A 57,076-nucleotide genomic window follows, 5' to 3' on the forward strand; every position below is an offset into this window, starting at 1 on the left:
CGTATGGCATCATAGAATACAGCCATGCACTTGACTGTATGTCATTCAACTACTATGGCCGGGCGGCACAGGTGTGGAGTTCGACAGAACCGCAGGATGCAGTTCGCGAAGTTGCCTTGCGCGTGGATGCCGCAATTTGCAGTGTTGCCAATATCGATACTGGTCTCACTGCACCCGATATTGAGATGCAGGTCGGCTTTGAGGACGGTCCGGAAGAGTTCATCAGCTTTCCCGACGAACCAGCTGATCTGGCTGAACAATTGATGCGGCTCACGGAAAGTGCTGAGGCTGTTGAGGAGCGACAAAAACGCAAATACGATGCCTACTTAGCCTTCAGAGATGAGCTTACATCTCAGAAGTGCGATATGATTCTTGGCAAATTTGATCTTGACGAGTTTCGCACAATTGTTGAAGCCAATGAGGATTTAGCGGACCGATGGTACGAGATGTTAATCAGCGTGCCTAAATCCCGGCTTCCTGCAGTACACAATTTGGTCCTTCATCTTGCCTATGCTTTGGGCAATTCAAATCCAGGTAAAGCAGCTAAACTATTCCACAAGGTCAGAGATAGTAATCCGTTAGTTCGCATTACTTACTACCCTACGGCGGTATCTCTTGACGCGATGTCAATCTGGAGTGGCCCGAATGCAGAGATTCTCAACAAATTGCGTTTTCAACGCCTGGACAGAACGACAAATGATCACGAACTTTCGCAAGAAGTCCTCGCCGCGCATCTAAATGACAAGCAAGACTTGTTGCGTCAGTATATCGAGGCGAAATTAAAAAAAGAAGAACCTGCGGAAATAGCCCGTGCGATCATGGTTGCGGGGTTCTCGGATCACTGTGAGTTCAATGTCGATGTACTCAACCGCTATCAGGATACAGACGGTTTTATTGGAGATGCACATAACGCAGCACAGTACGCTTATGAACGCAACTCTTGGGCGCGATATTGGTTTGCGAAGATGTGCGAAGTGGATGAGGCCGATGAATTCTGGTGCTTTTCCATTTTGTTCACAAAGATTGTTGACAGAAGATACTATATCTGGCAATCAGAATACACAGAAGAAAATGAACCAATGCAGCTATTCTGGCCCAGTGTCAGAAGCAAGTTGAAGAACCGGTTCGATAGATGGGAGAATCTTCGTAAGGAGAAATTATTCGGAGGTGATGTTCCAAACGAGATTTTTCTTTTTCCTGAAGAGTAGATTCAGAGAATCCTGATCAGGTAAATTTCTGATTGTACTTTGAATATAGGCGTTGGAAAATTTATCTCCGTAGTCCATTTTTCTGCACGATTCGATGTTTGCACGATGCACAAGGCTCTATTGGGGCTCCACTTGCCACTACATACCCATCACTATTCCCACCACTTGGGAGAGCCTTGAATGATTGCTCGTCTCTGGCGTGTCTCTACAACCATCTCGGTACCCGTACAATAGACGCGACGGATGGGATTTTTGGAGACCACGCTACCGAGATATTGACCATCCTCTTGGAACCAACGCAGACGCTTATCCTCAAGCAACCCAAAACCAGTTTGTGCAATGACTATATCAACGACGTTGACACCACCGCCGAAAGTGTCAATAAAGGCGTGAAGCACATTGTCTCGGAGCACATAGAGTTTTGTGTCTGTTAGTAAATAAAGATAATCGCCAGTGTCAACGATCCTGCGAGGTACACTCCCAATATCGTAAACCAGTACGCCCTTTCCCTTCTCATCAACCAGAACAACCCGACCAGAATAGCTGGCGAGATAGACTGAGTTCGAACTCGTAGCGAAACCGGCAGCGTAGATCCAGTCAGCGGAGTCGACAGGTTCGGCGAACTGCAAGATTGTGTCCTCTCCGACAATGAACTCCGTGCTCGGCATAGCAACTTGTGTCCAGTCATCTGTAACCGGCAATTTACAGCCCCAAAGGCCATTGCCATCTATATCCACGCACCAAGCTTTGTCTTCCACTGTGAAGATGTAGCAGTCCGCGTTTTGTGACAGCGAGACGCAACGGATATGGTTCTTGAGTTGATCATCTGGGATATCGCAGTGATTCTTGATGGCAAGGATCTCGGAGTATTCGACAAGGGCGGTCTCCAGATTAGGCTCGAGGTGGTCGTCGTAAGAGTGAATGAGGCAGTCCTGTGACATAGCGATAAGCCCATGACCAAACGGATGAACACTCACACGATAGACGCCATGTAGCAACCCTTTCTTTGCCGCCAATTCACCGACTCGGTCGTAGCGCAGGGCAGCAGCTTCAATTTGATCAAGATCTTTTGCGTGACCACGATCATCAATCATGAAGTGGCCAGAGTTGGTGTAGTGCATCTGGCGAAAAGCGTTGTCTGGGCGCTCTGATAGCGGTATGTTTTCTATCCTCGCAACTTGCCAAGCGGCATCATGAACTTCAAAGTAGTCCCGTAATTCGGGGATAGTTGTTTGCCTATAACCGTCTTCCCAACGGTGCAATTTGCGAGGCGCGCGAGGCAATGGCACATAGCTGAGTGATGAAACATCAATATTACTCAGCTTTGGAGACTTCTGGTGAGTCCGATGCGACCTGACGATTCGCTTCAGAGGTGGCTCAGGAACATCTGGTGAGTCCGATGCCAGGAGCTTATATGTGCGGCCTGCCCTGATGCGAACGATCTTTCCGGCTTTCTCGAGATGTGAGATGAAGTTGGCAACTTTGTAACCATCCTCTTCACCGATTAGTGTTTTGACTTCGGTCTGAAGACAGTGTGGATGTGCCGCAACAGCGTCTATGATAGCTTGAAAAAGATGCCGGTCCTTTTGATGTTGATTGACTTCTTTGATCAACGGTTTAAGTATAGGGAAAGAAGTGACAATTTCTCGCATCCGCGCGAGCCCTTGATCGTCACCGAGAAGGGCAAGAATCATTCCACCTTTATACATCTCAGTAAAGTTAAAATCAATGCCAGAGGAATTGAACTCACTAACGTATTCTTTTAAAAAGTCTGAAATATATTCGAGATTCTGACGCACGAGCCGGCCCGCTTCCTTGTAGTCTCGCTTCGAGACTGCTGTATGCATCTGTGAGAGAGTATCATAGTAAGCATCGCTGACCTTATCCCAAGCCTCCTTATCTGCATCATATTCTAAAATATCGTAAAACTCTAATTCTAGGATTTCCAGCAATTCTTCTTTCGTTCTTTCTTTGCAATTTATCCCGGAGATTTCTTGTATCTCTCCAATCCACCACTCGCCATCTTTTTGGATTTTAGCAGTATAGATTTCTCCGCTGTCCTGATGTTGGATTTTGACAGTATGAATACTTTCCATCTATGACTCCTTTTGTCAAATTTGTTTGAGTTAGGATTAAAACTATTATATTCTGTAACAATTTAATCGTCAAATCAATCATTGATATTAAGCAGGACTTCAGATAAGCTATCACAAATGCTCCATCATAAAACACGGTTAGACAAAAAGCCATTAGGCACAGCGTGCGAGTCCGTCTCGCACTGTACATCCATCTTGCATCCAACACAGCAGGTCACCTTCTTTTATATTTGCACACAAGCGATTTGCGCTGTGCCAGCCCCTCGGCGTTTGAGAGCGGCATTTTTTGCTTACTTTTTGTTGCTGGTGACAAAAAGTAAGTCGTCGAAGACAGAACAAAGAGAAAAAGGTGAAATTATCACCAACACTTTCGACAAGCAACGCAAATTTTCTTAAAGCTGTGTAACATCACTAAATCCGATTTGGGACACCGCCGCACACTGGCTGTGATTGTAACGTTACTGTCTAATTGTCGAATTGAGTTGATTGAGGTCTTTACAGATGAGCGAAGAGACGGAGATATTGATTGTTGGCGGTGGAGCAATCGGTGTTTGCTCGGCTTATTATTTAAATGCTGTGGGTAGAGATGTGGCGCTGGTTGATAAAGGCGATATTTGTTCGGGGTGTTCGTATGGGAATGGGGGGCTTGTTGTGCCGAGTCACAGCATACCACTGTCCGCTCCGGGGGTGGTGTCTCAAAGTCTGAAGTGGATGTTGAATCCAGAGAGTCCGTTTTATATTAAGCCGCGTTTGGACCGGGATTTGATGTCCTGGTTGTGGCATTTTCGCCGTGCGTGTAATGAGAATCATGTTGCGAGGGCTACGCCTGTTATTCGGGCGATGAATATGGCGAGTGTGGCGTTGTTTGAAGAGATGGCAGCGATCAAGGGCATGGATTTTGGGTTTGAGAAGCGGGGGACGATTACGGCATATAGAACTGAGAGGGGGTTGGCAAAGGCGGTTAAGGACGCGCGTTTTTTGTCGTCAGTGGGGGTTGAGACGCGGGTTCTCGATGCGGATGAGATTGCGGCATTAAATCCCGGGGTTCGGATACGGGCGATTGGGGGGATATTTTTTCCCGAGGATGCCCATCTCGTGCCGCACCGCTTTGTGCGCGGGTTGGCGGAGTATGTCGGTGGAAAGGGTGTTCGAATCCATAGGGAGACAGAGGTTCTGGGGTTTGAGATTTCGCGTGGTCGCGTGGTTGCTGTGAAGACGAATCGGGGGGATTTCCAGGCGGAGCACGTTATTTTGGCAGGCGGGTCGTGGTCGCCTGTGATTGCCAGTGATCTTCATATCAATCTGCCTATTCAACCTGCCAAGGGGTATAGTATTACTTTTAAGCGGCCTGATGTTTGTCCGGCTATGCCGTTTTCTCTGGGAGAGGCAAAGGTCGGTATTACGCCTATGGGGGATATGTTGCGGTTTGCGGGTACGCTTGAATTGGCGGGGCTTGATTTTTCGATCAATCAGCGGCGCGTGCAGGCTATTCTCAAGGCTGTGCCCGAGTATTTTCCCGATTTGAGTCCCGATTATCTCGATATGATAGAAATCTGGTGTGGTTTGCGGCCCTGTACGCCTGATGGGGTGCCATTTCTCGGTCGCGCTCCCGGGGTTGAGAATGTGATCGTCGCTGCTGGTCATGCGATGATTGGCATTTCTCTGGGTCCTGTTACCGGAAAGCTGGTGGCAGAATTGATTTCAGATGAAGTGCCTTCTATTGATTTGTCTGTACTGAAAGTGGATCGGTTTGGATAGGCTGTTTTATTTTTTGAGAGGTGAATATGGTGAAGATGTTGCTGCGAGATGTTGCGATGTCCGATCTGGCGGAGATTTACGAGCGAAATGCAGATCGGTCACCTGCGCCGTATCTCAAGGATGCAGAGGCGGTGGAGCGGGCGAGGGGGTTGGCGAAGAAGAATGGGGTGTGGGATGATTTGAGCGAGAATCTGGACGGGAGCCGGGATATTCCCGTGTTGAAGCGGTCGGCTTTTCGCAATTATCAGCGGGTTGGAGATCGCAATTTGCCACAGGCTGTGGCGGGCAATCGCAGGCGCGAGTTGGAGCGGGCAGCGATGGCTTTGTGGCTGGGACATCCCAATGCCGATGTGGATTATTTGCAGGATTTGCTCTGGGCGTATTGCGACGATTATACCTGGGTGATGGCTGCACACGAAGGTCGAGCTATTGATCTGGGATCGGCTGCGTTAGGTGCTGCGTTTGCAGAAATTTTACATGTTCTGGGTGATCAACTGGAAGAAGAAGTGGTAGCGCGCGTTTCGCGGAAGATTGAGGAGCATATTTTTGAGCCGTTCTGGAATTATAGGCATCTGGATTTCTGGAAGACCGTGCGGATGAATTGGAATCACGTTTGCAATGGCGAGATTATCCGCGCCGCGCTGTATCAGATTGAGGATCCCGTGGTGCTGGCGCATATGACCCACGCGGCGATTGTGAATTTGACGTATGCGATAGATGGGTTTACGGATGATGGCGGGTGCGAAGAGGGGCCGGGGTATTGGGAATACGGTTTTGGGCATTTTTTGTACGTTGCCTATGCACTGTATTTGAAGACCAATGGGGAATTGAATTTGATGGTGGATGAGACCGGTAAAATTCATCGGATATGCCAGTACCCGCTCGCGGCGCATATTCAGGGCGCGTTGCGCTCGACGTTTGCGGATTCGAGCCACGGATATACGGGTGCGCGGTCTGCTATGATTGTCAATGCGTTTTTTGATATGCCCGAATTGTACGCTCTGTGCGATAAGCATTCGGATCATACGTTGAAGGTGCGGGATATGCACAGTTTGGCGATGTATTCCGGGTTTGAGGTGGAGATAGAGGCGGATGATAAAGATTATGTTTTGTCCGATTTGGGACAGGCGAAGTTGCGAGGGGTGCCCGGGAAAGATCAGTTGACGCTGATGTGTCTGGCGGGGAATAATGGGGTGCCTCACAACCACAACGATATCGGCAGTTTTATTGTGCATCGCGGGGGCGCACTCTGGTTGACGGATCCTGCGGGTCCTGCTTATAGTCGAAAAACTTTTGGTCCAGATCGCTACGATATTCTGTTTTGCAATGCGCTGGGCCATTCTGTGCCCGTGATCAATGGGCAGTTGCAGCAGCCCGGCGGGGAGTATTTCGGTACGCTGGAGGTAGAGAATTTGAATGGTGAGGGCGAAAAACGCGCGGTGATAGATATGACACACGCGTATCCCGAAGGTACGGTGAAGAGTCTGACGCGCACCTTTGTGCTGGATGGGAATATGCTGATGATGGAAGATCTCTATGTGTTTGACGGTGTGCCGCAGACGCTTGAGGAGGGGTTTATTACGTTTGAGGATGTACAAGTTGACGGGAATTTGGTTCAGATTGGTCCCGAAGGCGAGGGTATTACACTTTCGGCAGTGGATACACCGGGTGCGTTTTCGGTCAAGCGGTTTGAAGAGGAATCAAAAGAGGGGCGCACTGATGAGGTAGTCACGCGCGTGATTTTTACACCGAAAGAACTATCGCAAAACTTCTGTTTGCGGTTCGCAATAGGGTGAGTTTCTGGGAGGATTCAGTTATGTATAGAGCTTCTTATGATGGTAGTAATAAGAAGGTGATGTGGCAGGAGATGTGGCGGCACGAGTTTGAGGACGCTTTGGAGCGCGATCCCGTGGTGATTGTTCCGGTGGGGTCTGTGGAGCAGCACGGGCCACATTGTCCGATGGATGTGGATATTTCGGCGCCGTTCTATATGGCGGTGGCTGTTGCCCAGAGTGTGGATGATTTCCCTGTGATTGTTGCGCCGCCGGTGTGGTCGGGGTTTACGCATTATAACATGGGATTTCCCGGTACGATTAATTTGCGTTTGGAGACGTTTCAGAATTTGCTGGCAGATATTTTTCGCAGTATTTATGCGAACGGATTCAAGCGGATCATTTCCGTGAATGGACACGGGGGCAATGCGGCGCCCTGTCGCGCTGTTTCGTGGCAGGTGGCAGAGGAGAATATTTTTACGCTGTCATTTAGCTGGTGGGATATGGTGGATAAGGAGTTGCGGGAGTGGAGTGCGACAAATGAAGGCGTGGGACACGCCGGGGAGTGGGAGACGGCTGTGCAGCTTCATTTGCGCGAACATCTCGTTGATAAGAGCCGTATTGATAGCGATTTGACGGGGACGAGGCCGTTTAGTGATGATCTGTCGTTTGCGGAGTTTGCCGAGCGGAGGCGCGATACGAAAAAGGATACGGGTATTATGGGCGATGCGTTTGTTGCGAGCGCGGAAAAGGGTGCGCGTATTTTTGAACTGGCATGTGAACGTCTGGAAAAGCTGGTGCGCGAGTATCACGAGTTGCCCGTGCGCGAATACCGCGAGTTTGGGTCTCACTGTATTTGAAAGAGGGGGTACGACGATGTCAGAGCTAAGAGTGGGGATTATCGGTGCGGGGGGTCACGCACAGAGCCACTTCAGGATGATCCAGGACGAGCCGGAAATGGCGTTGGTTGCGGTTGCAGACCTGGATCCAGAAAGATTGGCGCACACGCGAGAAACGCACGGGGTGACGTCCCTTTTTACGGATTACCGGGAGATGATCGAGAAGGTGCAATTGGACGTGGTCTATGTTGTGACCTTTCCGGGGCCACTGCCCGACATTGTGATCGACTGTCTGGAGGCCGGGCTGCACACTTCGGTAGAGAAGCCGCCGGGGATCAGTTCGGATCAGACCCGACGGATGATGGAGGCCGAACAGCGATCCAGTGCCAGAGCGATTGTCTCGGTGAACAGGCGGTACATTCCAGAAGTGCTGGCGATTCGGGCCATGCTGCAAGATCGAGGCGGACCCGTTCACGTGGCGGCGACGTACAACAAGCCGCATATTGGGGACAAGGTCCGGGATGTCGGGCATCTTATCCGATTGGACGCGATCCATCATGTGGATCTGTTGCGGTGGCTGGCAGGTGACGCCATTGAGGTTTACTCAGAGGCGTGGTCTGCGCCTTCCCACCCTGCCGAGATGCGCCACAATGCCGTGATTAAGTTCGAAAGTGGCTGCCGGGGCGTGATGATGAGCCACTACGCTGTTGGATACCGCATTCAGCGGTTTGAAGCGCATGCGGAGGACTTCAGCGCGTATGTGGATCTCACGAGTGGCCCCAGATGTGAGATCTATGCAGACGGAGAGCCGTTTGAGGGCGAATTGGATCTGGAATTGGTCGGTGGTCCCGACTTTAACGAGACCCGGCATTTCGTGGCGTGCATACAAAACGATACGCAGCCGTGGAGCACGCTTGAGGATGCGATCAAGACGATGAGGTTGTGCGAAGCGATTGAGGCGGGCCATAAAGGTCAATTGGAATGATTTTTTGGGTTTGGATCGCGGTAAAGATTCCCATTATATAAGGAGATTTATCATGCGTCGCTTTACGCGTACACCTTACTATAGCGGGCCGGATGATCCGGCTATTGGCGAGGTGCGGGGTACGCTTGCCCTGGGTGAGACAGTGGTTATTGAGACGGTCGGCGGGGCTGATAATGATTTTGAGGCTGCTGGTGAGACCCGTGCGGGGATGATTACTTCTGGGGAAAGCCACCGCCGTTATGCCCGTCGTGGTGGTCCTTTTCGCATTGAGGGGATTGCGCCCGATGACTGGGTCGCTATTGAGATTATCGCTATTGAGGTGGGTCCCTACGGTTTTTATCGCAATGGGGGTCCCAACTGGGGCAACTGGCGTTGTGTGGCGCCTGTGCGGGATGGGTTGATCCACTTTCCGCCGGATTTTGTGGTGCCGGTGCGCCCTATGGTTGGTGTGGTTCAGCTCGAACCGTGGGCGGCTCATTCGATTGACCACGGCGGCAATATGGATTTTAATGCGATTCAGCCGGGCAGTACTGTGCATATTCGCGCCCAAAAGCCCGGGGGGTTGCTCTCTTTGGGCGATGTCCATGCACGGATGGGCGATGGCGAGTTGACAGGTGCGGGTGTGGAGATCGATGCGGCGATTACCATAAAGGTGGATCGCTCTCCCGGGTTTCCCAATAGCAGTCCGGTGGTGGAGACGACTACGGTGGTAGAGGCCGCTGAGGAGTATCTGACGAGTGCTCGGGCGGCTGAATGGGGTGAGGCTCTCAGGCTGGCATGGCTGGAGATGGTGGCGCTGATTATTGATCGCTACGATACGACGTACGAATACGCCAATATGATTGTGGGCACGATTGGCGATGCGCGGCCCGGCTATGCTACGGGCTATATGGGCGGTTATGTTACGTGTCAGATTGCAGTGACTAAGGAATTGCGGCGCACCGGAGTGCCGTATGAGGCGTAGGGGTTTTGAGGTTTACAACATTTATGAAAGGATTTGCTATGTTTTTGTACGGGATTCGCAATGCGAGTCTGAATATGGATTGGGGAAGAGATGCTTTTGCCACAGCAGGGGATATTGGGTTTGATGGGGTGGAGATTGTGCTGCGAGAGGAAGAGCGGTTGGATTGGCTTTTGAGTGCGGCGGGTCGGGAGGAGGTTGGACGATGGGTTGAGGAGACGGGCGCGCAAGCGTGTTCGATCAGTTTTGCCCTGTTTCGAGAATACAAGGGGAATGAGGAAGATGAGGCTGTGCGCGATCGCGTGGTGGGTCTTGTGCAAAAGGGGATTCGCGCGTGTAAGGGGATGGGGGGTGTCGGTATTTTGCTTCCGTATTTCGATGGGGAGAATCTCGATATGTCGAGCGCGCATGCAGAATTGTTGATTGAGGACATGAAGCGATGCGCCCCTGTCGCAGAAGATGAAGGTATTAAGGTTGCTCTGGAGACGAGTTTTTCACCGGGGTTATTGAGAACGATTTGCGATGGCGTGGGGTCTGAGATGGTGGGGGTGTATCAAGATACGGCTAATGCGCTGCAATACGGGTACGATTCGGTCGATATGCTCGTTGATTTATCTGAACACACACAATTGATTCATATTAAAGATACGCGGCGTTCTGATCTGGGCGAGGGCGATGTGGATTTTCCCGCGTGTCGAGATGCGATTGCACAGATCGGTTATGAGGGGTGGCTGATTTTTGAAACGCCAGGGGGGGATGACCCTGTGGCATCGGGTAAGAAGAATTTGGCGTTTGCAAAAGAGATGTTTGGGTAGGCTGGCAGAGGGTGAGGGAATCGAACCCTATGCGGTTGCCCGCACCACCGACCAATGTCAGGCGGCCCACCTTGAACCGTTCACCCCCTACCTATTTTGACAAAGCTGCGTGTTTAAGGGTTTCTCCCAGATGTGAGGTTGGGGCGCATTTCACCCAGGGATTGTTCACCGGGTTGGATATATTCTACGGCTGGGCTTTCGACACGCCCATAGGCATTCCACACTTTGAATCCGAGTAAAGAGAGAAGGTCGGGCGATGCCTCGGCGAGGACTTCGGGCGCTGTGCCTATGGTAAAATTTTCCTGTGGACGGAATTGGGGTCCGCAGAATGTGGTGAGTATGGCCCAGCGCAGTTGATCGCTTATATTGGCTCCCGTGCCGTGCCAGATGCGTCCGTCGAGGAATCCAACTGTGCCGGCTGGACCTTCGAGGGCAACTGTTTCGATGGTGTTGTCGTCGGGATTGTCCGGGCGTCGTCCCCACAGGTGGCTGCCGGGGACGATGCGGGTGCCGCCGTTTTCTGCGGTGAAGTCGCCGATCATCCATACTACGTTGATGACGACGCGGGGCCAGATGGATGCGGTATGGGATTCATCGGTTTGCTCGCGGCTGATAGAGCCTGCGGGTAAATGCGTTCGGTCTGCGCGCGTTGGCATGGGCATCCACCACTGGTCTGTGTGCAGGCGCATGGGAACGCCGCCGGGTTTGGCGATGTTGGCCGAATGGCTCGATAGCAGATAATCATTGCCCAGTGCGTGATCCACGATGTCGCGGACCTCTGAGTGTAATAGCATGTCTTGAAATACTCGACCTTTGTTGATCAGCATCCACACGCGCTGGTTGACGCCTCCTGCCGATTGTGTAAACGCCCCCGCGCGTACCTGTCCTGTTTTATTTCGAAAATCCCCCCAGTTCTGTTTTGCTCCCCCGTCTTCAAATGCAAGCCCGCGTTGTTTTTCGGCTATGGCCTGTTCTTTTAGACGGGTTTTTATTTTTGAGAGATCTTCCGTATTGAGCGCGTTGGCGAGTAGGCCATAACCGTAGGTGTCGAGTTGTGTTTTGACCTGTGTGAGGTCTTCGGTCGGTTGTGGAAGTTCAGACATGCGTATTCCTCAGATTTGGATAGTCGATATTATCGGGGCAAAATGCCATACTGGCGCAGGGTGCTTTCCAGTGTTGGCCTACTAAGGCGAATGCGGTCGTCGTTTAATAAATAGGAGAAGACGTAGCCGAGGCCGAGCATAAAAATTCCGATCAAGAAGCAATATATGACTGCGCGGTCGGGGTATTGGTCTTTCAGGTACCCCACGTAGAGCGGTCCAAAGATTCCCGCTGCTGCCCAGGCGGTTAGTATTGCTCCGTAGATTGTGGACATTTTTTTGCTGCCAAAAACGTCGAGAACAAAAGATGGCATTGTGGCAAAGCCGCCGCCAAAGCACAACAATACATAACAGACGAGTGCGGAAAAGATCCAGGGGTTGCGCTCTGTCATCAAGATGCCGAAGACGATCATCTGGCTGGCGAGTAAGATTCTGAAGACGCCAACGCGACCTATGCGATCCGATAGCAATCCCCAGAAGAGCCGCCCCACGCCGTTGCACAGGGAACTGACGGCGATGAGCGTGGCGCCATATTCGGCGAGCGTCATCGGTTCCAGAGATGGATCCGCGAATCCCCAAACTTCTTGCAGGAGTTCCGACTGGAAACTGATGACCGAGATGCCCGCGGCGATGTTGAAAAAAAATACGATCCACATGAGGAGAAATTCAGAAGACCGCAGATAGGGCGCAACGGTGTCTTCAAATTCCATGGGGTCATCGTCAGCAGCGGCGGGTACAACTGCGGCTTTGGGATCGCTCAACACAAAGCTGGAGGGCAAGAGGATACAGGCAAATACAATGCCGAGCCACAAGAAGACAAGGGTTAGATCCGATTCTGTTCGCAGTACGAGAAAGGGTGCCAAAATTTTGCTCAAGAGAAATGCACCCACGCCAAATCCCATCACGACGATGCCTGTCACCAGACCCTTGCGATCTGGAAACCACTTTGCCGCGGTTGCAACTGGCGTTACATAGCCAAGCCCAATTCCCGCACCGCCGATAACGCCGTATCCCAGGTAAAAGAGCGGGATAAAGTCCAGATGAAGGGCGAGGCTTGCAATCATATAGCCGCCGGAAAACATGATGCTGCCCGCGACTGCGAGTTTGCGAGGTCCGAATCGCGGCAGCGTCGCGCCTGCCCAGGCTGCGGATGTGCCGAGTGAAAAGATGGCGATGCTAAAGGCCCATGCGGTTTCTGTGAATGTCCAGCCGAGTTGCCTGACCAGGAGCGTTTGAAAGAAGCTCCACGCGTACACGGTGCCGAAACAGAGTTGCAGGAGCGTGCATAAGAGCGCGATGACTGATCGCGGGATCTGTATTTCTCGGTTTGGCATTTTTATGTGTCCGATTGATCGCTTTTTTCACCTTTGGAAAGATAGAAGAAGAGGTTGGCGAGGTGTCCGACCTCGTCGTCACGCGATAGCAGTTTGTCGTCCGAGGCTCCATCTTCACCGCGCGCGCGACCCACTGCATAAGCGAGGAGATCGCCGAGGGGATTAGCCGCGAGGTTGACGAGCCATATCGCAGCAAAGAAGCCTACCACGAGTATGATGCAGATGAGATAGACCTGCCTTCCGATTGCCCGTTGTATTTTGAGCGCAATCAGTCCCGTGTCCATGCCCACGTGAACGGTGCCGGCAATGCCCGCCAGAATTGGACTGCCAACTTCTACGAAGTCACCCATTCCGGGCAGGTTGCGTTCTATGGCTTCTGTCTTAAATGGGTCGTCCGCTCGAATGACTTCGGGAATGCCAGGCACGAATGTGTGGGCGAGAAATTCACCTGATTCATCTGTAATATAGATGTATTTGATGCTCTGGATTTCGACGAATTGATCAATGAGCGACTGCAGAGCTGCGAGATCCCGATTTAAGAGAATATCGACACTGGAGTCGGCGATGGTCTTCGCGATGTTCTTGCTGTTGTTTTCGTATTCCTCCGACAAGTGTGTATCGACCGTATAAATACACAGGGCGGATGTTGACAGGCTGATCATACCAAATAGCGCGAAGATGCCGAACCGCGTTTTTTGAAAGAGTTTTTTGATTTTCATTTTGTGCCAAACCTGTCTTCCCAGTTATCCAGCGTGACAAAACGGTCGTTTTCGACAATGGTGTAATAGACTCGTTGTAGTCCCTGTCGTCGATCTGGACCAAAAGAGACCTGTTCGCCGATGCCCAGATCAAAATCTCGAATGCTGAAGACCGCGTCTTCGAGCTGGCTTCGCTGCGGGTCGTCGCCGAGACGGCGCAGAATTTCAACCATTAATTTGGCGTTGAGAAATCCCTCGAGGCTGACAAAGCTCTGCGCGAAAGGGGTGTAGTCTTCTTTCACCAATTCTTCGGGTGGCTGAGGGGCGTATTGTTGCATCAATTCGCGGTACTCCTGGACCGCTGGCGTGGATGTTTCTTCATAACTGGGCACGACCTGGGAGTTTACGAGCAGTTGCGTATATGACTCGCTGTTGTCCTGTCCTTCGGTGAGGAGTTTCAAGAGGTTTTCGCTTCCAACAAAGGATAGGTTGGCAATTGGAACGCGCAGGCCGAGGTTGACGGCGTCGCGCGCAAAGGCCGCACAAGCTGCGTAGGCTCCGATGCAGATCACAGCTTTCGGGTCTGATGCTTTTAGTATTTCGACCTGTTTTCGCATGCTGCCGGTGAATTTTTCTCCGCGGCGGTACGTCGCTTCGCCCACTATTTGCTCTCCGTGCCGTTTCAGGGCACTTCTCACACCGGCCCATCCACTGCGACCATAAGCATCGGCTTGATAGAATACGGCAATGCGTTTTCGGTTGATGCGGACAAAATTATCCACGAGACCAGCGGTTTCCTGGCGGTAGGAGGCGCGTAGATTAAAGGCGAAGTCGCCATAAGGCGGTTCTCGCTGGGGTTGCGCACCGGTGAATGGAAAGAACAAGAAGATGTTTTTGTCCTGGAATTTTTTGAGCATGGGGAGCACGCGGGTTACGGTGGGCGTTCCGACATAACCGAAGAGCAAAAATACTTCGTCTTCCAACATCAATTTCAGGGTGTTTTTGACGGAGGGGTCGGGTTGATAGCCGTCGTCATAGGTTTTGAGAACTACTTTGCGTCCCGCGATACCCCCTTGCTGATTGATGTGTGTGAAATACGCACTGGCACCGCGATACAGTTCGATGCCCAAACCCCGGGATGGACCAGAGAACGCGGCGGATACACCGAGTACAATCTCGGTGTCGGTGACGCCAGATGATGTCCGTGTCATGGTGTGCCTCCTTGTTTGTGGTTCAAGCTGGCCAGTGTTGGCGCTTGCTATCAGAGTTTTTAACCATGGGGCGATCGCACAACAGGCAAGGCCGGAACGGATGAGTGCTCTTCTCGTGATTGGTTTCATACGGGATGTGCTCTTTCGCAGGATGCCCAGACTTGATCATTCTTCGAGTGTTGGGCGATTTAGCCGCGTGTGATAGGGCGGTTCCATGACTGCGCGTTGCCGTTCGTTTGCCCATTCGGGTATGTCGTAGGCGCGTACATACGCCATGTTGCCGGCGGTGTAGCGGGTGAGCGTTGACCGCCGTGGATGATTCGCTTTCCAGGGCAGGGTGCCGTGTGTGACGGCTTCGGTGAAGATGATTGCGTCGCCTGCCTTACAGGTGATCTGGCGGATGTGTTCCTGGTGTTTCTGGTAGAGGCGCATTTCCAGCGGACAGGGGTAATTGCTTTTGTGTGATCCGGGTATGAGGGAGAGGCCGCCGTCGCCTGCGTTGACATCGGTGAGTTGGATGGAGACGACGGTGAGGCCGTTGTGCATTTTGCCATCTCTGAATATATAATACTGGTTGGGGTCAAATCCAGGTCCAGAGGAGCCGTGGAAGCGATGGCCTTCGGCTCCTTTGTCCATCCACAGCAGAAACATCTGGTGATCGATGCGAAAGCCTTTGCCGAGTATTTCGTTGAGGTAAGGCACTATGCGAGGGTGTGCCAGCATGTCGCGGAAGGGATTGCACCAGGGTTCGTCCCAGTGGATGAGGCTGCCGAGTTCGCCGCGACCATGCGTGCCTTCAAGGGCTGGTGAGTCGCCATCAAGACGCTGTTCTCTCGGGCGAATACGCCCCTTGTCGAGGTGGCGGTCAACCGCTTCGTTCGCCAGGGCGAGTTCGTCTTCGGTCAAAACGTTTTTAACGACGAGATACCCGTTGAGGTCAAAGAGATATTTTTCTTCTTCGGTCATGGTATTAGGCTTCTTGTTTTGGGTTTTAATTTGTCAGACTCGCGTACGCCTCTCGCCCTTGTCGGAAGAGGTCTTTGACTTCTTCGCGTTGCTGGTCTGTGTTGTAGCGGCCATAGGTGTCGATCCATTTGAGCGCGTCTTCAATGCCGTTGAGAAAATACTGCGCGGATTCATTGCGCTCGGCAGGGGGGCGGCCGCAGGAAACATAGACCGGGCTGCTGTGCGCGTAGATCGATTGGTCAAAGCTGTCGCGCTGGTTGCCCCAGAGCCGGGCAGCGACCCAGCTGTCGCGGTCGATGTTGACCCGGTGGCGAATAGCGCCCTCGCGTTTGCCTTCGGGATAGTTTTCCCTGTGAATGATGTGTCCATTCATCGCGATTTCGGCGCAGTGAATGGGGTAATAGGATGTGAATGTGGATTCTATGTCGAGCGAGCCGCCAGAGGGCAATTCAACTGTGGTGCCCATGGGTTGGTCGTTTACGTTTAGATCAATGGCGGGACCGTTGGTGATGAAGGTATTGCCCGATTTCATACCGGTAATCCAGTTTTCGTAGGAAAACGCGCCTTTGGTATTGACATAGACGCGGTTGTTGGAGCAGACGAACCAGTCGGTGCCGGTAGAGGCGGGCAAGGCGATGCCGCAGTTGAGCAGTTTGTACCACAGGTCGTATTCGGGGTCCATCCAGAAGGGGTCGAAGAGGTTGAAGGCGTCCAGTTTGCCCAGTGCCGCGGCAATGGGGGCTTCCATGCCGCGACCATTGTGACACCATATCACAATGCCGCCCTGATCGCGGGCTTCGTCGCAGCAAAAGCACAGGGGGGGATAGTCGGGGTCGAATTGCGCTGTGAGGATGTGCCCGCGGCTGACTGGTTGGATGAGGTTGCGGATGTTGAGGAACATGACGTGTCCATATCCGAACCCCCAGGGCGAGTTTTCGCCGTAGTGGCGGTTTTCTTCGCCGATGTCGAGTACGTGATGTGCGGTGGTAAATTCGTTCATCACGCCGATGGGATATTTGTTGCTGGCGTAGGGCAGTTGCCTTCTGTCGAGGACGCTTACGACGGTGACGTTGTAGCCTTCCACGCTACAGTCAATGGCGAGTCGGTCATCGGGACGGGTTTCTTTTTCGTCGTAGTGGATGTGTGTGTTGCCCGGATACCAGTTGTTTTCCTGTGGGATGTACCAGCGGTTGAGGGTGATTTCGACGTCTTTGACGCCGTTTTCCGGCATTTCGACCACGGTGCGGACGGGCTCGTATTCCGTGCCGCGTTCGACCAATATGTCGGTACGCCCGCGCGAGGCTTGAACTTCGAATTCGCCATCGCAGAAGAAGAAGGGCGTGCCGGGTCCGCGTTTGAGCATGGCGTCGCGCGGGTGGCAAAAACGACCGTTGGCGGTCAGGACGTGTACTTTGGCGTTGATCGGTTCGCCTGTCGCGCTGTCGATAATATGTCCGTGCAGGGTGCCCATAGTACGCTCCGGTTATTCGAGATGTTTTTGCAATAGCATTTCGAGAATTCGATCAAATATTCCTTGCAGCCCCTCTCAGAGCCACAAGGAACGCCTGATTATAGATCGAGCTTGTCTGCAAATGCCAGCATTTTTGCTTCGACCTCCTGGGCAATCGGTTGTAGTGTTTCCTGATCGATTTCGATTTGCTGAATCCTTTCATCCACATTTGTCGTGAGACAAAAACGCAGGTTGTGTTTCAAATCGTGCATTGCGTGCTCAATGTGGTCTCGAACCGTTCCGGGAGGGTACATCCATTGCCTTGCCCTGGTCTGTTTCAGGTTGATGTGGCAATGGCCTTTTCCGCCGTGTTTTTTTGCCTCTCCAAAGCAGTCCAGACGCAAAACTTCCTGATTATATGCATACACAGATGCTGCGGGTCCGTAACCGGCACGGTCATTTCGCCAATAGACTTCCAGTCGCACATCGTCTTGTATCGGATATGTCGTCCGATCTTGTCTGCCTGGTTGTGTATCCATGTCATTTCCTTTCTGTTGTGGCGCAGATGACTACAGGATCTATGGGTCTTTCTTCAGGATATTATTAAAATTTCTTGAAGTCAAGATACATCTCTTGTGGAGAAAAAGAAACACTTCTACCAGGGCGTTTTGTGTTTTGTATTTGTCCGCAGGCTATTGGCCGTCTGTCTGGGATCGGATCCCGCATTCTATGTGATCAATGACGATGTCCCCATCAATATTCTCCGCAGATTCAAGGGTCAGGCCCAGGTGGTTGTCGCCAAAAATAAATGGCGGGTTTGATAGGGCGATTGTACACGATGGGGGTTGGTCGTCATTGGCCCAGGTCCATTTCAGGTTTTGAGATGGGATTTTTGTGCCGTTGATGTCGATTGTGAGTGCGTCGTCTTTTGACAAGCCCTGTGCAAAGAAGGTCAGAGTATTTTCTGAGGGAATGGGTTCGGAGGGAAGATGTTCACACAGGCGAAATCTGAAGGTTTCTCGTTGTCCCGTTTTTTGCCGGGAGAGGACGAGTTCTTCTTTGATATAGACCTCGCCCAGGCTTTTGCTATTTGCCCAGAGTGAACGGAATGTGTAGTGTCGATCTGGGCCGATGTTTTGCGGGTCTTTTAATTCTACGAGGTCGTTCATTGCCGCTGGATACATTGTGGGGTTTTTTGCGCCATTAGTTCCCGGGGGTTCAAACTGAGGTCCCCAGTGAAAGAAGTAATTCTGGGTCGAGAAGCCGTCGGCTCCTGCGGCATAGAAGTTTTGCAATGCGGCGCGGTATTGGGGCATGTCCATGAGAAATTCTGTGTCGATACTGAGTCTGGGTTGTACCTGGGGATAGACATAACAGTCGTGCTGCCGGGCTATTGATACAAAGTCTTCGTATTTTTCATTGAAGTCAGTGAATCCAAAATCTCCGGGTGCGACATAGTCGATCAGGCTCTCTTTGATCCAGGTGGGTACGTCTAAGCTCAGATTTTTGCAGCCCGCCATTTGCTGGGGTACGCGGACGCCGAGGATGAGGTTTCGGTCTCTGCCTGTTGGGGAATGGGCGTTGTCCAGCATGTTGCGGACTTGTCGGATAAAGCCGGTCATGGTGCTGTGGCTGTGTGATAGTTCAGCTCTGGGAAAACATTCTGCCAGGCGGGTGAAGTTAAATTCTATGCCGTCGATGTCGAAGCGGTTGGCGACTTCTTCCATGATGGCGAGGAGAAAGGCGCGTACTTCGGGTATGGCGTAGTTTAAGGAGCACCCGTATTTGCGGTTTTCGGGCGGTGCGCGTCTGGTGGAGGGTTTGTATTCTCTGAGTACCCATTCGGGTTTTTCGTCGCAGAGTTTTTTGAAGAATTCCGTGTGGTGGCCGTGGCGGTCGTTCATTCGAAAGCCAGCGATAAATTCCATGCCCTGCTTATGACATTCGTCGATATAGATTTCGACGGGCATGACGCCCGTGTCCATAATGGGTACCAGGCGCTGGTGCTGGTGACGGATGTCGTAGGGGCATTTGTCGGTTCGCCAGAACATGGTCATTGCTTCGGCGAAGATTTCCTGTACGAGGGTGTCGATACTTCCCGCGGAGGCGTAATTGCGAACGATCTGTCGCAGTTCTTCGGGTTTGGCCGCCGGGACGCTGAGGTGGCTGGTGGTGTTTGAAGGGTCGCTGACGTAGATGAGACGGCGCGTGCCACGGGGTTGCAAGTGGCCCAGGTCTGGGGATGATGTTTGTGAAGTTGGCATTTGGTCCGTCCTTGTTCGCGTTTATGGTGGGGCAGTCTGCTGCGGTTGCGCGCCATCGGGCAGGGGCGGTACGTCGATGCCTGCCTTCGGCAGGGTGCCGGTCATTTCCTGCTGCGGATGTGCAACAAAGCCAGCGGCACAGCAGTAGATCATTTTCAGGGGTACGTCGCCCGTGTTGGTGAGTTGATGGTATTCTCCCGGGGGAATGTACACGGCCTGACCAGCTTTCAGGAGTTGTTTTTCGGTGCCGAGACACATTTCGCCTTCGCCTTCTATGACGAAGTAGATTTCTTCCTGTTCCTGATTGTGCCAGGGTACCTGCCCCCCGTTGGGTTCAAAGGTGACAAATCCTACGGAGAATTCCTCTGTGGGGATGGGGGTGCCAGTACCTGCAACAGGCTGTGTTCTTCTGCGTGCGGGAAATTGTCGGCCTTCAATCTCGCACAGGTCTGAGATGATCATGTTGGGGTCCTTTAATCGGCTGCGACTGTTTCGCGGGTTTTCATTTTTTCGCGTTCTTCGATGAGCAGGTTCATCCAGTGTTTCATGTATTGCCCATGGTCGTTCCACACGCGGCCGCTGACCAGATTGCCGTCGATGACGCACGGTTCATCGACGAAGATGCCGCCGCAGACTTCGAGGTCAAATTGACATTTCCAAACGCAGGCCATGCGCCGTCCTTTGACTACGCCTGCGCGACATGGGATTTCGACGCCGTGACAGACGCTGGCAACGGGTTTGTTGTGTTCAAAGAAATAGCGCGTGATGCGAATGAGGTCGGGGTCGTCGCGTATGTATTCAGGGGCGCGGCCGCCAGAGAAGAAGATGCCGACGTATTCGGAGGGGTCAACGTCTCGAAAGGCGATGTCGGCGTTGATCGAATACCCTTTCCATTCTTCGGTGATGTCCCAGCCGGGGGAGATTTCGTGGAGTACCATTTGATAGCGCCGCTTGTCTGGACCGGCGACAACGGGGGTGAATCCGTCTTCCTGTATTCTTAGAAATGGGTATAGCGTATCGACGGTTTCTGTGGCGTCTCCAACGATGATGAGAACTTTGTCCATGACGGTCTCCTTTGGAAGGTGATTGGGTTTAGATATTGTTCTGAATGATTCAAGGGTTGATGTAAAAACAGCAGACTTATAAACGTAGCTGTGGAGGGATGCGATCTTCAGAGCAGAAGAGATTGGGTATCATGAAATGCTATGAGAGGAATAAAATAAAATGGTAAAACAAAGATTCAGCGAGTATATCAGGCTTTATGGCTTCAACAAGCATATATAACCCGCTTGCTCGAAGTGGTGATCTGTCGTAAATGCCTCTGTCAGGTGACGCTCTTGCATCAGGACGAAACTCGAGCAATCTACAAGAGTCCACTCCTTATCATCTCGCTGTTTGAAAAATTCCCACGATTGCCTATCGAGAGCAGCATCTATATGGATAATTTCTACATTTGGAGAGGATTTCAAACTCTCCATGAATGCAGCAATTCTTGGTCGGGGGACTCGTAGTGGACTGATCAGCAAAGCGACCAATTCGTTCAGAATATAGTTGGTGGTAATGAATCTGCGCTTTTCCTGCCTCGCTCTGCGATAAATAGATGCAGCTTGAGAATGATACGGCTGACTAGCGTCAACCAGGTGGCCCCAACCTGCTGTATCAGCAAAAATATCAGATGTCTGAAGATTTATTGTCTGTTGTGTCATTCATTGAATCTCTTACTGATTTTCCAATGTATTGGTCGTGATGATCTGCCCAATTGGGAATAGAGCCTTTTAATGTTCCTATAAACTCCTCCAATGGGTCATTCTCAAGACGCTCAGTTGCCTCAGCCAAGAGATTAGCAGCTAAAACTTCTGGGAGTTGCCCAATATGTGCCGCAGATTTTCTCAACGAATTATACACTTTCTCTGGTACTTCGAATGTAAGGGTGTGTCCCATAGTTTACCTCCGACAATTGTTTTAGAACGGGAGAAATAATACGGGAATTCCCATTGTGTAAATCTACTATGATGCAATCAGGAGTCAAGAAATTATCATATTGATACAGTTTACCCCTCCATCGCCCTTCGTATTTGGTTAGCGAGTGCTTCCATTTCACTTTCAGAAATATCCAAAATTCCTTCGCGCGGACTGATGGCCTTAGTCTGTTGTTTTTCATAAGGAACGCCAGGGGGCAATGGAGCTATATGCCAATGGACATGCGCGTTTCCCTGTTTACTCCCAAGAGATAGGATATACATCCGTTCCGTGCTGACGACTTTTTTGATAGCTTCTGAAATGTCGTATATGAGGGACTGGATTCTCAAATATTCGTCTTTTGTAAAGTCGCTCGTTACATGCTCTCTATGTCTGATGGGAGACACCAGGACGTATCCGTAGAGCCGCGTGTATTTGTTCATGAATGCAACTGCAAAGTCGTCCTGATAGACTATGTGATGGGGGTTTTTACCCGCCAGCATTTCGCATATAAAGCAGGGTCCGTTTCTGGTGCGTTCTGTGTATGCGTCAATGTCGTGATGTTTTAATTTTTGCACATTTTTCATTGGTTACCTTTCCGATAGATTGCATTGCCCATATTAAAAAAATAAGCGACCAGGGACATAAAGCCCAGGGTCGCTTAATATATAAGATAAACGCTGTGTTGAAGGAAGAGAAGTTTAGTCTTTTAAGCCGTACTGGCGAATAAAATCACTCGTCATTTCGCGCGCTTGATCGTCGCTGAATTGTCTGGGTGGCGATTTCATCAGGTAAGACGATGGTCCCATCAAGGGGCCTTTGAGGCCGTGGTTGAGGGCGAGTTTGCAGAGCCTGACTGCGTCGATGACCACGCCCGCTGAATTCGGTGAGTCCCAGACTTCGAGTTTGAGTTCCAGGTTGAGGGGCACGCCGCCAAAGGTTTCGCCTTCCATGCGGATATGACACCATTTGCGGTCTTCCAACCAGGGGATGTGATCGCTGGGACCAACGTGGATATTGTCTTCGCCCAGGTCGTAGTCGAGTTGAGAGGTGACGGCTTGCGTTTTGGAGATTTTTTTTGATTCCAGGCGTTCGCGTTCGAGCATGTTGTAAAAGTCGGTGTTGCCGCCAAAATTGAGTTGGTACGTTTTGGTGAGTTTGACGCCGCGTTCGCGGAACAGGCGAGTGAGTACGCGGTGGGTGATGGTGGCGCCGACCTGCGATTTGATGTCGTCTCCGATGAGGGGTAGGCCGCGTTTTTCAAAGCGCTCGGGCCAGTGTCCGGCGCTTGCGATAAAGACGGGCATGCAGTTGATAAAGGCACATCCGGCCTGGAGGACCTGTTCTACATACCACTTGGTGGCCTGTTCGCTGCCTACGGGCAAATAATTGACGACGACATCTGTGCGCGTGGCTTTGAGGATTTCGGCGATGTCAACGGTGTCGCCTTCGGCTTTTGTGATGACCTGATCGAGGTATTTGCCCAGGCCATCGTGGGTCATGCCGCGGTAAACGGGAACGTCGAGGTGGGGGACTTCGGCAAATTTGATGGTGTTGTTGGGATGTGCAAAGATGGCTTCGCTCAAGTCTTTTCCCACTTTTTCCGCATTGACGTCAAAGGCGGCAGAAAATTCAATGTCGCGGATGTGATAACCACCCAGGTTGGGGTGCATCAATCCGGGGATGAAATCATCTTCAGAAGCGTTTTTGTAGTATTCGACGCCCTGTACGAGGGAGGATGCACAGTTGCCTGCACCGATGATGGCGACTCGGACTTTGGAGGACATGAGTCTTCTCCTTGCATGAAAAGAGTTAATAAAATATTATCGAACAAATGTCTGTGATTTTTTCTTATTAGACAAATCAATAATTGCTATATTAATTATAGATAAAATCTATAGATTGCCTTCTACAATTGGAGTGAGATATGAATCTTTATCATTTGCGCTATTTTTTGTCTGTTGCACAGACCGGGAGTTTTAGCCAGGCAGCGCGGGAGATGCATGTGACTCAGCCAACGGTGAGCAGTGGTATTGCTGAATTGGAAAAAACAATGGGGGTACGGCTTTTTAACCGGGGTGGCAAGCGCGTGGTGCTGACAATGGAAGGGCGCACGCTGGTGAATTATGCGATGCAGATTCAGGATCTGGTCGAAGAGGTAGAAGACCACTTGCAGCGGCGCGATGTGTTGCCGGGGGAGGGGTTTCAGTTTGGCGCAATTGATGCGGCTGTGACGTATTTATTGCCGGATATTTTGAAGGATTACAGGCGTGTTTATCCCGATGTTTCTCTGTCTGCACAGGTGGCGCCATCGCGCTATCTGGTGGATGATCTGTTGATGAATCGCTCTGAGTTTGCGGTTATTTCACTGCCTTATGATCATCCGCGCGTGGAGACGGTGTCGATTTATCGGGATTCTATGCCGCTTGTGGTGGGGGCATCTCATCCTTTTGCCGCGCGGAAAAACGCGATCTTGCAAGAGGTGGTGCAAGAGCCTTTGATTTTGTTTCACACGGATTCCATATCGCGCAAAATTGTGGATGAGCGATTTGCAGAAGCAGGCGTGTCTCCCGGCGTGGTGATGGAGATGCGAAGTCCGGAGGCGATGCGAAAGCTGGTGGAGGTCGGCGTTGGGATTTCGTTTTTGCCTTTGCTAACTGTGCAGGAGTCCCTAAGTGCCGGGGCGTTAAAGGTGGTGGATGTGGAGGGGGTGGCATTTAGCCGCGAGGTCGGTGTGGCGTGGCGGCGAGGACGCTATTTTAGTGCGGCGATTCGATATCTGATTGAGGCGATTTTTGAAGCGTACCAGGGGCTGGAGGTCTGGCACAAGAAGGTGGGAGTTGGAAAATGAGTATGCTAAAACTTAAACGTTTTGCGTTCGGTTTGTTCAAGGGTTTGTTCGATGAGGGGGGCGAGGTCAAGTGTGGATTCGATTTCGCGGACTTTTTCCAAATTGGCGCGCGTTTCGGGGTGTTTGGGCACAAAGACAGAGCAGCAATCTTCGTAGGGTTCAATGGAGATTTGATATGTGCCAATGCGCCGTGCCTCGTTGATGATTTCTTCTTTGTTGTCACCGGATAGGGGACGCAAGATGGGTAGCGGGGTCACTTCTTCGATGACGCGCATGTTCGACAGGGTTTGCGAGGCGACCTGTCCGACGTTTTCGCCTGTGACGAGTGCCAGGGCATCGACTTTTTGGGCAATGGCTTCTGCAATGCGCAGCATGGCGCGGCGGTAGAGAATGACGCGATAGCTCGCAGGTGCTCGCGTCATGATGTGGCGTTGAATTTCGACAAATGGCACCAGGTAAAGGTCCGACACGTATTGATGCCGGGTGAGGAGTTGCACGAGGTCTTCGGTGTTGCGCTGGGAGTTGCGATTGGTATAGGGCTGGCTGTGAAAATGCACATAAGTCAGTTTGACGCCGCGTTTCATAATTTTGTAAGAAGCCACGGGTGAGTCAATGCCCGAGGAGATGAGGCTTACAGCGCGTTCATTGGAACCGACGGGCAAACCCCCTGGTGCCGAAATTTTTTCGGCATAGATGAATATGCGTTGTGGGGCAATTTCAATAAAGCAGGTGAGGTCTGGGTTGTCCATCAGGACGCGGGCTCCGGACAGGGTTTGAATATGCTTGCCCACGTCCCGGTTGATCTGGTCCGAATTGAAGGGAAAGGTTTTGTCGCCGCGTCTGGTGACAATTTTGAAGGATTGGAAGTCGGTTTTTTGTGCAAGTGCCCAGGCTGTTTCTCGAATGGCTTCGATATTGCGTTTGGCGACTACTGCTTCGGAAAAGTTGGCGATGCCAAAGACTGTTGCGAGTCGTTCGCGGATAATATCTATTGGCGATTCTGAGGTGAGTGCGAGCATCATGCGGCCCGATAGACGTTCGAGTTTTCCACAGGGTACGTCTTTGAGTGCACGGGTGATGTTGGTCATCAGGTGCCGTTCAAATTTGCCCCGATTTTTGCCTTTGAGGCCAATTTCGTGATAGTGTATGAGTATGAAGCGGTCGTTGGTCGTCATGAGATGGGTCAGGAGTTAAGGGATAAATCGCGCTGGAGAATAACGAGGGTTATATCGTCGGTGCGCCGCGCTTTGCCAATAAAGGATTTGATATTGGCGACGAGGTCGGCAATCAGGTCTGTGGGCGTCCGATCTATGGATGCGCGTTCGAGGCAACGGACAAATCGGTCGTCGTCAAAGAAGTTGCGTTTGGCATTTTGGGCTTCGACAACACCGTCGGAGTAGAGCACGAGGCGATCACCGGGCGCGAGTGTTAAATGCTCAACGCGATAAGGCGTTTGGGGCCGCACGAGTGCCGGGATTCCAAGAGGATAGCCCGTGATGTCGATAAATTGAGATCGATTGGATAGGTGGATCGGAGGACAGTGTCCTGCACTTGCAAGGGTGACTTCGCCTGTGGGTACGTCGAGCACAGCGATGCAGCATGTGATAAATGTCGTGTGGTCAATTTGACCTTCCAGTGAGTCATTAAGACCGTCGAGAATATCGGCTGGCGCAACGCGATTCTGGCATTCATAGCGGAGCATTTCATTGAAACGCACGGCGGTCACAGCTGCTTCCATGGCTTTGCCAGAGACATCGGCAACGACGATGCCGAGTTTTGTTTTTTCTTTATCCAACCAGCGGTACGTATAGTAATCCCCGCCGACGCTGTTGGCGGGAATACAGGTTCCGTCGAGTGCAAAACCAAGCAGGTTGGGACTGGATTGCGGCAATAGACCCATTTGCATGTCGTGCGCTGTTTGCAATTCATCGCGCATTTCGGAAAATTGTTGTTTGTAGCTCTCCCACTGTCGCGCTTCTTCACAGAGGGTCTGGTTGTAGGCCGATGCAAAAATTCCGAGGGCGAGGGGTTGAAAGAGGGCGAAGACACAGAGTTGGGCGAAGGCATTGTCGATGACCTCCCGGGTGAGTGCGACTGAGCCTGCGAGAATTCCGAGCGCGGTGAGTATAAGCGCGCAGTGGCGAAAAAAACCATAGCGTTCAACGGCTTTGCGACTTTCGACATAGGCTTCATCGATGTGTACACCCCGGTCTGCTGCCAAAAGATAGATATAGAAGCATTTGACAACAAAAATGAGGCCGGGTAAAAATAAGAGGCAAGCTGCCGGAATGACGGCATAATAAATAATATTTTTATCTTCTAAAAATCTTCCAATGTTTTCTGGTGCAGCGGGGATATCCCAGGTCGTTTCCCGGGCGACGACCTGTTTGAATGCATTGAGCAGGAATGCAAAGAAATCACTGTTCACAAAAACCAGCACTAAAATGAGGGCGAAGCCGAGAATAAAAAACAAAAAAATAAAAATATTCATCGAAAAAAAACGGACGAAACGAATGATCTGCCCAAATAGATCTCGCATATGGGGTTTTGCTCCTTGCTGCGCGCGCAAGATCATGATGGCAAAGCCAGCATATAAGCTGCCCAGGAGCAAAGTGCCCGATATCGCACTCAGGAGTATTGCCAAGAATGAAGCGAGGAACAAAAGGGGCAGGTGGCTCGCCCAGGTGGATATGCTGTCGTTGAGACAGCGAAAGAATTGGAGATTTGCCCGAACGGGGATGTCGAGAGCCATAGCAATCAGGGTTTTTCTTTGTTGAGTTTATATTTGCGGTACAGGTGGCGAAATTGGTCGTAGCTGAGTTTGAGTTGTTTGGCGGCTTCACGCTGGTTCCAGGAGACTTTATCGAGAATGCGCCGCAATAGACTCAGTTCATAGGATTGCACTTGTGATTCAAAACCGTCGTTCAATTCGGGTGATTGGGGCGCTTGTTGAGAAACTTCGGGGGGCAGATCGTCGGGTTCAATCTCAGTTCCGCGGACGACACAGGCCGCGCGTTCGGCCGCAAATTTGAGTTCGCGCACATTGCCCGGCCAGCTATATGTCATCAGGCGTTCTGTTGCCGCATCGGAAAAATCGCGTTTTTGCAGGCCCGGTACTTCTTCGACGATTTGTGCGACAAAATAATCGGCTAATGCGGGAATGTCTTCTCGGCGTTCGCGCAACGGGGGCATGTGCAAGACTTCAAAGCGCAATCTGTCGTAGAGGTCCTGGCGGAATCGGCCTTCGGCAATTTCCGTTTCGAGGTCGGTATTCGTGGCGGCAATAACGCGAACATCGACAAAGATGGGTGTCGCGCTGCCCACGCGCTGGATTTCGCTATATTCTATGGCGCGCAATACGTTTTGCTGAAATTCGGGGGTGGTGTTGCCGATTTCATCGAGGAATAGGGTGCCGCCACTGGCGGCTTCAAATTTGCCCGGGCGGGCTTCTGTCGCGCCAGTATAAGCCCCTTTTTCGTGTCCAAAGAGTTCGCTTTCGAGCAACTGGTCGGCAATGGCGGCGCAGTTGACTTTGACAAAGGGGCGGTCTTTGCGGTCACTGCTATAGTGTATGGCAGCGGCGACGAGTTCTTTGCCCGTTCCGGGTTCGCCTGTGATGAGTGCGGGGCGGGGGATGGGGGCTACGGTTTGCGCTCGCTGGAGGATTTGCTGGAGTTTGGGGCTGGAGCCGATGATTTGATAGCGCTTGCCAAATTCGTCCCGGTAGAATTGGTTTTCGCGCCCCAGGTCCTGAACTTCTGCCCGCAGTTGGGCATTTTCCCTGAGTGCTTGATACACGCGGTCGAGTTTTTCAAGGCTGAGTTCGATTTTGTCTTCGATATAAAAGTCTTTTTCAATAAAGTCTGTTGCGCCCAATCGCAATGCAGCTACGGCAGTATCTATTGTGCCCTGTCCGGTGAGCATGATGATGGGCAGGTCGGGAACGGATTCGAGCATTTGTGGTAAAATTTCGAGGCCATTGGGTTCATCGGGTCCGTAATCGAGGTCGAGAATGGCCAGGCCAATCTGATTGGGATGCTGTTGGAGATATGTTAGCGCTTCGCGCCCGGTGGAGAAGGCGTGGATCTTGCGCGTGTCGTCTCGCAGGCTTCGAATCAGCATGTCGAGGACTTCTATCTGGTCGTCAGCAACGATAATTTCAGTCATGGGATAAGGGTCTTATTGAATAAATTCTTCAGCTATTGGATCGCGCGAGGTATCGGGTACGCTGTGTTGCAGGCCAATGCTATCTTGTTGTGTTGAGACTTCAAAATCGACGGGCAGGTCAATGCGAAAAACCGCGCCTGCACCGGGGCGGCTGATCACGCGCAACGTGCCTCGGTGTGCCGCTGCAATGCGAGAGCATATACTCAGCCCATAGCCATTGCCCCGTTCTCGCGTTGAAAATCCGGGATCAAATATGCGGGTTTGCAAATTTTCCGGAATGCCGGGGCCATTGTCTTCCACTTCAATATATACCGAACTGCGTTCTGTATCGGCGCCGACCTGTACTCTCACCACGCCATTATCTTCAACGGCTTCGATGGCGTTGAGGGTCAGGTTTGTCACGGCTTCAGATAACATGCCAGCGTCCGCTTTTACCTGAGGCACATGAGGTTCTGCAGCAAAGATGAGTTCTTTGTCCCCTGCTCGTGCAGAGAGTCTGTGGGTCATTTTTTCAATGAGTTGAGGCACATCGACCAGCGCGGGGTTCATCGTGTCTTGTTTCATAGACCGCAAGTAGGCAACCCATTGGTTGTAGATGTGTTCTTGTTCGTGTGCGATGTCTTTCAGGTCATCCAGGCCATCGGAATTTGGCGGTAAATTGCGTATGGCGCGGCGCATTCGGCTGCCGGAGAGACCCATCAAATTTTTGATGCGATGGCCGTGCGTGTAGAGGCTTTCATAGACTTGTGCGCGTCCAAGGTCTATGAGTTCGAGAGATAGGCGGGCGAGAATGCTCGATGCCCTGACGCCAAATTCTTCGGTGATGCTTGCGTATTCTCGTTCCATTTGTGCCGGGCTCATGTGTTGAAAGAGCAAGCGGGCGAGGTTGCGATAGGGTAGCATGTAATCGGGTTCGAGGTGTACGGCGATTTTAAATTCGCCAAGGGCCGATAGGATTTGCCCATTTTGCATGAGCAAAACGCCCAGATTATTATGCCCGGGCGCAAAGAGGGGATCGGCTTCCAAACCCCGGCGGTAAACGGCAATGGCTCGCGATGCGTTTTCAGGAAAGTCATCGAGCAGGCTGCCCAACAAAAAACAGACGCGGTCCATTTCTTCGCCCTGGGCATCGACAGACAAAATGTATTCGAGGTGTTCAACCGCTTTTTTGTAGTCGCCCGAGCCTGGCGCTGCCCCGCGTGCGTGTTGCAGGGCCGTTTGGAAATGGGCTTCCAGATTGAGGTGTGTGTTCAGGGTGTTGGACATGCCATTACTCTGATGTATCGGATTTGCCGTTTTCTCCGGGTGTTTGCTCGCCGTTCATTTTGCCCAAAAATTCGGGCAATTCAAGCCCTGCCAGACGCGCCAGATCGTGCATGGGAGGTAGCGCACCCATGAGGCGTTGTCCCAGGTTGGACATGCCACTCTCGCCATTGCCGCTGTCCCAGACCATTACTTTGTCGATGGGTAAGTTGCTAATGGCTTCTGCCTGAATATTGGCGACTTCGGTGAGGCGTTCGATGATCAGGAAGGCCGCTGCTGCTTGGTCGTTGCTGCCACAGGCTTCGACGAGTTGTCTGTATCCTTCGGCTTTGGCATTGAGAATGGCCTGAGTCCCTTCGGCTTCAGCCTGTTTTTGCGCGAGAATGGCAGCGGCTTCACCTTCGGCAATAAGCCGTCGCTGTTCTTTTTCGGCTTCTGCCTGAACGACCTGGCGTTGTTTTTCGGCTTCTGCCTGAACGACGATTTCTGCACGCAGGCGCGCTTCTTCGCGCAGTGCTCGGGCTTCTTCGGCTGCTTTTTCAGCGGTTTCCTGCGCGACGCGAATGGCGCCGTCAGTGGCTTTGGTCGCTTCTTCTGATTTTCTACGCGCTTCTTCTTCTGCAACGCGTTGTCCCGCGCGATAGCCCGCTGTTTTTGCTTCTGCTTCTGTTTCTGATTGTACGGCTTCTGCTTCGAGAGCCGCGACATTCTGACGTTTGTCCCGCCCGGCCTGTGCTTCGCCAATTTCTGCTTCTGATTCGAGTGCTGCGACCTGTCGTCGTCTGTCTCTCGCGGCTTCTGATTCACCGATTTCTGCTTCTGATTCGAGTGCTGCGACCTGTCGTCGTCTGTTTCGCGCAGCTTCGGCTTCGCCAACTTCGGCCTCTGAATCAGCTGCGGCGACATCCCGACGCCGATCGCGTGCGCGTTCGGCCACGCCGACCTGTCCGTGTCGTTCTTGTTCGGCCACGTCGATAGATGCCTGATTCACGGCTTCAGCGGCTGCTTTTTGGCCGATGGCTTTGATGTAGCCGCTTTCGTCGTCGAGGTCTTTGATGTTGACGTTGATAACTGCCAGACCAATTTTTTCCATTTCAGTGGAGACGGCGTCATTTACTTTGGTCATGAATGCCTGTCGGTCCTGATTGATTTCTTCGATTTGCATGGTTGCAATGACCGCGCGCATCTGGCCGAGGATGATGTCCTGTGCCTGGCTCTGAATTTGATCGCGGGACAGGCCCAGGAGGCGGATGGCCGCGTTTTGCATAACGCCGGGCTGATTGGAGATAGCTGCTGTGACTGTGGTGGGCACAGATACGCGGATGTTTTCTTGTGATAGCGCGTTGTCCAGGTCGATGGGGACGACAAAGGGTTCGAGGTCGAGGTACTCGTAGTCCTGCAATAGGGGCAGGACAAAAGCTGCACCACCGTGTACACATTTTGCAGCTGTGCCACCCCCTGTTTTGCCGTAGATGACGAGAATTTTGTTGGATGGACAGCGTTTGTAACGCGAGATGAATGTGAGGAACAGCAATAATACAACGGCTGATAGGAGTACGGTGAGAATGAATTCGGTGGGCATGGAGTCTCCTTTAAGTTCGGGATTAAATGGGTTCGACTTCAACGGTGGTTATGTCGAGTGTTCGCAGTACGCGGACCGGCGTTTTGTTCTGGATGGGTTGCCCGTCTTTGCTGCGCGCAGAGATGTAGTTGACAGCCCCGCTTTCCATCACGCGGATTTGACCCGCTCCATTTTCGGGGATGTCGATATAGACTTCGCCTTCATTGCCGATGCAGGACGATAGGTTTCGGTTATGCGATTCGGAGAGTTGTTGCACTTTGTAAAAGAAATACGCAACCAGGACCATCCCTGCGCCGCCCCATATGAGGCCGCGAAGAACCGACTCTTCGACTGAGAGGCCCAGGTCGAGGTAGAGTGCACCAGCCCAGCCAAAGAGCATGCCAAAGGCAATCACGGAACGCAGCGAGAGCAGTTGAAAGGTGGCGGTACCGTGATCATAAGGACTATTATCGACATCTGGCCCCGCATCGTTGGCATTGAAGCTGTCATGGTCCATGACGTCTGCGGAATCGCCCAGGCCCATGAGTGTTGTGATAAATTGCCAGAGAAACAATAGGGTGAAGAAGACGGCACAGCCATAGAATGCCTGAGTGAGAGGCGCGAGTTCTGACCACCATGCCTGCATATTAACCTCCAGAAATCTTGCGCGTTCTATAACTACTTTGGGTGTAGGAACCTGTTATTCCTAAATTTGTCTATGCAAAGGGCGAAAAGCAAGGGTTATTTCGCATCCGGTCATCCGGGCTGTAAACCGAGTTTGCGAAATTCGCTTTTGAGCTGGCGACGAGCGCGGCACAGCCAGGTTTTTACGGTTCCGAGTGGAACGCGAAGCGCCTGTGTGATTTCTTCGTAGGACCAGTCCATGACGTAGCGCAGCCACATGGCTTTGCGATAGCGTTCGGGCAAGTTTTGTATGCTTTTGTGGACCAATTGTATGCGTTCGCGTTTTTCGACTATTTGGTCTGGTAGCGCGCCGGGTATGAGGTCGCGGATGACGTTGTGTACGACTTCGGGGTCTTCGGTTTGATAGACCCAGTTTTGCCGGACTTGCTGCGAGCGCAGGTGCGAGCGATAGACGTTGAGGGCAATTTGCGTGAGCCAGGTCGAAAATGCTGCCTGGCCTTTGAATGTGTGGAGCGAGCGATAGGCGCGGAAAAATGTGTCTTGCATCAGGTCGTCAATGGTGTCGCGGTCCGAGATGCGCTGTGCGAGGGTGCCGTAGATCTGACTTTGATATTTGTGGTAGAGCGTTTCAAATGCCCGGCGGTCGCCCGAGAGGGATGCGCGAATCAGGTTTTGATCCTGTGTTTTCACTTTTTTCTCCATTCGTTAAGGTAATTCGTTTATTACTATTCTTTTGTTTGTGACAAGACGGATTTTTCCGTCAGTCTCTTTTGAGCAAGCGATAACCGATCCCAATACATATAGCGGCGATGAGAAGTCCGATCAGGTGCAAGATTGATTCCAGTAGAGAGCCGATGAGTGGGAAGAGAACTGTAAAGCCAATATAGCCGCCAATGACGATGAATACGATGCCGATAAGTTTTGCCAACATGAGATGTCCTTTTTTCAGGAGGTGTGAGGTTGTCCGTCATTCCGAGATGGTCTGCGGAGGTGGAGATGGTGTAGCGACCGATTTGTTTTCGAGACGCTCGAGTTTGTCGTCGTTGGTGATGACGATGTCTTGAAGGTCGATGAGGCGTTTTTCGAGTTCTTTCACGCGTTTTGTCAGCTTTTCAGACAGGTTGTTGTTTTTGGTCGATCTGTTTCTTTTTTGGTCTTCTCTGTCGAATGTGTCTGCGAGGATGAAAAAAGTAATGAAAGCTATAGCCCCCCAGGCTGCCAACAAGATGAGACCTCCTCCAAATGTTGGGTCATGGAGAATAAAGGCAACTGTACCGCCTGCAAGAATAATCAAGCTGATACCAACCGTGAGTGTAAGAAAGATACGCATGGTGCCCTCCCTGTTCGTTTAAGTTAGCGAGAAATGGGCGATCGGTCGAATTTTTCGTCAATGGTGATGAGGATGTCCTGAATGTCCGTAAGCCTGCGTTCGAGTTCGTTCATTCGCTCATTCAAGCGTTTTTCCGCCTCGCTGGGGATGGAGCTTTTTGTGCGGCGGTCGATGAATTTGTGTGTCGCTGATACAATGGCTCCTACAATGATGATCATTGATATGCCAACAAAGAAATCAATCATGGTGCCCTCCCTTATTTTCTGCTGAGTTTTTCGTCGATGGTGATCATGACGTCCTGAATGTCTGTGAGCCTGCGGTCGAGTTCGTCCATTCTTGCGTTTATGCGTTCTTCTGCATCGCTGGGGATGGATCCTCTGGTGCGGTGCTCGATGGATTTGTATGCCGCTGATGCGAGAATGATTATCGCTACCATGATTCCAATTTCAAACATTATTTTTCCCTCCCACATTCATTAGAGTTCATCTACGGGTCTCGCGCGGTATTTTTCATCCCAGCGTTCGATTTCCGGAAAATGGTAAACGACCAGTCCCGAATCTGAGATTCGCATTTCCGCATGACCACTTATGGTTAATTCTCGCAGGATTTCTTCGGTTTTTTCAACTGTTATTCTGGTGTCCATGGCGGCTTCTGTCACGGTGAGGTTGCCCCCTTTTTCCCGGGCGAGACGGAGTATGCGATGCTGATTTTTGGCATGTGCTTTTTCGTCTCCCGATCTTTTGACTCTGCGACCTGCCCACCATATGAGTTGAGAGAATACGATTAAGGCGAGGCCACTACTGAGTTTTTCGTGCATGAATGAGGTTGTGCTATTGGTCCAGAGGAGATGTTCTATCAATGTAATGAGTACGAGCAGGAGGCCGCAAAATCCCATAAGTGCAGCCATTCCTATTAAGCCATAAGCGAAGAGGTAACGCATGGCACAACTCCCATCGGTGGCGAGGTCAGAGAGGCGGTCGGGCACGCGCTTGAATGAATGGGTTGCGGTTTGGAAATCACTGCCCGCGCTGTGAACGCGCGCCTCCCAGTTTCCCTTCCATTTCTTTTTTATTTTTCGCTCCGCATCGTTGACCGCGCGGTCAATTTTGCTGGCGATTTCATCGGCGAGTTTTTCCAGGTCACGCATCTTTTTGTCCCATTTTCTTTTTCAGTGCACTGAGTTCGTCTTCTACTGTGCTTTTGCGCTCGAGTTTGGAAAATTCTTCTTCCAGAGAGGGATCGGCACTCGCCATTTCTTGATGGGCTTCTGCTTCTGCTTCTTCGGACTCAATGCGCTGGCGGAATCGTTCAAAGCTCGAAAAAGCGTCTTCACCCACTCCCGAGAGGCCTCTGGCGATTTGCCTGCGGGCTTCGGCCGCACGACGTCGGGCAATCAGGGTGCCCTGGCGGGTACGGGCTTCGTCGAGTTTGGCTTTGAGTTGGGTGAGTTGCTGTTTGAGTTGGGACGAGGTTTTACGGCTTTCTTCGAGGGCTACTTCGAGGTCGTGCGTGGCTTCCTGATTTGCAGCTTTGCGCTCGAGGGCGCGGCGGGCAAGGTCGTCTTCGCCGGCTTCAACGGCCATTTCAGCTTTTTTTTGCCATGCTTCGATTTGATCTTGTTTTTCGAGATATTGTCTTTCCAGACGTTTTTCATTGGCGACAGCCGTGCCGACCGAGGCTGTGGCTTTGTTGACGGCTTCTTCCATTTCCAGAATCATCTGGCGGATCATTTTTTCCGGGTCTTCTGCGCGGGTAATCAGGTCGTTGACGTTGGCTTTGACGATGTCGGCCATTCTGTAAAAAATTCCGCGTGCCATGATCTTCTCCTTTCACAAGGTGCTGCATTTATGAGATTATGATGTTTTTTGTCGTCGCACTCTTTTTATGCAAAATCCATGCCAGGAGTGCGATGTGATATTAAATGTTGTTTTTTATATACATAGATATTTTTGAAAAATGGGATAGGTCGATAGAGTTGGTGAAAATTGCCATGTGTGCTGGCGAAAGAGACCAAATTTACCATTTTTAGAGAGTCATATCTTGTCTTTTTTTTCTAAAAGGTCTATTATCTATCGGTTTTTCGCAAGTCGGTTTCAAATGTCATCACTTTTTCACTCTATATACTGAGTTTTTTATGCTTCGATATATCCGAGTGTCTTTATTGGCCTGCTTCCTTTTGTCGTGTGCGGCACATGCGCCTGCTTTAACAGAGACTTATGTGGTGCAAAGAGGGGATTCTCTGTGGGAAATTGCCGATCAGTTTTCCATGAGTGTGACCGAACTCAAGCGGAGCAATGGGTTAAAGTCGCATCACATTTACCCGGGACAAAGACTGTTCATTCGCTCACAAAGGCTTCCCACGCGCTCCACCAGTAGGGTAGAATACGTGGTGAGAAGGGGAGATTCGCTTTCTAAAATCGCCGCGCGGTTTTCTATGAGTGTGACGGAATTGAAGCGTATCAATGGTTTGAGGTCGAATAATATTTATCCCGGACAAAGGCTTCGCACACGCGTTTCTGCAGTGCTACCGTCTCGCACAGTGCAACCGTCTCGCTTCCGTCCATCTCCCGACTATGTGGAAATGGACTATGTGGTGAGAAGGGGAGATTCGCTTTCTAAAATCGCCGCGCAATATTCTATGAGCCTGACCGAACTGAAGCGGAGCAATGGCATCCGGTCGGATCGCATTTATGTGGGGCAGAGGTTAAAGATACGGACCCGGTTAAAGAAGATCACTGTGGATAATGGTCCGTATTATTTTTATCGTCCCAAAGCCGCTGTGCAACGCAGCCGGGGATATCGGGAAGTGCCCCCCAGAAAGCCGATTGAAGATTACAGGAGTGCCCGAAATTTGATGGGTGTGTTCAATGCAAGTATTAGTTCTGATATGCGTCGAGATAGCAGGTCACAGCCTTTAAAAGGCTGGCGCATTGTGCTCGATCCGGGGCACGGTGGACGCGATCCGGGTGCTATTGTTTCCAATTTAGATGGCAATAATCGTTCGGTTTATGTGGTTGAAGACGAATTTGTCTATGATATTGCGTTGCGTTTGTACCAAAAACTGAGGCTTGCAGGTGCCGAGGTGGAGATGACGGTGATTAGTCCAAATCATCTCATTCGGGAAAATAATCCGCCTGCGAGGACGTTTGTACACGAGCAAAACGAAGTCTATAACGACGCAAGTGCCAATAGAAGAAATAGTTTTTCAGTGCGTCCGGGGCTTGACAATATTGTGCAAAGAGTAAAAATAGCCAACCGTTTCTTTGCAAGGCGGGGGAAGACTCTGTTTATATCGTTGCATGCAGATAACACGCCCAATCGTCCAAAGGGTCCGCTGGTGATTTATTGGAGCAGGCGCGGGAAGATCGATTCTCGGTCCCGGTCATTTGCGCGGATTATGGAAAGGGCACTCGATCTGCCAGATGTGCCCGCACAAATTGGTGGGCGCAATCTGGCGGTGTTGCGGGGCAATCTGGCGCAGGCAGAAATTCTGGTGGAGATACGCAATGTACACGATAAGGGCGAAGCCTGGGCGTTGCGGTCTCACAAGATGCGAGACTTCGATGCGGGTCGCATTTTTCGCGGTATATTAAATTACGCGAAGGGGTATTAGGATATTACGGGCAAAATCGCTTTAAGCGCAGGGCATTGGTGACAACGGAGACAGAAGAGAGGGCCATAGCAGCTGCGGCGAGCATGGGACCGCCCAGAGGATTGAGCAAGCCCAGCGCCGCAACGGGAATGAGCAGGGTGTTGTAGGCAAATGCCCAGAAGAGATTTTGGCGAATGACGCGCATGGTCTGCCGCGATAGCCGAATAGATGTGGCTATGGCCGACAGGTTGCCCGACATGAGGATCATGCCCGCACTTTCTATGGCAATGTCCGTGCCCGAACTCAGGGCGATGCCGACGTTGGCTTGGGCGAGTGCGGGTGCGTCGTTTATGCCGTCGCCAACCATGCCCACGTTTATATCTTTTTTCTGGAGTTGCGCGATTTTGTGAGCTTTGTCCTGGGGCAGAACTTCGGCAAAGACCTGATCGATGCTGAGCTGTTGCCCAATGGCTTTGGCCGTGCGCGCATTGTCGCCTGTCACGAGGGAGACTTCAAGGCTCAGATGCTGGAGGTCACGAACTGCTTGCGCGGCGTCGGCTTTCAAATTGTCTGAAATGGCGATGAGACCCGCGGGTTGGTCATTAATGGTGACGAATACGGCGGTTTTGCCCTCGGCTTCGAGTTTTTCAACTGGATATTTTGCGCGGTCAGATATGGCGCGTGGGGTGCCGATTGCGACGCGTTGTCCGTCAATTGTAGCGGCAATGCCAACGCCGGGTATGGCTTCAAAATCTGTGGTTGAATGCAGGGAGAGGTTGGCTTCTTGTGCGGCGCGAACAATGGCTTCGCCGAGGGGGTGTTCCGATCCTTTTTCTGCAGAGGCTGCGAGTTTGAGTATGTGATCGCGGTGATAATTTTCTGCGGGGATAATATCGGTGACAGTGGGTTTGCCCTCTGTTAGCGTGCCTGTTTTGTCCAGGACAATGGCATTGAGGCGGTGTGCATTTTCGAGCACATCGCCTCCTTTTATGAGGATGCCGAGTTGCGCTCCCCGGCCTGTGCCGACCGCGATGGCAGTGGGGGTAGCCAATCCCATCGCACAGGGGCAGGCGATGATGAGGACGACCACGGCGTTGATGAGGGCGGTTTCGATCCCAGATCCCAAAATCCACCACAGGGCACAGGTCAGCAGGGCGATGGCGAAGATTATTGGGACAAAGATGCGAGCGACGCGGTCGGCGAGGTTTTGTATGGGTGCTCTGGATCCCTGTGCCTGGCGCACGAGGTCAATGATTTGAGACAAGACTGTATCGGCGCCGATCTGTGTTGCCTGGAAGATAAAACTGCCGGTTGTGTTGCGCGTGCCGCCTGTGACTTTGTCGCCTTGTTGTTTGTCAACGGGTAGGGATTCGCCCGTGAGCATGGATTCGTCAATTGTGGATTGCCCGTTTTGTATGAGGCCATCAACCGGGATGTTTTCACCGGGCCGAACGCGAATGCAATCGCCGACCTGGATGTGTTCAATGGGTGTTTCAACATCCCCACCGTTGCGAACGACATGGGCGGTTTTGGGGCGCAGGTCGAGGAGTTTTCGGATGGCGGAGGATGTTTGGCCCCTGGCGCGCGTTTCGAGCAGACGACCGAGCAGGACGAGTGTAATGATCATGGCAGAGGTGTCGAAGTAGGTCTGGATGTTCTGCGTGCCGAGTGGGGCAAAGGTTACCGCGGTGCTGTAAAAGTAAGCAGCGAGGGTTCCCGCAGCTATCAGGCTGTTCATGTCGGCTGTGCGATGGCGCAGTGCAGCCCATGCCCCTTTGAGAAAGCGCCAACCACAGAAGAATTGTACCGGTGTGGCCAATGCAAAGAGCAATATGTGAATGTGATGGGAGGGGATGTTTGCGCCCCACAGAGTGCGGGTCATGCCAGTTGTCATGATGAGTGCGGAGAGGATCGCGGCGACTGTGAATAGGTAACGCAATTTGCGATATTCGATTGTGCGTTCGATTTGTTCGGCGTCTTCGGAAATGTGAGGGGAGGCTTCGTAACCGGCATTGGAGACGGTATTCACGAGTGTGTCTATAAGGACGGCTTTGTGGTGGACCGTGGCCTGATGGGTGGCAAAGTTGACCTGGGCATCTGCGACGCCGGAAATGGTTTTGAGGGCATCTTCAACCCGTGCCACACATGCAGCGCAACTCATGCCTTTGATGGAGAGGGTCAGGGTTTGCATGGGGTGTTCGATTTTTGTCATGGGTAGTGGTGAACGCTATTTTATTTGAGGTTTTCGGGGTTTAGCCCTTTGAGGTCCTCTACGACAAAACGCCCGTCTTTGCGTATGCATTCGTCGTCGAAGTAGATCTCTCCACCGCCGTATTCGGGGGTTTGGATAAAGACCATGTCCCAGTGTACGGCAGAGCGGTTGCCGTTGTCGGCGTCATCGGGATAGGCGTTTCCGGGTGTAAAGTGGAATGATCCCGATATTTTTTCGTCGAAGAGAATATCGAGCATAGGCGATGTGATGTAGGGGTTGAATGCGATGGCAAATTCACCGATATAACGCGCGCCTTTATCGGTGTTGAGAATATCGTTGAGTTTGGCAGTATTATTCGAGGTCGCGTCGATGATTTTGCCCGCTTGAAAGGTCAGTTTGATATCTGAAAATGTCGTACCGCGATAGATGGTGGGGACGTTGAAATGGATGTGACCGTTTACGGAGTATTTAACCGGTGCGGTGAAACACTCGCCATCGGGGATGTTGCGAAGTCCCGTACAGGGTCTGACCGGTATGTTTTTGATGCTAAAGGATAGATCGGTATCGACTCCTGTGATGCGCACGCGGTCAGTTTGTTCCATGCGTTTTTTAAGGGGTGTAACCGCTTCGGCCATTTTGCCATAGTCGAGCGTGCAGACGTCGAAATAAAAATCTTCAAAAGCTTCAGTACTTTGTTGCGCCTGTTGCGCCATAGAAGGCGTGGGCCATCGCAAGACCACCCATTTGGTGTGCGGTACGCGGATGGCAAAATGCACGGGTTTGAGCCAGTGTTTTTCGTATATATCCATCGCAGTGCTGGATACGTCTGATAATTCTGAGATGTTGCGGCTGCCGCGCAGACCGATATAGGCCTGTACGCGCTTCATTCGGAAGGCTTCATAATCGCCTGCTTGTTGCATGGTGGCGATATCGCCTGCATGGATGAGTTCGCGTTGGATGCGGTTATTTTTTATGGATATTAGGGGAATACCGCCAACTTCGCGCACTTTGCGAATGAGTGCAATGATCATGTCTTCGGGCATGTCGTAGCCCTGGATGAGGACGGTTTCGCCCGCTTGTAATTTTGTGGAATGGCGAATTAAGACATCGGCGAGTTTTTCAAGTCGGGGATCTTGCATGGATTCTCCTGGGATGATTGAGGTTGCTGTTGATACAAAAATAAAATAATATATGCTATGTTAGCAACCCCATTATTAAAATAAACAGGTGGTAGATCACATGAAATTCAGACCGTGTATTGATTTGAAAGATGGTCGGGTTGTACAAATCGTGGGGGGCACGTTGCGCGATGGGGATGCCCAGCACACGGTGACGAATTTTGAGACCGAACGCTCTCCTGCGGATTATGCACGGCTGTATCGCGAGGACGGATTTTGGGGCGGCCATGTAATTGCACTTGGGCCGGGCAATGAAGCGGCGGCGTTGGAGGCTCTGGAGGCATTTCCCGGAGGGTTGCACATGGGCGGGGGTATCACGCCGCACAATGCGGAAAATTTTTTGCACGCAGGTGCAAGCCATGTGATTGTGACGTCTTATGTTTTTCGCGATGGGCAAATTGATATGAGGCGATTGGATGAGATGATACAGGCTGTGGGTAGAGAGCGTCTGGTTCTGGATTTGAGTTGTCGAAAGCGCGGTGATGATTATGTGGTTGTAACGGATCGCTGGCAAAGATTTACGGATGTGACAGTGGGCGAGGAGACTTTGAGTGCGTTGGCCGATTATTGTGCTGAGTTTTTGGTACACGGGGTTGATGTAGAGGGCAAACGCGCAGGTGTAGAAGAACCTCTGGTGGAAATATTGGGCAAGTGGTCACCCGTGCCGGTAACTTATGCAGGTGGGGTGCGAGGGCTATCGGATTTGCACCGCGTCAATGCGCTGGGCCAGGGGCGGGTAGATCTGACTATTGGCAGTGCACTGGATATTTTTGGAGGCGATGTGGCGTATCGCGATGTTGTGGCATGGGCGAGAAGGAAGGCGTGAGATGGATCGGTTTAAGGATATAGGGGAGTTCGGTTTTATTGATCGCATTGCCGCGCACGCACAGCGCAGTCGGGTTCTGTGTGGGATTGGAGATGATTGCGCTGTTATGGCTACCGGGCAGGAGCGCGTGCGATTGGTGACGGTTGATGCGATGGTTGAGGGCATACACTTTGTGCCGCAGGCACCGCCAGAAGGTGTGGGGTACAAATTACTGGCTGCGAGTTTGTCCGATGTGGCTGCTATGGGTGGAATACCGATGGATGCGGTTGTGGCGGTTAGTGCGTCGGGTGATTGTGATGTGGGTTATGTGGAGCGAATTTACAACGGGCTTTTTGCCTGTGCAGATCGGTTTGATGTGGCTGTTGTAGGGGGTGATACAACGCGCACGTCTGGTGCGCTGGTTCTGAGTTTGACGCTTACGGGTGAGATGGCGCGAGATCAGGTGTGTTATCGGTCTGGCGCACAGGTGGGTGATGCGGTCTATGTATCGGGGACGTTGGGCGATGCTGCGGGTGGCCTGGAGGTGGTATTGGGCGATGTCGATCTGCCGGGCAAGGTGCGAACCGCGTTGTTACAAAGGCATTATAGACCCGAGCCGCGGTTGGATTTGGGGCAGGCATTGGCGGAGACAGGTGCGGTGACAGCGATGATTGATGTGTCGGATGGATTGGCTTCGGATTTGAGCCATGTTTGCCGGCAAAGTGGTGTGGCGGCTGTGATTCGGGCAGCGACGATTCCCATGTCGCGGGCGTTTATAAAATTTTGTGAAGTACGCGGTAAAGAAAAATTGGATCTTGCTCTCACTGGAGGAGAAGATTTCGAGTTGCTATTTTCCGTGTCTCACACACAGGTCCATAAGGTCGAAGCACTGGCAAAACAGTATCCGATTTGTCGCATTGGCGAGATTGTGGCTGGCGATGGTGGTGTGATGATAGAAGATGAGGATGGAAAGCGCGTGCTATTGGAGCCGTTGGGGTATGATCACTTTGGGGGCTAACTGTTGACCACGCGTTGTCGCTGGCGTTTTTGTTCTGCACGCTGGCGTTTTTGTTCGAGGCGTTTCTCGATCGAAGATCGGTTGGGGCGGGTTTTTATGCGCGGTTTGCGCTTTTTGTTGCGTTCGTTCAGGCGGTTTTGCAAACGCTCGAGGGCGAGTTGTTTGTTGCGGTGTTGTGAGCGGTGTTCTGTGGCGATGACTGTTATACCCGTGGGTATGTGGGTCGCGCGTACGGCGGTTTCAACTTTGTTGCGATGTTGTCCGCCGGGGCCAGACCCGCGCAGGGTTTGAAATTGGACATCCTTCAGGAGCGCGTTGTTGTCGGTGTTTTTAGACATTTTAACAGAAAAAATAAACGGTCAGTTTTTGATCACCTAACGAGACGTGATGGTACAAAACTGACCGCTGAATTTTAACAGCCTCTCAGGCGAGTCCCGCACGGCGAAGGGCGTCGGCCATGGCATTATCGCTTTGAGACTCTTGCGTTTGTTTGGACTTAAATGCGGCCATGTCCTCAATTTCGGCCGTTTGCCTATCTTGTTCTTCAACGGCGCGCATCGAGAGTGAAATGCGTTTTTTGTTCAAATCGATTTCGCGGATCAAGGTTTTGACTTCCTGACCGACCGAAACGACTTCGCTGGGGTTTGAGATGCGTTTTCCCGAAACGAACTGCGAGATGTGGATCAGTCCCTCAATACCGGGTTCAACTTCGACAAAGGCACCGAAATTTTGGATTGAAACGACTTTGCCGGTGATGATGCTGCCCGATTGATAGCGCTCTGCTACCGCGTCCCAGGGATCTTTTTCCAGTGCTTTGATGGAGAGCGAGATGCGCTCATTTTTTTTGCCCAGATTTTTGAGGCCGATTATTTTGACGCGCACTTCTTCGCCTTTTTTCAGGACACTGCGCGGGTTATCTACGCGGGTGTGGCTGATTTCCGAGACGTGTACCAGGCCCTCAACACCCCCTAAGTCAACAAAAGAGCCGAAGCGTTCTATGCGTGTAATGGTTCCCGTTCTTTCCTCACCTTCTGAGAGTTTTTGGCGCATCTCGTCGGCTTTTTTGCGGTTTTCTTCTTCCAGATAAGCGCGGCGTGAAACAACCACATTGTTGCGTCCCCGCAGTTCAACAATTTTGAAGTTGTGGGTTTGGCCCGCATACGAAGCCGGGTCGTCGCAATATCCCATGTCGATTTGCGACATGGGGCAAAATGCGCGAAGGCCACCGATATTCACCACGAGGCCTCCGGTATTGAAGCCGGTGACTTTACCAGCGATGGGCATGTCGTTTTGATGTGCTTGACGCAGGAGTTGACGGCTGGAAACGCGCAGCGAAAATGCCAGGCGTATTTCGCCATCGGTGCTGGCGACAAAGGTTTCGATGGTATCGCCAGTCTTGTATTTCAATTCGCCCGATTCGTCGCGCAGTTCTTGAATGTCTATTGATCCTTCACTGCGTCCGCCAAAGTCGATAAATGCTGTGGCGTCGCCGATTTCGCGGATGGTTCCGGTGACTTTATCGCCAGTAGAGACCTCGCGATAACTCTGCTTGTCGCTTTCTTCGAGCAGTGCGGCAAATTCGGTATCAGGTGTGTCTTCAGCGTATTTTTTGTCGAGTTCTTCAACAGTGGGCGCGTCATCTGAAGGGGCTTGAGATGGTGCATCGCCAGTGGTTTCGCGTGTTGTTTCGGGGGTGCTCATAGTTTGTAACCTGTGGAATTGTTTTTGAGGGACGGGGGTTGTTAGACAGAACAGATAATCTATAAAGGATAGAGAAAATAAGCAACCAAATTTTCCTTTTCAGGCAGGCGTTTAAATTTATCCCGATCTTGTGTCTGCTCAAAAAAAGTAACATTTTGGCCTGTGTGATGTGTTAAAAGATAAAGCGATGGGTTGTTTATGAATGTCGAATTGTTATATCAAAGATACGGTCCTATGGTGTTGCGTCGCTGTCGGCGGTTGTTGCGGGATGAAGATCGCGCCATGGATGCCATGCAAGATGTTTTTGTGCGGGTATTGCAACGCCGGGATCGTCTGAAGGCGACCTATCCGTCGAGTTTGCTGTATCGCATTGCGACCAATGTGTGTTTAAATCGCATTCGCGATCAGCGGCTCGATCTGCCGGGCGATGAAGTGTTGGTGCATATTGCGGGGATAGAAGATCTGGAAGCGCGGTTGGATGCTCGGGCGATGCTCGATAGGCTTTTTGCCCGGCACAGAGATTCGACGCGAACAATTGCGGTTTTGCATTTTGTGGATGGTTTCACATTGGCGGAAGTCGCTCGAGAGGTGGGGATGTCGGTGTCCGGGGTGCGAAAGCGGTTGCGGGGGTTGCGAGAATCGCTGGAGGAGTTGGAGGAGCTATGAGGAGACGACGCGGTGATTGGAAGCTGGAGCGTTTTCGGCTGAATGAACTGCCGGAAGAAGAAATGAGAGCTGTTCAACGGGCGCTGGACGAGGATCCGAATTTGAGCGCGCGCCTGGAGGCATTGGAGGAGTCAGATCGGGAAATTCACGCATCCTATCCGACTGATTGGATGGCGCGGCAGGTTGCGCGTCGGTCAGAGAGGCGAGGGCCGTCGAGTATATTGCGGTTCAATCCGCGTTTTGCATTGGCCGCAGTGGTGTTGCTCGCCGTTGTTTTTTCGATCTATTTGCCTGGGCCTGAAGCGCCGCCGACCTGGGATCGGAAAGGGATGGATGGCATTCGCCTAAAAGGCGTAAAGCCGGATTTGTTATTGTATCGAAAAAGGGCGTCTGAGGTTGAACAATTGGCGGATAGCAGTGTGGCTTATGCGGGTGATTTGATTCAGATTTTTTATCGCGCAGCAGGCAAGCCTTTCGGGGCGATTGTGTCTGTGGATGGGCGCAGTACTGTGACGCGACATTTGCCTGCATCGGGGACACGAGCCGTGCGTTTGATACAGGGCGATCCCGTGCCTCTGGATTATTCTTACGAACTGGATGATGCCCCAGAGTGGGAAAGGTTTTATTTTTTGACAGCAGATACGTCTTTTGACGTGCGCGATGTGACACAAGCGGCAAAGGGCGGTCCCGATTCATTGCAGGTGGGAAGAGAGTTTGAGCAATTTGCCATTACGCTTTACAAGGGAGTCGAGTGATGTTGCGTCAATGGATAATGTTGTTGGGGATTGGACTGCTATTATGTGCTCAGGGAATTGAGGCAACGCAAGTTGTGCGGCGTTTTGTGTTGGCGGCTGGCGCAAATTTTGGTGGGGCGAAACGCACGCCTTTGCGTTATGCCGTATCGGATGCAAAACATTTTGCTCGTGTTTTAGAGATGATGGGTGGGGTTAAATCTGAGGATCGATTTTTATTGGCCGAGCCGAGTTTGGAAAATTTTAAACGGGTTTTGATGGATTTGCAAACCCGCGTTATAAAAGCATCCCAATCGTCGAGCCGCATCGAAGTTGTCCTGTATTATTCGGGGCATGCAGATGAAAATGGGTTGCTGTTGGGAGAAGGTCGGTTGACTTATCGCGCTTTGCGCGATGCAATGAATAGCGTTCAGGCGGATGTGCATATTACTGTGCTCGATGCGTGTGCTTCGGGTGCTATTACGCGCCTGAAAGGCGGGCAAAGGCAAAAAGCTTTTATGGTCGATACGTCGTCGGATATGCGGGGGTATGCGTTTTTGACTTCGAGTTCAGAAGATGAGGCTGCACAAGAATCGGATCGCATTCGCGGATCGTTTTTCACGCATTATCTGGTGTCGGGCTTGCGGGGTGCAGCAGATGTGACTGGTGATGGCAAGGTGACACTCAGCGAAGCGTATGCGTTTGCATTTCGCAATACGCTGAAGCGAACGGAAAAAACGCAGGGAGGAGCACAGCATCCGGCTTATGATATTAAGATGACGGGTACGGGCGATGTGGTGATGACCGATGTGCGAGAGACATCGGCGAGTTTGATTCTGTCGGATGAGTTGAATGGTCGATTTTTTGTGCGCAATTCGCAGGAGCAACTGGTGGCAGAGTTGGACAAGTCCGCCGGGCAAACGCTCGAGTTGGGATTAGAACCCGAGGTTTATGACATCCATTTTGAACAGCGAACGCAATTGTTGCATTCAAAGGTCGCGTTAAAAAAGGGGGAGCGGTTTTTGCTTGAGGATCGGCATTTTCGATCTCAAGTACGCGAGAAAACCACGAGCCGGGGAGAAAAGCCTGAAACCGGAAGATCTGTCCGACATCGCTATCCACACAAGCTATCCGGCAGATGGCGTCTTGAACGCAGCAGGGGTGCCTGGCAACTGGGAGATGATAGCAGAGCCTGGATTTTTGGATTCTGGCCCACAGAACATGTTTCGATCAATTATTCTCGTTCGAGATTTTCGTTTGCTGATGATACAAAAACAGGCGTGTCATCGGAACTGGTCAGTCTGCGTATTTATATGCCTTTGAATATGTGGCGTTCACCTCTGCGCCCTTATGCCGAAGGAGGCGTTGGTCGGTACACGGGTAAAGTATTGGATGAGAATGTCGATGAAGTGAATGGATTGTATTGGGGTGGTGGACTGGATGTGCCGTTTATGAAGTTTTTTGTTTTGGGTGGACGCATAGGCTATAACCGGTTTGTCGAGCCTTTTGCTGTGCCTTTGGATGGGCAAACGGATTATAGTGGGATGGAGTACAACGTGGGGTTGGGTTTGTTGTTATTCTGATCGGAGGGGAACATGTGCCGAATGATTTTGTGCGCGATTGTCATTTGTTTTTTCATTTTTGGAATTGCGAATGCACAAGAAGATATCACCAGTCATTTGGGTTATGTGGAGGTTGAATCACTGGATGTGTTTGAGGCCCAGGATGTCACTGCGGATGTGTCTATTGGACAGTTGATGTTGAAGCAGGTCGCTGAAAAGGTCAGGAGTAAAAATGAAAAAGTTGGTGAGGCCTTATCAGATCTGAAGCTGGTGCGCGTGCATGTTCTGCCGGTTGATGAGATTGCAATGCGTGTGGATAAAATTGCGCGATATTTAGATGCGATGGGTTGGGAGATAACCGTTCAATCACGGAAGAAACGCGAGCGCGTGTCGGTATATTTACAGAAGGAAGCGGATGATATTATTGGTCTGTTTGCAATGGTCCATGATCGCAGGGCTGGCACTTTGATGCTGGTCAATGTGGTAGGTGTTGTTCAAATTGATAAAATGGGAGATGTTGGTCGGGAATTAGAGGTGGAGGCGTTTGGTCGCATTGCTCGTTTATTGCCTGGATATAAACCGCCTGTCTCCCTGATAGCACACCACCGCCTGAGGACATGGAAGGCGCGTATTGCTCCATTTTCGAATATTTGGCGCGTTGATCACGAAGATTTTTTGGTGCGTTACAATCGCGTGGATGGCGTTTTTATTGGCTGGCGCTTGCCATTGAAATATCGCACTTCGCGCGGGGTGGCGCACTATGGCGAAGTGGGTTATGGATTTGGGAGTAATCAATGGGATTATCAGGCTGGTGCAGAGTTTTTTACTTTTTCTGGTGCCTCAAAGGACAACATGGTTGCGCTGGGTTTTGAATTGCACGGGTTGACAAATACGCAAGATAATTGGCGTATTGATGAAATAGAAAATTCGATTTTTGCCTTTTTGTTGCGGCGCGATTTTAGAGACTATTATCGTCGGGAGGGGGCCAGTACTTATATTTTTCGGGATTTTGACCGCATGGTAGAGGTTCGAGGACAGGTGGGTGTAGATGTTTTTGAGTCGATGCCCAATAGCGTTTCATGGAATCTATTTGGCGATCGATGGGGCAGTCGAATGAATTTTCGACCCAATCCCGAGATTGAGGCCGGGCAAATGCGCAGTGTAATGGGTACACTACAGTTAGATAGTCGTGCGAGCCGACGGTCTCGACAGGGGTGGCGTTTAATGGCACAGGCAGAGAAAGCAGGTGGTATTTTGGGAGGCGATTTTGATTTTGAACGCTATATCCTGGATGTGCGCCGCTATCAGTATGCGGGGCGTGGGACCCAATTAAATTTGCGCGTTCGCGCAGGTACTGGACGGGGATATGTGCCCATCCAATTTCTCTATCGCCTCGGCGGTCCTTCTTCGCTTAGAGGTTATGGATTGAATGCTTATGAGGGAGATCGCATGGTGTTGTTTAATGCGATTTATTGGGTTGATGGCGAAGCTCATTTTAGGGATGACTGGCCTTTAGATGATGTTGGCATCGGTGTATTTTTTGATGCGGGTAAGGCGTGGTTTCCAGATGAGGAGCTTGTTGGAACACGGGTTGTAACGAGCGTGGGATTTGGATTAAAGACAGATAATTTGCGCGTATTTTTTGCCCGGCCACTGGACGCGAATGATCCGGTTGATTGGCGGGTTTGGGTAAGGTTTCGCCGGGCTTTTTAGATTATAGCACGGATGGAGGGAGAATTGCAATGTTTGGTCGCGTTTTGGCTCTTTTTGTAATGCTTCTTATAACGGTAACGGGGTGTCATATCGATATTGATATAAGCGATACCAACCCTACGCTGTCTTCCAGAGAGCGATATACTGAAAATCTGACGCGGATAGTGGATGGAATTGGGGCTGAACGAGTTGTTGCACAGACGAGTAATGGTAATATTGACGTGGCCGGAACGACCGATGGTGTTGTGCGCGTTCAGATTCGAAAGGTTGTCAGAGCACTGAATCTGTCAGAGGCAGAGGACTATGCTCGAGATGTACAGGTATTTGTCAAAAGAAGGGGAAGCGCAGTCCATGTTTACAAAGAGCATCCGCGTTTTCCCAGAGATGTTCAGGTGGAAGTGAGTTACGATATTTTGTGCCCGGCTCGGTTGGATATAAATCTCAGGACATCAAATGGCAATATCGAGATTCGAGATGTGGAAGCAGTTACGCAGGTGAAAACGACAAATGGCAATGTGCAATTTCGGGGCAATCCCGGGTATCTTGAAATCAAGACATCAAATGGGAATATTCGGGCATCTGTGATTCAGTTGCGCGATGTGGCGCAATTTGAGACCACAAATGGGAGGGTCGCCGTGGTTGTGCATAGTGGTGTTGCACCTATCTCAGCCGCTACGACCAATGGTTCAATTGATGTGACATTACCGACTGATTTTTCGGGAAAATTGGATGCGAGTACAGTAAATGGTCAAGCGCAATCTGCTTTTGACATTTCGCGTCCCACGGGTAGCCGTCAAAATAGGCTTTCTGGTACTCTGGGTTCCGGTGGCGATACACTGGTGCAATTGCGTGCGGTGAATGGAAATGTGAGCTTGTGGAAGTTGCAATAAAGGCGAGGTGCGAGGTCTATTCTTAAGACAGAAATCAGCACGCTCTGAAATTCTTCTTCATTCTCGTTGCATCCGCAGTTAAATGTTATTACAATTTGTCGAATTTTCAGATCGTCAAAATATTTTACTACACCGCGACAAGAGGGGAAGGAAAACATGTCACAGAATAATTCTGCTATTGATCCGGCACTCGTCAACCAATTTGTCCAAGATGCCCACGGCGACTTCGACAGTGTAAAAAAGCTGCTTGAGAAAGAACCGGCACTCGTCAATTCTTCCTGGGACTGGGGAGGCGGTGACTGGGAAACAGGACTGGGCGCGGCAGCACACATGGGTCGCAAGGACATTGCCGAGTTTTTGCTGAATAAGGGCGCGCGTATCGATTTGTTTGCGGCGGCCATGCTGGGTAAGCTCGAAATCGTACAGGCGGTGGTGAACGACAATCCAGCGGTTGTAAATGAAAAGGGACCACATGGAATTGCGCTGATGATCCATGCTAAAAAGGGAGGCAAGGAAGCCGCAGAAGTTGTGAAGTTTCTGCAGTCTGTTGGCAATTAGCTTAAGAAGAAGCCGTAATAGAGAGGCGGGACCACACGAATGGATGTACATTTGTCTAAAGATGATGCTTTTCTTATTCACCTGTTCTTGTTGTGTTATTAGCGAATACCGGTATAAACGCTAATAAACGTTATTTTTCTTTTTAAATTTGAAAACAAGGAGGGGAACAGGCTAAAGCACAGGGGCACTCTACAGGTTTCTGGGCACTCGTTTCTTGCGTTTTTATATGGTCTAATTTAAATTTTATGCATAAGTTTTAATAAGTGTGCGGCTTATTAAGTTATGCTTAACAAGGATTCTCTATGAAACGCGGCGAGACCGGACGATACGAAACTACGACCATTGTTGGTGAGACAGTACGCGCCTTTGTGCCCGCTCGCCTGCCGCCCAGGCCCGCGCTGGATTTGGCGGTTCTACAAAACCCTCTGGAGAAGGCGTTGCTGGCACTGGGGCGTTTGGATAGTCTTGCCGTATTGCTGCCCGACACCCACCTTTTTCTTTATACCTATATCCGCAAGGAAGCAGTGCTGTCCTCTCAAATTGAGGGTACTCAGTCTTCGCTATCGGATTTTTTATTGTCCGAGTTAAAAGAGTTACCAGGCACGCCACTTGACGATGTCATTGAGGTCTCAAATTATGTGGCGGCACTGGAGCACGGATTACACCGGATGCGCGAAGGATTCCCGCTTTGCAATCGTCTTATCCGCGAAATCCATGCCGAGTTACTCTCACGGGGACGCGGCAGCGACAAAGCACCGGGTGAGTTTCGGCGTTCGCAAAACTGGATAGGCGGTAGTCGTCCCGGAACCGCGCGCTTCGTACCCCCGCCAGCACACGCCGTTCCCGATTGTATGTCGGATTTGGAGCGTTTTATCCATACACAGGACTCAGGGGTGTCAGCGCTCCTGCGGGCAGGACTCGCTCATGTCCAATTCGAGACTATCCACCCTTTTCTCGACGGCAATGGAAGGGCCGGTCGCCTGCTGATCACGTTCATGTTGTATAACGACGGGGTACTGCGCGAGCCATTACTGTATTTGAGCCTCTATTTCAAACAATATCGAGAGGATTATTACGTGCTCCTGAATGATGTGCGGCAAAACGGCGACTGGGAAGCGTGGCTATTGTTCTTTCTCGAGGGCGTGACTCAGACCGCAGAGGGGGCTGTTCAGACCGCGCAGCGATTGTTATCCCTGTTCCAGGAAGATCAGGCGAGATTACAACAGACAGGCCGTGCGGCGGGTTCGGCATTGCGCGTTCACAAGGTATTGCAGGAACGCCCGATAGCATCACTGCAAGAGCTTGCCAATCGCGCGGAACTTTCGTTTCCTGCGGCTACCGCTGGGATGCAGATACTCGAAAAACTCGGCGTGGCGCGCGAATTGACAAACAAAAAGCGAAATCGACTTTTCGGCTATGATCAATACCTTGCTATTCTCGGCGAGGGCACCGAAGTGCCGTGAATACGGTGATTTTCGCAGTGTGTCTGAAGACGCTATTGAGGTGGTTTGTTTTGGCTGCTGGGATCGGGACGAGATGGATTACTGAGGGTTTTAATGTGACGAGTCGTTAATCAGGCGGCGGACGACTTCGGCGGGGTCACCAGTGAGGGCGAGGAGGTCCATCTGTCGTTGCGCCCAGGTGGGTTGGTGAGCCATGTCGAGGACGTGTTTGAGATAGGATACGCAATTGAGCTGTTCGGCCATGGGGAGCAGCTTTTCGACGAGTTCCCCGGTTATTTGGGGGACGGATTTGAGGTCGTGAGAGGTGGAATCGACCAGTTGTGCGGCGATGCCGTATCGCGAGGCGTGCCATTTGTTTTGACGGATGAGCATGGGGTGGCTGTCGTGTTGATAGATTCCCCGGTCGATTTCGTCGGACAGGTTGCAAATTAAACACTGTATGAGTGCGACCAATCCCAATGTGTCTTGGAGAGTGCCGGGAATGTCGCAAATGCGGACTTCAACGGTGCCAAATGCGTGGTGGGGGCGCACGTCCCACCAGATTTCGCGGATGGATTCGATATAGCCTGTGTCGATGAGGTGGTTGATCAACCAGACGTATTCGCTCCAGTTGCGCATTAAGGGGGGCAGCCCAGCAGTGGGGAGGCCCTCCATTACTTTTGATCGCCACGAGTGCAAGCCCGTGACTCGCCCCTCCCAGAATGGGCTGTTGCAAGAAAGCGCCAGCAAGACGGGCAAATAGCGCAGTATTCGGTCGCAGATCATTATGGCTTTGTCGCCGCTGTTGACGCCCACGTGTACGTGGAGGCCAAATGTGACCAGTTGTCGGGCGGTGTCCTGGAGAAGGTTGACGAGGCCCATGTATCGGTCATTGGGTGTGATTTTTTGTTCGCGCCAGGTGGAAAATGGGTGTGTGCCCGACCAGTAGAGCTGGACATTCTCGGCGGCCGCTACGCTGGATAGCGTCTGGAGTTTGGGCTTGAGGTCGGCTTCTACATGGCTGACACTTTCACATATATCGGTGTTGATTTCGACATAGCACTGCATCAATTCGGGCTTGATTTTATCGGCATATTCGCCGGGTATGCGGTTGAGGATCGCGGCATTTTTGCTGCATAAAGCCATGGTGTCGGCATCGACCAGAGCCAGTTCTATTTCCACGCCGAGGGTGGGTTGAGTGCTGGGGTTAAATTCAAGTCGGGTCATGGCTATCTCCATTCTTTTTTCGCGATGGATCGAAATAGTTGACGACGCTGCGCGCGAGTATTTTGGCGCCTATGATCAGGGCGCGTTCATCGATGTCGAAGTCGGGTGCATGTAAGGGCGGAGCACTTCCCCGGGCGGGCATGCATCCCAGGCGAAACAAGCTGCCGGGCACATGGTCGAGATAATTGGCAAAGTCTTCTCCCCCCATGCTCGGTTTGGCAATGGTCTGTACGTGTGTTTGACCCAATAGATCGATGGCATTTTGGCGGATCAGTTTGGTGAGCATGGGGTCGTTATTGACCGATGAGGGACCGGTGAGAAAACGAACATCAATTTGCGTGTCGGTGAGATTGGCTATGCCATTGGCAATTTTGAGGATGTGGTCCATGGCCTGGGCTTGAGAACTGCCACTGAGGGTGCGCAGGGTGCCGCGAAGCAGAGCCTGGCCAGGTATGACGTTGGGATTTTCGCCTGCAGAGATATGCCCAATTGATATGACTATCGGGTCGTAGGTATCTACATTGCGAGGCAATGATTGATAGAGCGCAGTGATGACCTGAGCGGCAGCGACGATGGGGTCTCGCGTTTCCCGGGGGCGAGCGGCATGGCCGCCCCGGCCCTGGATGCAAATTTCTATTTCGGCACAATTGGCTGTGAGTACGCCCTTGCGCGTGCCCACGGTGCCTGCTGGACGCGAGGGATCGAGGTGAAGGCTGAGCAGACCGCAGACGTTTTTGAGGGCACCAAAGGCGATCATGTCTTTGGCACCCCGGTTGGTTTCTTCAGCTGGTTGAAAGATGGCGCGCCAGTGTACAGGCCACGGCAATATCTGGTCGCATTCCAGAAGGCCCAGAACAGCGCCGAGCACGGTGGCTGTATGACCATCGTGTCCACAGGCGTGCATTACGCCTGGTACGCGGCTGCGATAGGGCACGTTTTTGGCATCTTGTATGCGAAGTGCGTCGATATCGGCTCGCATGCCTATACGCGTTTTTTCCAATGTATTGTCGGCTATAACGCCACAACCTCTGGGACCCGTCTGTACATGGCATCCGGTCTGTTGTAATAATTTGACGAGATAGCGCGTGGTTTCCACTTCTCGACCGCTGGGTTCTGGATACATGTGCAGATCGCGGCGGACGCGTACAATTTTTTTGCGTTGAGCGTCAATGGCACGGTCGAGTTTTTGTGTCCATTTGTTGGGCATATATCTTAAAATAGGAATTATTTTTTTTTATGCTATAAATTGTTTTAGCCAGTTCGCCTGTTGCTGAATGCCTATTTCCGCTTGACTTCGCGTCGTGTATGGTTGAAATTAGACGGGCATTTTAAGTTTTGTAAGTTAAATAATCGGGAGATATTTCCAAGGAGTGTGTTATGTGGCGACGACAAGAAGTGCATCGCGATTTTTTCTGGGTAGGGCTCGTTGTTGGTCTTGCTCTTGGCGGACTCGCTATTCTGGGATTGTTTTTGGGAACGGAAGCGGGGCGGAATACACGCTCGCGCCTGGGAGAAGCCGTTCAACGCGTGCGTAGCCGTTTTAATGGTTCCGCAAAATCTCAGGAATCACCTGCTGAAGCGGGATATATAGATTAGAAGAATTTCAAGATGGGTGAGTTTCTGGTTTGAACTAACCGAGTAGAGAGGTGAGACGCGAGAAGTAAGACGCGAGAGCGTTTTTACTTCTTGCGTTTTTGTATCTGATGAATTTGCTTTCTAAACCCGATGGATATCCCATTTATGCCGTTGTGGAAAATGTTCGTTCACTGTTTAATGTGGGCGCAATTTTTCGCTCGGCAGACGGGATCAATGCATCGGGGGTTTATTTGACGGGGTTTACGGGGTGTCCCCCGCGCAAGGAGATCAGCCGCGTGGCGTTGGGCGCAGAAGAGGCCGTGCCCTGGCATTATGAACGGGATACAGAAGAGGTAATTGGCGGTTTGCGCTCACAAGGTGTGCAGGTGGTTGCATTAGAGCAAACGCCAGATAGTGTCGATTTTCGAAATTTTTGCTATCGCTGGCCGGTGGCTGTGATTTTGGGCCATGAGGTGATGGGCGTGCGTCCCGAGACACTGTGTTTGTGCGACGGCGTTGTGCATATTCCAATGTTGGGAACAAAAGTGTCTCTAAATGTGTCTGTAGCTACAGGGGTTATGCTTTATGAACTGTTGTCCATTTTTGAGAGACAACGAGATAGGGAGTGGTAAATTACTCACACAAAGACACTAAGCCACAAAGGGGACAGGGGCTGGTTGGGTTGAGTGGTTGGGACTGGCCGCTTTGCCGACGACTGAGAAAGGACGTATCCCGATGAATTTACGCTTTTGCGCTGTGCTGTGTATGCTTATGGTCTTGAATGGAGAGGAACTGCGGGCTGAAACGAAGGTGTTTTGGGTGGCTAACGGTCCTATGGCATCGGATTTTGATGGCGATGGCGAGGTGACGTTTACCGATTTTTTGCACCTTGTCAATAATTTTAATGCGGATCCCGAGGATGAGAGCTATGACCCTCGCACGGACTTGGATGAGGACGGGGTCACGAATTTTAACGATTTTTTGGCATTTAGTTCTTCTTATGGTCAAGCGCAAACATCTGATGAACCGAGCGGAGATCGATATATTATTTATGTGGCGGATGTAGATGATAGTTCGGTTATAGCACTGGATTCCGATTCACATCTGATACTCGATTATCTGCCCTATCGCGGTCCGGGTGGGGTGATAGTGTCTGCGGATCAGCAGTCGATTTATGTGGCGGAAGTGTTTGGGTTTTACAAGATGGATACCCGCCATCAGGTAGAGTTTAGCGTGCCTGTTGAATCGCGGGGTAAAGCGGTGCTGAGTCCCGATCAGACGCGGGCTTATGTGGCCGATCAAATACAGGATCTGGTTCGCGTGGTGGATGTGGTGAATGGCGTTACCATAGATTCTGTCCTGGTGGGAGATCGACCAATTGACGTCGCGCTCTCGCCCGATGGCACAAAGTTGTATGTGGCAAATCAAACCGATCGAAATGTGGTCGTTGTGGATCTGGCAACCATGACGGTTACGGCGAGGATAGCTATCGGTGATATTCCGTTAGAGATCTCAATTACGCAGGATGGCACGCGCGCTTATGTGACAAATTGGAGTCGCGGTGTGATTTCTGTTTTGGATCTCAATACCAATCAGGTGGTGGGTGCGCTCCAGATTGATCAGGGGGGGGCGTTTGGCGCAGAGTTTTCGCCCGATAAAAAATTATTATACGTAAGCGCAGTGGGTGTGTTGTTGGAAATTGATGTGGAGCGCAATTTAATTGTTCGCACATTGCGATTGGGGAATGATTCGACGATACTCGGGGTTTCTCCCGATGGCTCTCGAGCTTATGTTGCAACGCTTGTGCGACAGGCTGGAGGACCGGGGCTTACGGTGGTGGATTTGAATGAGTGGCGGATTCTCGGACGGATACGGGGATTCTTTTTCCCGAGGGAGATCGCGTTTCGAGTTGTGCCGAGGATTACGGAATCTCAGTGAGGCGAGTGAGCAAGTTGGTCTATGGAGAAAGCGGCCTTAGTGGTCGCTTTTTTTATTGGGTATCAGCAGGTCGAGGCATTCTGCCATGAGGATATTGATGCGTTCAAATTCGCGTTGGTCTGTCAGTATTTCGCGGGCGGGCTGAATGTAGGGTGCATCGACGATTTCGTGCCCACAGTTATCGATCAATGCCCGGGCTGCGTTGGGCGTTGTTTCCAGATGGAATTGCAATGCGAAGATCTGATCGCCTACCGAGAATGCCTGATGCTTACAGGAACGGCTTTTGGCGAGGTGTGTTGCGCCAGCGGGGAGATCAAATGTGTCGCCATGCCAGTGAAAAACTTTGCCGGCTCGTGCGAATAACAGCCCGATTTTTTCAGGTGTTTGCACGCCCTCAATGGGAAACCAGCCGATTTCTTTGTGGTTATTTGGATAGACTTTGGCTCCGAATGCGTCGGCAATGAGTTGGGCACCCAGGCAGACGCCCAGTATTCGGGTACCGGTATTTATTGCCTGTTTCAAAAATTCCTTCTCTCGTATGAGCCAGGGGCAGTCGCGTTCGTCATAGACGCCCATGGGTCCCCCCAGGACGATTAATAGATCCATTTCATCGGCTGATGGCAATGGCTCTCCGGCAAAGAGGCGCGTGCGCGAGATTTGAGCGCGGCGCGCTTTTGCCCAGGATGCAATGCTGCCGAGTCCTTCAAAAGGTACATGCTGGAGATAGTGCAGTTTCATGATTTCAGGAAATGTCAACGGGTTGTTGTGTTTTTATGGACTCGTAGATGGCGTCCATGGTTTTCATGTTGCCAATGCTGTTTTCGGGCGGGATGCGGTGGGCTTGCCCGGTATCGAGGCAATCGCATAGATGATGGAGCTGGTTCAGGAATTGAAAGACGGGTTCAAATTCATGGGTTTCAACGCCATCGCGGGTGCGGACCTCAAGGGTCGTGGGCTGGTTTTCGTTGTTCCAGGCGCGTTCTGTTCGCAACATGCCATGGGTGCCTGAGATTTCAAAATATTGTGAGGAGGCCA

The 57,076-nt window shown here is 51.4% G+C and carries 57 protein-coding genes (1 of these 57 cut by a window edge); 21 read left to right on the plus strand and 36 right to left on the minus strand.

Features of this window, described 5'->3' with window-relative positions; genetic code table 11:
• Positions 1–1,208 (plus strand): hypothetical protein (locus OXH16_08275; protein ID MCY3681380.1); only part of this gene is annotated, 1,208 nt, incomplete at its 5' end.
• 152 nt (positions 1,209–1,360) lie between these two features.
• On the opposite strand, the gene OXH16_08280 is transcribed toward OXH16_08275, so the two are convergent.
• Positions 1,361–3,304 carry a hypothetical protein gene (locus tag OXH16_08280; protein MCY3681381.1) on the minus strand — a complete coding sequence of 648 codons (1,944 nt, stop codon included), beginning with the start codon at positions 3,302–3,304 and terminating at the stop codon, positions 1,361–1,363.
• A 501-nt stretch (positions 3,305–3,805) separates the two neighbouring features.
• On the opposite strand from OXH16_08280, the gene OXH16_08285 reads away from it, so the two are divergent.
• The 6 genes from OXH16_08285 to OXH16_08310 are packed head-to-tail and all read left to right on the plus strand — an operon-like array spanning position 3,806 to position 10,434.
• Entirely contained in the window at positions 3,806–5,062 is a 1,257-nt protein-coding gene (locus OXH16_08285) for an FAD-dependent oxidoreductase (GenBank protein ID MCY3681382.1), read from the plus strand.
• Between the two features lie 26 nt (positions 5,063–5,088).
• Positions 5,089–6,858 carry a heparinase II/III family protein gene (locus OXH16_08290; protein ID MCY3681383.1) on the plus strand — a complete coding sequence of 590 codons (1,770 nt, stop codon included), beginning with the start codon at positions 5,089–5,091 and terminating at the stop codon, positions 6,856–6,858.
• Between the two features lie 20 nt (positions 6,859–6,878).
• Entirely contained in the window at positions 6,879–7,694 is an 816-nt protein-coding gene (locus tag OXH16_08295; protein MCY3681384.1) for a creatininase family protein, read from the plus strand.
• 16 nt (positions 7,695–7,710) lie between these two features.
• Entirely contained in the window at positions 7,711–8,658 is a 948-nt protein-coding gene (locus OXH16_08300; GenBank protein ID MCY3681385.1) for a Gfo/Idh/MocA family oxidoreductase, read from the plus strand.
• 52 nt (positions 8,659–8,710) lie between these two features.
• Positions 8,711–9,622: an acetamidase/formamidase family protein gene (locus tag OXH16_08305; GenBank protein MCY3681386.1), complete on the plus strand. Its 912-nt coding sequence runs from the start codon at positions 8,711–8,713 to the stop codon at positions 9,620–9,622.
• A gap of 23 nt (positions 9,623–9,645) precedes the next feature.
• Entirely contained in the window at positions 9,646–10,434 is a 789-nt protein-coding gene (locus OXH16_08310) for a sugar phosphate isomerase/epimerase (GenBank protein ID MCY3681387.1), read from the plus strand.
• A gap of 113 nt (positions 10,435–10,547) precedes the next feature.
• Here the strand turns inward: OXH16_08310 and OXH16_08315 are convergent, their stop codons facing one another.
• The 14 genes from OXH16_08315 to OXH16_08380 all read right to left on the minus strand — a co-directional run bounded on the left by OXH16_08315 (position 10,548) and on the right by OXH16_08380 (position 23,203).
• Positions 10,548–11,537, minus strand: coding sequence for a phytanoyl-CoA dioxygenase family protein (locus OXH16_08315; GenBank protein ID MCY3681388.1), 990 nt, complete (start codon positions 11,535–11,537; stop codon positions 10,548–10,550).
• 29 nt (positions 11,538–11,566) lie between these two features.
• A complete protein-coding gene (locus tag OXH16_08320; GenBank protein MCY3681389.1) occupies positions 11,567–12,868 on the minus strand; it encodes an OFA family MFS transporter in 1,302 nt (433 codons plus the stop codon).
• 2 nt (positions 12,869–12,870) lie between these two features.
• Positions 12,871–13,587, minus strand: a complete 717-nt coding sequence (locus OXH16_08325; GenBank protein ID MCY3681390.1) for a hypothetical protein — start codon at positions 13,585–13,587, stop codon at positions 12,871–12,873.
• The gene (locus tag OXH16_08330) at positions 13,584–14,777 is read right to left on the minus strand and encodes an ABC transporter substrate-binding protein (GenBank protein ID MCY3681391.1); all 1,194 of its coding nucleotides are present in this window, start codon (positions 14,775–14,777) and stop codon (positions 13,584–13,586) included. Before OXH16_08330 ends, OXH16_08325 begins: the two co-directional genes overlap by 4 nt.
• Before the next feature lie 165 nt (positions 14,778–14,942).
• Positions 14,943–15,743, minus strand: coding sequence for a phytanoyl-CoA dioxygenase family protein (locus OXH16_08335; protein MCY3681392.1), 801 nt, complete (start codon positions 15,741–15,743; stop codon positions 14,943–14,945).
• Positions 15,744–15,768: 25 nt separating this feature from the next.
• Positions 15,769–17,214 (minus strand): CehA/McbA family metallohydrolase, encoded by a 1,446-nt coding sequence (locus OXH16_08340; protein MCY3681393.1) that lies wholly within the window; start codon positions 17,212–17,214, stop codon positions 15,769–15,771.
• Between the two features lie 98 nt (positions 17,215–17,312).
• Complete coding sequence (locus OXH16_08345; protein ID MCY3681394.1) at positions 17,313–17,732, minus strand: hypothetical protein; 420 nt, start codon at positions 17,730–17,732, stop codon at positions 17,313–17,315.
• 153 nt (positions 17,733–17,885) lie between these two features.
• On the minus strand, positions 17,886–19,457 hold the full coding sequence (locus tag OXH16_08350) for a family 10 glycosylhydrolase (protein ID MCY3681395.1): 1,572 nt from the start codon (positions 19,455–19,457) through the stop codon (positions 17,886–17,888).
• A gap of 21 nt (positions 19,458–19,478) precedes the next feature.
• Positions 19,479–19,919 carry a cupin domain-containing protein gene (locus OXH16_08355; protein ID MCY3681396.1) on the minus strand — a complete coding sequence of 147 codons (441 nt, stop codon included), beginning with the start codon at positions 19,917–19,919 and terminating at the stop codon, positions 19,479–19,481.
• An 11-nt stretch (positions 19,920–19,930) separates the two neighbouring features.
• On the minus strand, positions 19,931–20,521 hold the full coding sequence (locus tag OXH16_08360) for a DJ-1/PfpI family protein (GenBank protein MCY3681397.1): 591 nt from the start codon (positions 20,519–20,521) through the stop codon (positions 19,931–19,933).
• Positions 20,522–20,716: 195 nt separating this feature from the next.
• Positions 20,717–21,163 carry a PIN domain-containing protein gene (locus OXH16_08365; protein MCY3681398.1) on the minus strand — a complete coding sequence of 149 codons (447 nt, stop codon included), beginning with the start codon at positions 21,161–21,163 and terminating at the stop codon, positions 20,717–20,719.
• Positions 21,129–21,398, minus strand: a complete 270-nt coding sequence (locus OXH16_08370; protein ID MCY3681399.1) for a hypothetical protein — start codon at positions 21,396–21,398, stop codon at positions 21,129–21,131. The genes OXH16_08365 and OXH16_08370 overlap by 35 nt, the downstream gene beginning before the upstream one ends.
• 110 nt (positions 21,399–21,508) lie before the next feature.
• Entirely contained in the window at positions 21,509–22,003 is a 495-nt protein-coding gene (locus OXH16_08375; GenBank protein MCY3681400.1) for an HIT family protein, read from the minus strand.
• 114 nt (positions 22,004–22,117) lie between these two features.
• Positions 22,118–23,203 (minus strand): inositol-3-phosphate synthase, encoded by a 1,086-nt coding sequence (locus OXH16_08380; GenBank protein MCY3681401.1) that lies wholly within the window; start codon positions 23,201–23,203, stop codon positions 22,118–22,120.
• 140 nt (positions 23,204–23,343) lie between these two features.
• Between OXH16_08380 and OXH16_08385 the strand changes: the two genes are divergently transcribed.
• On the plus strand, positions 23,344–24,267 hold the full coding sequence (locus OXH16_08385) for a LysR family transcriptional regulator (protein MCY3681402.1): 924 nt from the start codon (positions 23,344–23,346) through the stop codon (positions 24,265–24,267).
• Between the two features lie 5 nt (positions 24,268–24,272).
• Here OXH16_08385 and thiI read toward each other — a convergent pair whose 3' ends face one another.
• The 13 genes from thiI to OXH16_08450 form a co-directional block, all read right to left on the minus strand.
• Positions 24,273–25,442, minus strand: coding sequence for a tRNA 4-thiouridine(8) synthase ThiI (gene thiI / locus OXH16_08390; GenBank protein ID MCY3681403.1), 1,170 nt, complete (start codon positions 25,440–25,442; stop codon positions 24,273–24,275).
• Positions 25,443–25,450: 8 nt separating this feature from the next.
• Positions 25,451–27,019, minus strand: coding sequence for a PP2C family protein-serine/threonine phosphatase (locus tag OXH16_08395; GenBank protein ID MCY3681404.1), 1,569 nt, complete (start codon positions 27,017–27,019; stop codon positions 25,451–25,453).
• A gap of 5 nt (positions 27,020–27,024) precedes the next feature.
• Complete coding sequence (locus OXH16_08400) at positions 27,025–28,434, minus strand: sigma-54 dependent transcriptional regulator (protein ID MCY3681405.1); 1,410 nt, start codon at positions 28,432–28,434, stop codon at positions 27,025–27,027.
• A gap of 12 nt (positions 28,435–28,446) precedes the next feature.
• On the minus strand, positions 28,447–29,700 hold the full coding sequence (locus OXH16_08405) for an ATP-binding protein (GenBank protein ID MCY3681406.1): 1,254 nt from the start codon (positions 29,698–29,700) through the stop codon (positions 28,447–28,449).
• A gap of 4 nt (positions 29,701–29,704) precedes the next feature.
• A complete protein-coding gene (locus OXH16_08410; GenBank protein ID MCY3681407.1) occupies positions 29,705–31,279 on the minus strand; it encodes an SPFH domain-containing protein in 1,575 nt (524 codons plus the stop codon).
• A 22-nt stretch (positions 31,280–31,301) separates the two neighbouring features.
• On the minus strand, positions 31,302–31,904 hold the full coding sequence (locus tag OXH16_08415) for a hypothetical protein (GenBank protein MCY3681408.1): 603 nt from the start codon (positions 31,902–31,904) through the stop codon (positions 31,302–31,304).
• A 110-nt stretch (positions 31,905–32,014) separates the two neighbouring features.
• Entirely contained in the window at positions 32,015–32,593 is a 579-nt protein-coding gene (locus OXH16_08420; protein MCY3681409.1) for an RNA polymerase sigma factor, read from the minus strand.
• Between the two features lie 70 nt (positions 32,594–32,663).
• Positions 32,664–32,834 (minus strand): hypothetical protein, encoded by a 171-nt coding sequence (locus OXH16_08425; protein MCY3681410.1) that lies wholly within the window; start codon positions 32,832–32,834, stop codon positions 32,664–32,666.
• Positions 32,835–32,870: 36 nt separating this feature from the next.
• Positions 32,871–33,233, minus strand: coding sequence for a hypothetical protein (locus tag OXH16_08430; GenBank protein ID MCY3681411.1), 363 nt, complete (start codon positions 33,231–33,233; stop codon positions 32,871–32,873).
• A 23-nt stretch (positions 33,234–33,256) separates the two neighbouring features.
• Positions 33,257–33,478 carry a hypothetical protein gene (locus OXH16_08435; GenBank protein MCY3681412.1) on the minus strand — a complete coding sequence of 74 codons (222 nt, stop codon included), beginning with the start codon at positions 33,476–33,478 and terminating at the stop codon, positions 33,257–33,259.
• An 11-nt stretch (positions 33,479–33,489) separates the two neighbouring features.
• Complete coding sequence (locus OXH16_08440; GenBank protein MCY3681413.1) at positions 33,490–33,687, minus strand: hypothetical protein; 198 nt, start codon at positions 33,685–33,687, stop codon at positions 33,490–33,492.
• A gap of 21 nt (positions 33,688–33,708) precedes the next feature.
• Positions 33,709–34,380: a hypothetical protein gene (locus OXH16_08445; GenBank protein MCY3681414.1), complete on the minus strand. Its 672-nt coding sequence runs from the start codon at positions 34,378–34,380 to the stop codon at positions 33,709–33,711.
• Positions 34,373–35,050, minus strand: a complete 678-nt coding sequence (locus OXH16_08450; protein ID MCY3681415.1) for a PspA/IM30 family protein — start codon at positions 35,048–35,050, stop codon at positions 34,373–34,375. Before OXH16_08450 ends, OXH16_08445 begins: the two co-directional genes overlap by 8 nt.
• Positions 35,051–35,367: 317 nt before the next feature.
• On the opposite strand from OXH16_08450, the gene OXH16_08455 reads away from it, so the two are divergent.
• On the plus strand, positions 35,368–36,846 hold the full coding sequence (locus OXH16_08455) for a LysM peptidoglycan-binding domain-containing protein (GenBank protein ID MCY3681416.1): 1,479 nt from the start codon (positions 35,368–35,370) through the stop codon (positions 36,844–36,846).
• A gap of 4 nt (positions 36,847–36,850) precedes the next feature.
• Here the strand turns inward: OXH16_08455 and OXH16_08460 are convergent, their stop codons facing one another.
• Positions 36,851–39,037: a heavy metal translocating P-type ATPase gene (locus tag OXH16_08460; protein ID MCY3681417.1), complete on the minus strand. Its 2,187-nt coding sequence runs from the start codon at positions 39,035–39,037 to the stop codon at positions 36,851–36,853.
• Between the two features lie 20 nt (positions 39,038–39,057).
• Positions 39,058–40,176 carry an aminopeptidase gene (locus tag OXH16_08465; GenBank protein MCY3681418.1) on the minus strand — a complete coding sequence of 373 codons (1,119 nt, stop codon included), beginning with the start codon at positions 40,174–40,176 and terminating at the stop codon, positions 39,058–39,060.
• Between the two features lie 100 nt (positions 40,177–40,276).
• Between OXH16_08465 and hisA the strand changes: the two genes are divergently transcribed.
• Positions 40,277–41,041 carry a phosphoribosylformimino-5-aminoimidazole carboxamide ribotide isomerase gene (gene hisA / locus OXH16_08470; GenBank protein ID MCY3681419.1) on the plus strand — a complete coding sequence of 255 codons (765 nt, stop codon included), beginning with the start codon at positions 40,277–40,279 and terminating at the stop codon, positions 41,039–41,041.
• Position 41,042: 1 nt separating this feature from the next.
• The gene (gene thiL, locus OXH16_08475; GenBank protein ID MCY3681420.1) at positions 41,043–42,038 is read left to right on the plus strand and encodes a thiamine-phosphate kinase; all 996 of its coding nucleotides are present in this window, start codon (positions 41,043–41,045) and stop codon (positions 42,036–42,038) included.
• On the opposite strand, the gene OXH16_08480 is transcribed toward thiL, so the two are convergent.
• Positions 42,035–42,376, minus strand: a complete 342-nt coding sequence (locus tag OXH16_08480) for a peptide chain release factor-like protein (GenBank protein MCY3681421.1) — start codon at positions 42,374–42,376, stop codon at positions 42,035–42,037. The two genes, thiL and OXH16_08480, sit on opposite strands and share 4 nt — an antisense overlap.
• 85 nt (positions 42,377–42,461) lie before the next feature.
• A complete protein-coding gene (gene rpsA / locus OXH16_08485) occupies positions 42,462–43,739 on the minus strand; it encodes a 30S ribosomal protein S1 (protein ID MCY3681422.1) in 1,278 nt (425 codons plus the stop codon).
• A 192-nt stretch (positions 43,740–43,931) separates the two neighbouring features.
• Between rpsA and OXH16_08490 the strand changes: the two genes are divergently transcribed.
• From OXH16_08490 to OXH16_08520, 7 genes are all read left to right on the plus strand, one after another.
• A complete protein-coding gene (locus tag OXH16_08490; GenBank protein MCY3681423.1) occupies positions 43,932–44,405 on the plus strand; it encodes a sigma-70 family RNA polymerase sigma factor in 474 nt (157 codons plus the stop codon).
• Positions 44,402–45,160 (plus strand): ActD-like protein, encoded by a 759-nt coding sequence (locus OXH16_08495; GenBank protein MCY3681424.1) that lies wholly within the window; start codon positions 44,402–44,404, stop codon positions 45,158–45,160. The genes OXH16_08490 and OXH16_08495 overlap by 4 nt, the downstream gene beginning before the upstream one ends.
• Positions 45,160–46,719: a caspase family protein gene (locus OXH16_08500; GenBank protein ID MCY3681425.1), complete on the plus strand. Its 1,560-nt coding sequence runs from the start codon at positions 45,160–45,162 to the stop codon at positions 46,717–46,719. Before OXH16_08495 ends, OXH16_08500 begins: the two co-directional genes overlap by 1 nt.
• A 12-nt stretch (positions 46,720–46,731) precedes the next feature.
• On the plus strand, positions 46,732–48,411 hold the full coding sequence (locus OXH16_08505; GenBank protein ID MCY3681426.1) for a BamA/TamA family outer membrane protein: 1,680 nt from the start codon (positions 46,732–46,734) through the stop codon (positions 48,409–48,411).
• A 29-nt stretch (positions 48,412–48,440) separates the two neighbouring features.
• Positions 48,441–49,301, plus strand: coding sequence for a DUF4097 family beta strand repeat-containing protein (locus tag OXH16_08510; GenBank protein MCY3681427.1), 861 nt, complete (start codon positions 48,441–48,443; stop codon positions 49,299–49,301).
• Between the two features lie 156 nt (positions 49,302–49,457).
• On the plus strand, positions 49,458–49,859 hold the full coding sequence (locus OXH16_08515) for an ankyrin repeat domain-containing protein (GenBank protein ID MCY3681428.1): 402 nt from the start codon (positions 49,458–49,460) through the stop codon (positions 49,857–49,859).
• A gap of 302 nt (positions 49,860–50,161) precedes the next feature.
• Positions 50,162–51,322: a Fic family protein gene (locus tag OXH16_08520; GenBank protein MCY3681429.1), complete on the plus strand. Its 1,161-nt coding sequence runs from the start codon at positions 50,162–50,164 to the stop codon at positions 51,320–51,322.
• 90 nt (positions 51,323–51,412) lie between these two features.
• Here the strand turns inward: OXH16_08520 and OXH16_08525 are convergent, their stop codons facing one another.
• Positions 51,413–52,528, minus strand: a complete 1,116-nt coding sequence (locus OXH16_08525; GenBank protein ID MCY3681430.1) for a YbdK family carboxylate-amine ligase — start codon at positions 52,526–52,528, stop codon at positions 51,413–51,415.
• Entirely contained in the window at positions 52,515–53,735 is a 1,221-nt protein-coding gene (locus OXH16_08530) for an amidohydrolase (protein ID MCY3681431.1), read from the minus strand. The genes OXH16_08525 and OXH16_08530 overlap by 14 nt, the downstream gene beginning before the upstream one ends.
• A 170-nt stretch (positions 53,736–53,905) precedes the next feature.
• Between OXH16_08530 and OXH16_08535 the strand changes: the two genes are divergently transcribed.
• From OXH16_08535 to OXH16_08545, 3 genes are all read left to right on the plus strand, one after another.
• Positions 53,906–54,124, plus strand: coding sequence for a YtxH domain-containing protein (locus OXH16_08535; protein ID MCY3681432.1), 219 nt, complete (start codon positions 53,906–53,908; stop codon positions 54,122–54,124).
• 107 nt (positions 54,125–54,231) lie between these two features.
• Positions 54,232–54,735, plus strand: a complete 504-nt coding sequence (locus OXH16_08540; protein ID MCY3681433.1) for an RNA methyltransferase — start codon at positions 54,232–54,234, stop codon at positions 54,733–54,735.
• A gap of 103 nt (positions 54,736–54,838) precedes the next feature.
• Positions 54,839–56,041, plus strand: a complete 1,203-nt coding sequence (locus OXH16_08545) for a dockerin type I domain-containing protein (GenBank protein ID MCY3681434.1) — start codon at positions 54,839–54,841, stop codon at positions 56,039–56,041.
• Between the two features lie 36 nt (positions 56,042–56,077).
• On the opposite strand, the gene OXH16_08550 is transcribed toward OXH16_08545, so the two are convergent.
• Entirely contained in the window at positions 56,078–56,779 is a 702-nt protein-coding gene (locus OXH16_08550; protein ID MCY3681435.1) for a type 1 glutamine amidotransferase, read from the minus strand.
• Between the two features lie 4 nt (positions 56,780–56,783).
• Positions 56,784–57,076: the 3' portion of a Gfo/Idh/MocA family oxidoreductase gene (locus tag OXH16_08555; protein MCY3681436.1), read on the minus strand. Its footprint extends 706 nt past the window's final position; only the last 293 of its 999 coding nucleotides appear in the window; its start codon lies beyond the right edge, outside the window; it ends in the stop codon at positions 56,784–56,786.

The organism is Gemmatimonadota bacterium, from assembly GCA_026705765.1.
In the GTDB taxonomy this organism is placed as follows: domain Bacteria; phylum Latescibacterota; class UBA2968; order UBA2968; family UBA2968; genus VXRD01.

Excerpts from the sequence above, each read along its gene's own strand:
- OXH16_08280 (MCY3681381.1), bottom strand. The coding sequence starts at position 3,304 with ATGGAAAGTATTCATACTGTCAAAATCCAACATCAGGACAGCGGAGAA.
- OXH16_08285 (MCY3681382.1), top strand. The coding sequence starts at position 3,806 with ATGAGCGAAGAGACGGAGATATTGATTGTTGGCGGTGGAGCAATCGGT.
- OXH16_08290 (MCY3681383.1), top strand. The coding sequence starts at position 5,089 with ATGGTGAAGATGTTGCTGCGAGATGTTGCGATGTCCGATCTGGCGGAG.
- OXH16_08295 (MCY3681384.1), top strand. The coding sequence starts at position 6,879 with ATGTATAGAGCTTCTTATGATGGTAGTAATAAGAAGGTGATGTGGCAG.
- OXH16_08300 (MCY3681385.1), top strand. The coding sequence starts at position 7,711 with ATGTCAGAGCTAAGAGTGGGGATTATCGGTGCGGGGGGTCACGCACAG.
- OXH16_08305 (MCY3681386.1), top strand. The coding sequence starts at position 8,711 with ATGCGTCGCTTTACGCGTACACCTTACTATAGCGGGCCGGATGATCCG.
- OXH16_08310 (MCY3681387.1), top strand. The coding sequence starts at position 9,646 with ATGAAAGGATTTGCTATGTTTTTGTACGGGATTCGCAATGCGAGTCTG.
- OXH16_08315 (MCY3681388.1), bottom strand. The coding sequence starts at position 11,537 with ATGTCTGAACTTCCACAACCGACCGAAGACCTCACACAGGTCAAAACA.
- OXH16_08320 (MCY3681389.1), bottom strand. The coding sequence starts at position 12,868 with ATGCCAAACCGAGAAATACAGATCCCGCGATCAGTCATCGCGCTCTTA.
- OXH16_08325 (MCY3681390.1), bottom strand. The coding sequence starts at position 13,587 with ATGAAAATCAAAAAACTCTTTCAAAAAACGCGGTTCGGCATCTTCGCG.
- OXH16_08330 (MCY3681391.1), bottom strand. The coding sequence starts at position 14,777 with ATGACACGGACATCATCTGGCGTCACCGACACCGAGATTGTACTCGGT.
- OXH16_08335 (MCY3681392.1), bottom strand. The coding sequence starts at position 15,743 with ATGACCGAAGAAGAAAAATATCTCTTTGACCTCAACGGGTATCTCGTC.
- OXH16_08340 (MCY3681393.1), bottom strand. The coding sequence starts at position 17,214 with ATGGGCACCCTGCACGGACATATTATCGACAGCGCGACAGGCGAACCG.
- OXH16_08345 (MCY3681394.1), bottom strand. The coding sequence starts at position 17,732 with ATGGATACACAACCAGGCAGACAAGATCGGACGACATATCCGATACAA.
- OXH16_08350 (MCY3681395.1), bottom strand. The coding sequence starts at position 19,457 with ATGCCAACTTCACAAACATCATCCCCAGACCTGGGCCACTTGCAACCC.
- OXH16_08355 (MCY3681396.1), bottom strand. The coding sequence starts at position 19,919 with ATGATCATCTCAGACCTGTGCGAGATTGAAGGCCGACAATTTCCCGCA.
- OXH16_08360 (MCY3681397.1), bottom strand. The coding sequence starts at position 20,521 with ATGGACAAAGTTCTCATCATCGTTGGAGACGCCACAGAAACCGTCGAT.
- OXH16_08365 (MCY3681398.1), bottom strand. The coding sequence starts at position 21,163 with ATGACACAACAGACAATAAATCTTCAGACATCTGATATTTTTGCTGAT.
- OXH16_08370 (MCY3681399.1), bottom strand. The coding sequence starts at position 21,398 with ATGGGACACACCCTTACATTCGAAGTACCAGAGAAAGTGTATAATTCG.
- OXH16_08375 (MCY3681400.1), bottom strand. The coding sequence starts at position 22,003 with ATGAAAAATGTGCAAAAATTAAAACATCACGACATTGACGCATACACA.
- OXH16_08380 (MCY3681401.1), bottom strand. The coding sequence starts at position 23,203 with ATGTCCTCCAAAGTCCGAGTCGCCATCATCGGTGCAGGCAACTGTGCA.
- OXH16_08385 (MCY3681402.1), top strand. The coding sequence starts at position 23,344 with ATGAATCTTTATCATTTGCGCTATTTTTTGTCTGTTGCACAGACCGGG.
- thiI (MCY3681403.1), bottom strand. The coding sequence starts at position 25,442 with ATGACGACCAACGACCGCTTCATACTCATACACTATCACGAAATTGGC.
- OXH16_08395 (MCY3681404.1), bottom strand. The coding sequence starts at position 27,019 with ATGGCTCTCGACATCCCCGTTCGGGCAAATCTCCAATTCTTTCGCTGT.
- OXH16_08400 (MCY3681405.1), bottom strand. The coding sequence starts at position 28,434 with ATGACTGAAATTATCGTTGCTGACGACCAGATAGAAGTCCTCGACATG.
- OXH16_08405 (MCY3681406.1), bottom strand. The coding sequence starts at position 29,700 with ATGTCCAACACCCTGAACACACACCTCAATCTGGAAGCCCATTTCCAA.
- OXH16_08410 (MCY3681407.1), bottom strand. The coding sequence starts at position 31,279 with ATGCCCACCGAATTCATTCTCACCGTACTCCTATCAGCCGTTGTATTA.
- OXH16_08415 (MCY3681408.1), bottom strand. The coding sequence starts at position 31,904 with ATGCAGGCATGGTGGTCAGAACTCGCGCCTCTCACTCAGGCATTCTAT.
- OXH16_08425 (MCY3681410.1), bottom strand. The coding sequence starts at position 32,834 with ATGTTGGCAAAACTTATCGGCATCGTATTCATCGTCATTGGCGGCTAT.
- OXH16_08430 (MCY3681411.1), bottom strand. The coding sequence starts at position 33,233 with ATGCGTATCTTTCTTACACTCACGGTTGGTATCAGCTTGATTATTCTT.
- OXH16_08435 (MCY3681412.1), bottom strand. The coding sequence starts at position 33,478 with ATGATTGATTTCTTTGTTGGCATATCAATGATCATCATTGTAGGAGCC.
- OXH16_08440 (MCY3681413.1), bottom strand. The coding sequence starts at position 33,687 with ATGTTTGAAATTGGAATCATGGTAGCGATAATCATTCTCGCATCAGCG.
- OXH16_08445 (MCY3681414.1), bottom strand. The coding sequence starts at position 34,380 with ATGCGTGACCTGGAAAAACTCGCCGATGAAATCGCCAGCAAAATTGAC.
- OXH16_08450 (MCY3681415.1), bottom strand. The coding sequence starts at position 35,050 with ATGGCACGCGGAATTTTTTACAGAATGGCCGACATCGTCAAAGCCAAC.
- OXH16_08455 (MCY3681416.1), top strand. The coding sequence starts at position 35,368 with ATGCTTCGATATATCCGAGTGTCTTTATTGGCCTGCTTCCTTTTGTCG.
- OXH16_08460 (MCY3681417.1), bottom strand. The coding sequence starts at position 39,037 with ATGACAAAAATCGAACACCCCATGCAAACCCTGACCCTCTCCATCAAA.
- OXH16_08465 (MCY3681418.1), bottom strand. The coding sequence starts at position 40,176 with ATGCAAGATCCCCGACTTGAAAAACTCGCCGATGTCTTAATTCGCCAT.
- hisA (MCY3681419.1), top strand. The coding sequence starts at position 40,277 with ATGAAATTCAGACCGTGTATTGATTTGAAAGATGGTCGGGTTGTACAA.
- thiL (MCY3681420.1), top strand. The coding sequence starts at position 41,043 with ATGGATCGGTTTAAGGATATAGGGGAGTTCGGTTTTATTGATCGCATT.
- OXH16_08480 (MCY3681421.1), bottom strand. The coding sequence starts at position 42,376 with ATGTCTAAAAACACCGACAACAACGCGCTCCTGAAGGATGTCCAATTT.
- rpsA (MCY3681422.1), bottom strand. The coding sequence starts at position 43,739 with ATGAGCACCCCCGAAACAACACGCGAAACCACTGGCGATGCACCATCT.
- OXH16_08495 (MCY3681424.1), top strand. The coding sequence starts at position 44,402 with ATGAGGAGACGACGCGGTGATTGGAAGCTGGAGCGTTTTCGGCTGAAT.
- OXH16_08500 (MCY3681425.1), top strand. The coding sequence starts at position 45,160 with ATGTTGCGTCAATGGATAATGTTGTTGGGGATTGGACTGCTATTATGT.
- OXH16_08505 (MCY3681426.1), top strand. The coding sequence starts at position 46,732 with ATGTGCCGAATGATTTTGTGCGCGATTGTCATTTGTTTTTTCATTTTT.
- OXH16_08510 (MCY3681427.1), top strand. The coding sequence starts at position 48,441 with ATGTTTGGTCGCGTTTTGGCTCTTTTTGTAATGCTTCTTATAACGGTA.
- OXH16_08515 (MCY3681428.1), top strand. The coding sequence starts at position 49,458 with ATGTCACAGAATAATTCTGCTATTGATCCGGCACTCGTCAACCAATTT.
- OXH16_08520 (MCY3681429.1), top strand. The coding sequence starts at position 50,162 with ATGAAACGCGGCGAGACCGGACGATACGAAACTACGACCATTGTTGGT.
- OXH16_08525 (MCY3681430.1), bottom strand. The coding sequence starts at position 52,528 with ATGACCCGACTTGAATTTAACCCCAGCACTCAACCCACCCTCGGCGTG.
- OXH16_08530 (MCY3681431.1), bottom strand. The coding sequence starts at position 53,735 with ATGCCCAACAAATGGACACAAAAACTCGACCGTGCCATTGACGCTCAA.
- OXH16_08535 (MCY3681432.1), top strand. The coding sequence starts at position 53,906 with ATGTGGCGACGACAAGAAGTGCATCGCGATTTTTTCTGGGTAGGGCTC.
- OXH16_08540 (MCY3681433.1), top strand. The coding sequence starts at position 54,232 with ATGAATTTGCTTTCTAAACCCGATGGATATCCCATTTATGCCGTTGTG.
- OXH16_08545 (MCY3681434.1), top strand. The coding sequence starts at position 54,839 with ATGAATTTACGCTTTTGCGCTGTGCTGTGTATGCTTATGGTCTTGAAT.
- OXH16_08550 (MCY3681435.1), bottom strand. The coding sequence starts at position 56,779 with ATGAAACTGCACTATCTCCAGCATGTACCTTTTGAAGGACTCGGCAGC.